Origin of the sequence: Lysinibacillus sphaericus (assembly GCF_015844675.1) — a bacterium.
Lineage (GTDB): Bacteria > Bacillota > Bacilli > Bacillales_A > Planococcaceae > Lysinibacillus > Lysinibacillus sphaericus_E.
Genome location: NZ_LDGC01000041.1, coordinates 1 through 57,671, shown reverse-complemented (window position 1 = coordinate 57,671; position 57,671 = coordinate 1). Strand labels below are relative to the sequence as shown.

37 protein-coding genes, 3 pseudogenes and 1 riboswitch are annotated in these 57,671 nt (G+C 37.9%); of the genes and pseudogenes, 31 read left to right on the top strand and 9 right to left on the bottom strand.

All coding sequences use genetic code 11. The features are described from left to right. The first annotated feature begins 14 nt into the window (after positions 1-14). Positions 15-128, top strand: a riboswitch (SAM riboswitch). A gap of 117 nt (positions 129-245) precedes the next feature. The 3 genes from ABE34_RS12230 to ABE34_RS12220 all read left to right on the top strand — a co-directional run bounded on the left by ABE34_RS12230 (position 246) and on the right by ABE34_RS12220 (position 4,176). After that, positions 246-1,547 (top strand): O-acetylhomoserine aminocarboxypropyltransferase/cysteine synthase family protein, encoded by a 1,302-nt coding sequence (locus ABE34_RS12230; RefSeq protein WP_197142848.1) that lies wholly within the window; start codon positions 246-248, stop codon positions 1,545-1,547. 318 nt (positions 1,548-1,865) lie between these two features. Continuing rightward, positions 1,866-2,252, top strand: coding sequence for a hypothetical protein (locus ABE34_RS12225; protein ID WP_197142847.1), 387 nt, complete (start codon positions 1,866-1,868; stop codon positions 2,250-2,252). 937 nt (positions 2,253-3,189) lie between these two features. Next, the gene (locus tag ABE34_RS12220) at positions 3,190-4,176 is read left to right on the top strand and encodes a homoserine dehydrogenase (protein ID WP_197142846.1); all 987 of its coding nucleotides are present in this window, start codon (positions 3,190-3,192) and stop codon (positions 4,174-4,176) included. 54 nt (positions 4,177-4,230) lie between these two features. Here the strand turns inward: ABE34_RS12220 and ABE34_RS12215 are convergent, their stop codons facing one another. After that, the gene (locus ABE34_RS12215; RefSeq protein ID WP_197142845.1) at positions 4,231-4,461 is read right to left on the bottom strand and encodes a DNA-binding protein; all 231 of its coding nucleotides are present in this window, start codon (positions 4,459-4,461) and stop codon (positions 4,231-4,233) included. A gap of 378 nt (positions 4,462-4,839) precedes the next feature. On the opposite strand from ABE34_RS12215, the gene ABE34_RS12210 reads away from it, so the two are divergent. Together ABE34_RS12210 and ABE34_RS12205 are read left to right on the top strand one after the other, a co-directional pair. Further along, a complete protein-coding gene (locus ABE34_RS12210; RefSeq protein ID WP_197142844.1) occupies positions 4,840-5,532 on the top strand; it encodes a response regulator transcription factor in 693 nt (230 codons plus the stop codon). A 148-nt stretch (positions 5,533-5,680) separates the two neighbouring features. After that, positions 5,681-7,879 carry a sensor histidine kinase gene (locus tag ABE34_RS12205; RefSeq protein WP_197142843.1) on the top strand — a complete coding sequence of 733 codons (2,199 nt, stop codon included), beginning with the start codon at positions 5,681-5,683 and terminating at the stop codon, positions 7,877-7,879. 541 nt (positions 7,880-8,420) lie between these two features. Here ABE34_RS12205 and ABE34_RS12200 read toward each other — a convergent pair. After that, positions 8,421-9,569 carry an acyl-CoA dehydrogenase family protein gene (locus ABE34_RS12200; RefSeq protein WP_197142842.1) on the bottom strand — a complete coding sequence of 383 codons (1,149 nt, stop codon included), beginning with the start codon at positions 9,567-9,569 and terminating at the stop codon, positions 8,421-8,423. 279 nt (positions 9,570-9,848) lie between these two features. Between ABE34_RS12200 and ABE34_RS12195 the strand changes: the two genes are divergently transcribed. From ABE34_RS12195 to ABE34_RS12180, 4 genes are all read left to right on the top strand, one after another. Beyond that, complete coding sequence (locus tag ABE34_RS12195; protein ID WP_197142841.1) at positions 9,849-10,928, top strand: metallophosphoesterase; 1,080 nt, start codon at positions 9,849-9,851, stop codon at positions 10,926-10,928. A 104-nt stretch (positions 10,929-11,032) separates the two neighbouring features. Continuing rightward, positions 11,033-11,866 (top strand): undecaprenyl-diphosphate phosphatase, encoded by an 834-nt coding sequence (locus ABE34_RS12190; protein ID WP_197142840.1) that lies wholly within the window; start codon positions 11,033-11,035, stop codon positions 11,864-11,866. 242 nt (positions 11,867-12,108) lie between these two features. After that, complete coding sequence (locus ABE34_RS12185) at positions 12,109-13,401, top strand: globin-coupled sensor protein (protein WP_197142839.1); 1,293 nt, start codon at positions 12,109-12,111, stop codon at positions 13,399-13,401. A gap of 412 nt (positions 13,402-13,813) precedes the next feature. Next, positions 13,814-14,776 (top strand): 2-hydroxyacid dehydrogenase, encoded by a 963-nt coding sequence (locus ABE34_RS12180; protein WP_197142838.1) that lies wholly within the window; start codon positions 13,814-13,816, stop codon positions 14,774-14,776. Positions 14,777-15,178: 402 nt separating this feature from the next. Here the strand turns inward: ABE34_RS12180 and ABE34_RS12175 are convergent, their stop codons facing one another. Beyond that, on the bottom strand, positions 15,179-15,979 hold the full coding sequence (locus ABE34_RS12175) for a TIGR00266 family protein (protein WP_197142837.1): 801 nt from the start codon (positions 15,977-15,979) through the stop codon (positions 15,179-15,181). Positions 15,980-16,389: 410 nt separating this feature from the next. Between ABE34_RS12175 and ABE34_RS12170 the strand changes: the two genes are divergently transcribed. The 5 genes and pseudogenes from ABE34_RS12170 (at position 16,390) to ABE34_RS12150 (ending at position 25,446) form a co-directional block, all read left to right on the top strand. After that, positions 16,390-17,868 carry an aldehyde dehydrogenase family protein gene (locus tag ABE34_RS12170; protein WP_197142836.1) on the top strand — a complete coding sequence of 493 codons (1,479 nt, stop codon included), beginning with the start codon at positions 16,390-16,392 and terminating at the stop codon, positions 17,866-17,868. 26 nt (positions 17,869-17,894) lie between these two features. Continuing rightward, the gene (locus ABE34_RS12165) at positions 17,895-19,067 is read left to right on the top strand and encodes a saccharopine dehydrogenase family protein (protein ID WP_197142835.1); all 1,173 of its coding nucleotides are present in this window, start codon (positions 17,895-17,897) and stop codon (positions 19,065-19,067) included. Beyond that, a pseudogene (locus ABE34_RS12160) lies at positions 19,060-19,530 on the top strand (acyl-CoA dehydrogenase family protein); the annotation flags it as partial. The gene ABE34_RS12165 and the pseudogene ABE34_RS12160, both read left to right, overlap by 8 nt. Positions 19,531-19,798: 268 nt before the next feature. Beyond that, the gene (locus ABE34_RS12155; RefSeq protein ID WP_197142834.1) at positions 19,799-23,029 is read left to right on the top strand and encodes a collagenase; all 3,231 of its coding nucleotides are present in this window, start codon (positions 19,799-19,801) and stop codon (positions 23,027-23,029) included. Positions 23,030-23,349: 320 nt separating this feature from the next. Beyond that, positions 23,350-25,446, top strand: a complete 2,097-nt coding sequence (locus ABE34_RS12150; RefSeq protein ID WP_241747258.1) for a beta-propeller domain-containing protein — start codon at positions 23,350-23,352, stop codon at positions 25,444-25,446. Between the two features lie 46 nt (positions 25,447-25,492). Here ABE34_RS12150 and ABE34_RS12145 read toward each other — a convergent pair whose 3' ends face one another. Then, entirely contained in the window at positions 25,493-26,905 is a 1,413-nt protein-coding gene (locus tag ABE34_RS12145) for a polysaccharide deacetylase family protein (protein WP_197142833.1), read from the bottom strand. A gap of 261 nt (positions 26,906-27,166) precedes the next feature. Here ABE34_RS12145 and ABE34_RS12140 point away from each other — a divergent pair, with 261 nt between their 5' ends. After that, a complete protein-coding gene (locus ABE34_RS12140) occupies positions 27,167-27,919 on the top strand; it encodes a threonine/serine exporter family protein (protein WP_197142832.1) in 753 nt (250 codons plus the stop codon). A gap of 12 nt (positions 27,920-27,931) precedes the next feature. Next, complete coding sequence (locus tag ABE34_RS12135) at positions 27,932-28,399, top strand: threonine/serine exporter family protein (RefSeq protein ID WP_197142831.1); 468 nt, start codon at positions 27,932-27,934, stop codon at positions 28,397-28,399. Between the two features lie 430 nt (positions 28,400-28,829). On the opposite strand, the gene ABE34_RS12130 is transcribed toward ABE34_RS12135, so the two are convergent. Next, positions 28,830-30,851 carry an EAL domain-containing protein gene (locus tag ABE34_RS12130; protein ID WP_197142830.1) on the bottom strand — a complete coding sequence of 674 codons (2,022 nt, stop codon included), beginning with the start codon at positions 30,849-30,851 and terminating at the stop codon, positions 28,830-28,832. A gap of 835 nt (positions 30,852-31,686) precedes the next feature. Here ABE34_RS12130 and ABE34_RS12125 point away from each other — a divergent pair. The 7 genes from ABE34_RS12125 (at position 31,687) to ABE34_RS12095 (ending at position 43,781) form a co-directional block, all read left to right on the top strand. Further along, entirely contained in the window at positions 31,687-33,408 is a 1,722-nt protein-coding gene (locus ABE34_RS12125) for an ABC transporter ATP-binding protein (protein ID WP_197142829.1), read from the top strand. After that, a complete protein-coding gene (locus ABE34_RS12120) occupies positions 33,408-35,240 on the top strand; it encodes an ABC transporter ATP-binding protein (RefSeq protein ID WP_197142828.1) in 1,833 nt (610 codons plus the stop codon). Before ABE34_RS12125 ends, ABE34_RS12120 begins: the two co-directional genes overlap by 1 nt. Before the next feature lie 468 nt (positions 35,241-35,708). After that, positions 35,709-36,578 (top strand): GNAT family N-acetyltransferase, encoded by an 870-nt coding sequence (locus ABE34_RS12115; protein WP_241747259.1) that lies wholly within the window; start codon positions 35,709-35,711, stop codon positions 36,576-36,578. A gap of 1,071 nt (positions 36,579-37,649) precedes the next feature. Continuing rightward, on the top strand, positions 37,650-38,423 hold the full coding sequence (locus ABE34_RS12110) for a WxL domain-containing protein (protein ID WP_197142827.1): 774 nt from the start codon (positions 37,650-37,652) through the stop codon (positions 38,421-38,423). Between the two features lie 19 nt (positions 38,424-38,442). After that, positions 38,443-39,198, top strand: a complete 756-nt coding sequence (locus ABE34_RS12105) for a WxL domain-containing protein (protein ID WP_206700789.1) — start codon at positions 38,443-38,445, stop codon at positions 39,196-39,198. Between the two features lie 212 nt (positions 39,199-39,410). Next, complete coding sequence (locus ABE34_RS12100; protein ID WP_197142826.1) at positions 39,411-40,445, top strand: DUF916 and DUF3324 domain-containing protein; 1,035 nt, start codon at positions 39,411-39,413, stop codon at positions 40,443-40,445. Between the two features lie 429 nt (positions 40,446-40,874). Beyond that, positions 40,875-43,781, top strand: coding sequence for a hypothetical protein (locus tag ABE34_RS12095; RefSeq protein WP_197229955.1), 2,907 nt, complete (start codon positions 40,875-40,877; stop codon positions 43,779-43,781). A gap of 631 nt (positions 43,782-44,412) precedes the next feature. Here ABE34_RS12095 and helD read toward each other — a convergent pair. Next, positions 44,413-46,650 carry an RNA polymerase recycling motor HelD gene (gene helD / locus ABE34_RS12090; RefSeq protein ID WP_197142824.1) on the bottom strand — a complete coding sequence of 746 codons (2,238 nt, stop codon included), beginning with the start codon at positions 46,648-46,650 and terminating at the stop codon, positions 44,413-44,415. 249 nt (positions 46,651-46,899) lie between these two features. Between helD and ABE34_RS12085 the strand changes: the two genes are divergently transcribed. Next, positions 46,900-47,619, top strand: a complete 720-nt coding sequence (locus ABE34_RS12085) for a glycerophosphodiester phosphodiesterase (RefSeq protein ID WP_197142823.1) — start codon at positions 46,900-46,902, stop codon at positions 47,617-47,619. A 591-nt stretch (positions 47,620-48,210) separates the two neighbouring features. Here ABE34_RS12085 and ABE34_RS12075 read toward each other — a convergent pair. Continuing rightward, positions 48,211-49,233: a DUF2804 family protein gene (locus ABE34_RS12075; protein WP_197142821.1), complete on the bottom strand. Its 1,023-nt coding sequence runs from the start codon at positions 49,231-49,233 to the stop codon at positions 48,211-48,213. 171 nt (positions 49,234-49,404) lie between these two features. Between ABE34_RS12075 and ABE34_RS12070 the strand changes: the two genes are divergently transcribed. Beyond that, the gene (locus tag ABE34_RS12070; protein WP_197142820.1) at positions 49,405-49,899 is read left to right on the top strand and encodes an amidase domain-containing protein; all 495 of its coding nucleotides are present in this window, start codon (positions 49,405-49,407) and stop codon (positions 49,897-49,899) included. Positions 49,900-50,188: 289 nt separating this feature from the next. Further along, positions 50,189-50,761: a nitroreductase family protein gene (locus tag ABE34_RS12065; protein WP_197142819.1), complete on the top strand. Its 573-nt coding sequence runs from the start codon at positions 50,189-50,191 to the stop codon at positions 50,759-50,761. Positions 50,762-50,940: 179 nt separating this feature from the next. Here ABE34_RS12065 and ABE34_RS12060 read toward each other — a convergent pair whose 3' ends face one another. Next, positions 50,941-52,323, bottom strand: a complete 1,383-nt coding sequence (locus tag ABE34_RS12060; RefSeq protein WP_197142818.1) for a dipeptidase — start codon at positions 52,321-52,323, stop codon at positions 50,941-50,943. 95 nt (positions 52,324-52,418) lie between these two features. Beyond that, positions 52,419-52,565 (bottom strand): annotated as a pseudogene (locus ABE34_RS25095) (tyrosine-type recombinase/integrase); the annotation flags it as partial. On the opposite strand from ABE34_RS25095, the gene ABE34_RS12050 reads away from it, so the two are divergent. The 5 genes and pseudogenes from ABE34_RS12050 to ABE34_RS12030 form a co-directional block, all read left to right on the top strand. Then, a complete protein-coding gene (locus tag ABE34_RS12050; protein ID WP_206700791.1) occupies positions 52,540-53,448 on the top strand; it encodes a phage major capsid protein in 909 nt (302 codons plus the stop codon). The pseudogene ABE34_RS25095 and the gene ABE34_RS12050 overlap by 26 nt on opposite strands. A gap of 156 nt (positions 53,449-53,604) precedes the next feature. Continuing rightward, entirely contained in the window at positions 53,605-54,375 is a 771-nt protein-coding gene (locus ABE34_RS12045) for a hypothetical protein (protein ID WP_197142817.1), read from the top strand. 411 nt (positions 54,376-54,786) lie between these two features. Next, entirely contained in the window at positions 54,787-55,350 is a 564-nt protein-coding gene (locus ABE34_RS12040; RefSeq protein WP_197142816.1) for a hypothetical protein, read from the top strand. Positions 55,351-55,909: 559 nt separating this feature from the next. Further along, on the top strand, positions 55,910-56,530 hold the full coding sequence (locus tag ABE34_RS12035) for a hypothetical protein (protein WP_197142815.1): 621 nt from the start codon (positions 55,910-55,912) through the stop codon (positions 56,528-56,530). A 111-nt stretch (positions 56,531-56,641) separates the two neighbouring features. Beyond that, positions 56,642-57,671, top strand: a pseudogene (locus ABE34_RS12030) (IS3 family transposase); the annotation flags it as partial.

The window sequence follows — 57,671 nt, the reverse complement described above, 5'->3', positions numbered from 1 at the left end:
AATTGAATCACATACTCTTATCAAGAGCGGCGGAGGGATAGGCCCTATGATGCCCGGCAACCAGTAAGTGACGAGCTTGCTAAGGTGCTAATTCCTACAGATTCTTACTTGGATCTGGCAGATAAGGGGAGGAAAACTTGCAACCGCAACCCTCTTCTTAGCTGAAGAGGGTTTTTGTTTTCTACTTAAAAAATCCTCCTCATCTCCGGTGCCATCGTAAAAAAATAACCATATGGAGGTATACAATGACAAATTTTAAACCAGAAACATTGCTGTTACACGGTGGCCAAGAGCCAGACCCGGTAACAGGATCTCGTACCGTACCCGTATATCGCTCAACGGCATTCGTTTTTAAAGACACTGCTCATGCGCAACGTCTTTTTGCCTTAGAGGAAGCTGGCAATATTTACACACGAATTACAAACCCAACTGTAGATGTTTTTGAAAAACGCGTCGCTTTATTAGAAGGCGGTACAGCAGCGGTAGCACTTTCATCTGGTGCAGCAGCTATTGCATTTTCAATTTTAAATCTAGCAGGGGCAGGTGATGAAATTGTTGCAGGTAGCTCTTTGTACGGAGGTACTTATAATTTATTCGCCAACACACTACCAAACTACGGTATTAAAACAATTTTTGTAGACGAAACAAATCCAGAAAATTTCCGAGCAGCTATTACAGATAAAACAAAAGCGGTGTTCGCTGAAATTTACGGTAACCCAAGTTTAAAAGTGCTAGACATCGAAGCAGTAGCGAATGTAGCACATGAAAACGGCTTACCATTAATTATTGATAGCACATTTGCTTCACCATATGGCTCTACACCAATTGATTTCGGTGCAGATATCGTTGTTCATTCCGCAACAAAATGGATTGGCGGCCATGGTACAACTTTAGGTGGCGTTGTAGTAGATGCAGGGAAGTTTGATTGGACTCGTGGACGCTTCCCAGGCTTTACAGAGCCAGATGCTTCTTATCACGGTTTACGTTATGGTATTGACACAGCAGCGGCTGCATTTGCCACAAAACTGCGAGTGCAATTACTACGCGACTTTGGGCCAACATTAAGTGCAGATGCAGCATTTAATTTATTACAAGGTTTAGAAACGCTTCATTTGCGTATTCCTAAACACAATGAAAATGCATTAGCGGTAGCTGAATATTTACGAAACCACCCATCTGTGGAATATGTAAATTACAATGGCTTAGAAGATTTCCCTACCCATGAGTTAGCTAAAAAATATTTGAGAAATGGCTTCGGATCAGTACTTACATTTGGTATTAAAGGTGGGCGTGAAGCAGGGCGTAAATTAATTGATAGTGTGAAATTATTCTCGCACGTAGCAAACGTAGGGGATGCGAAATCATTAATTATCCATCCAGCATCTACTACACATCAGCAACTATCAGCTGAGGAGCTAATCCAAACTGGCGTGACCGAGTCGCTCATTCGCTTATCCATCGGTTTAGAGGCAGTAGAGGACATTATTGCAGATTTAGAACAAGCTATTGAACAAGTAACTGCTTCACAACAACAAATAGAAGCCTAATAAAAGACATTGGCTAATGCTGTAGCGTTTACGTATTTTCTCATTCGATAGGCCTCATTTGGTAATGCGTAAAACGTTGCTCATCATCCGCTTGCCTCATTCGGTAAAGGTAACTGAAATTCTTTTAAAATAATACCTAGTAATTTGATAAGTATTGTTGACTTGCTTAAATCCTTGTTTTATACTAGGAAATAAGAAAAGCGTTCGACATTTAGTTTTCATAAGTGCTCCCCCACTTTTGAAATATATGAAGCGGAGTAGTTGCTAAGTCAGTAACTACTCTTATCTACCAATACTGATGATAAAGGAGTGTTTTAAATGGGAAATGTGTATAGTGCGCGAAACATTGCATCTTATCTTATTTATGAGTTAAATGAAGGTCATGTTTTTGTGAACAACATGTCCATTCAAAACATACTTGCATCAGTAGAGAGTAAATGGCAAGAGAACTTTGGCCATTCAGCTTTTAAGGAAATTGTTTATATCAAAGAAGAAGGCTATACAGTAAAAGAAGTTTTTGAAGCTTATGAAGGCTATGGAGCAAGTCATATCCCTCTACCTGCGACAGAGTATTACTTAAAATACGGCACGTTCCAATTAGTTGAACGTACGTATGCAATACCAAACTTTACACTAGAGGAAATAAGACTGGTGCAACAAGCGTTAACACAATATCGTTATAAATTACTAGCCAAAGCTAGTTAAATCTCTCATATAATTATGCTCATTCTCTGCTGCTACAGAGAATGAGCTTTTTAATTAGATGTTGGAAGATATACTAACATAATAGAAAAAATTTTATTAATATATTTCAAAAGAACAATTTTTAGTAATGTATTTACATAAATATAATAGAAGAAAGACATTTATTTTTGGCTCATTACAAAACTGCGGATGACATTTGTTAAAATTAATAACAATATAAGTTGATTGGAGTGGAGGTTGGGCGGCTCCTTGGGGATCAGCACTAGAGGAACGAAGGCTAAAACCATTACATCCTGTGATAACGCCTTCGTGACCAACATCCTGTTGCTGCCGCTACGTTGCACTGCGCTTTCGCACAAAAAACATCTGTTGCCCCAAGCGGTTCATCGGACGCCCCCCAGAGGAAGCTTTGCTCTGTGCGAAAGCGTAGCGTCAGCAACAACAAATGTTTTAACTGTGCGAAAGCGTAGCGTCAGCAACAAAGCGCCCAGCCGCAACGGAAATCGACCCCGTACTATTGTGATGATCCTTATTTTTTATAAGAATCGTCAATATTTCTTCAATTATTTTATAGATCATGTGAAAATTCATATAATAAAAGGAATGAAAACGATTTCCTTTGCACTTCTAGGGGAAACAAATGTCCATCCTAGAAAGATTTTTCTTGTGAAATGTATGTATTTACGTTACAATCTTCATTAAGTTGAATTTTGAATTATTTGAATTTGTGTGTTTCACAGGCTGTATCTTCATTCAGAATATTTTTGTAGTGAGAGTGAAACACCATGACTAAATATCTGTCTGAAAACGAAGTGTTAAACACGGCAAACTGACCTGCTTTGTAAAGTCAGCGAACAATTCAAAATCTGTACGAATTAAGCTGAGACGAAATAAATATAATGAAACTGCGGAATGTAAGTTGGAGGGAATAACAGAAATGGCAACTATAAAGGCAGCTATATTAGGATTTGGAACGGTAGGTCAAGGAATTTACCATATATTAAACGAAAAGCGTGAAGAGCTTAAAAATAAATTAGGCATTGAGCTAGAAGTAGCAAAAATTTTAGTTACAGACGCCAGCCGTGAACGCGTACCAGGGACAGCACATTTAATGACAACTAGTATGGATGAAGTTTTAGCTGAACCAGGTATGCAGGTTGTTTTTGAGGCAATCGTGAATGAGGAGCCAGCATTTACTTACTTAAAGCGGGCTGTTGAACATAAATGTCATGTTATCACAGCTAATAAAGTAATGTTTGCAAAGCGAGGCATAGAGCTACAGGACCTTGCAAAAGCGAACGGTGTATTTGTGGGCTTTGAGGCAACAACCGCTGGTGGTGTTCCAGTTATTAAAACGATGAAAAACATTTTGCTTGTCAATGATGTTAGTCGTATTCAAGGTGTTTTAAATGGGACATCCAACTATATTTTAACGAAAATGCGTTCACAAGGCTGGTCGTTCGAAACTGCTTTAAAAGAGGCGCAAAACTTAGGCTATGCAGAGGCAGATCCATATAATGATATTTCGGGACAGGATGCCTTTAAAAAATTAATGATTTTAAGTGCTTTAGCATTTGGTGAACAACCAGATTGGGCTGACGTCGAGGTAGTTGGCATCGATAGTATTTCGGCAGAGCAAGTAAAAGAAGCGTGCGAAAAAGGCTTGCGTTACCGTCACGTTGCTGAAGTTGAGAAGCTAGCCGATGGGAAAGTGGTTGCAAAGGTTGGACCGCAATTAGTAGATAAAGAACATCCGCTTTATCCTGTTGATGACGTTAATAATGCAGTGGCGTTGGATACAAATTATATTGGTACTTTAACGCTAGTTGGACCCGGAGCAGGTATGTATCCAACGGCCAGTGTAATGGTAGAAGATTATGCCGAAATAATCGGTAAAAGAGCCGGGTTTGTCGTAACAATATAATAGATATGCCTATCATTCAACAATGCTCAACTTGTTTGAATGATAGGCATTTTTTTAATCCTCATCTTTAACATCAATATCCTCTGGAATAGGAGTATTTCGCCAAATTTCAATTTCCTCTTTAATACGATCTAACTGCTCAAAATAAGTACTAAACTGCCCGCTATTAATCAGTATTTGGTCCCCATCGTATACTGAACGAATACGGCCCTCGTAAACTAAGCGAAGTATTTGATCCTCTGGCATACCAAGGTCGATGGCTGTTTCTTCAATTGTTTTATACATAATTTCGCTCCTTTTGTTGTTTATATTATAACCTCCCGTTAAAAGAAAGCCTACTGTAGGTTAATAAATGAAAGAAAAAGGAAAATGGTAATTGTTTACTTTTTGATAAATCTGTATTATTAATGTTAATGGGCTGAGGGGACTATTATTAACAATGTCTTTTTTTCTAATTAATTCGTCTAACAGGTACAACTATTATTTTTTATTGGGGGACTTAGTTGATCCAAGCTGCTAATCAAACGCCCACAATCGGAACGGAAAGCAATTCATACATTTGGTGATGAGATTCATTAAAATCTTAAGAATTTCTTCATTTTTATAATAACTGGTTTTTAAGATTTAAAAGGTACACTATTTATTGAGAGTGAGGTGTATATCATGACGAAACTAACGGTTCTTGTTACAGATGATGATCAAGATATTCGTGATGGTATTGAAATCTATTTAAAAAATGAAGGCTACAATGTCATTAAAGCTGCTGACGGCTTAGAGGCAATTGAAAAATTAAAAAACAATGAAGTACATTTAATTATTTTAGATATTATGATGCCGAATATGGATGGAATTACAGCGACGTTTAAAATTAGGGAAGAGCGCAATATTCCAATTATTATGCTTAGTGCAAAGGCAGAGGATGGCGACAAAATTCATGGTCTATCTGTAGGTGCAGATGATTACGTTACAAAACCTTTTCATCCGTTAGAGCTATTGGCTCGTGTGAAATCTCAGCTGCGACGTTATGTACAACTTGGGACGTACAATGAAGGTGCAGCAAAGGTGGAAATCGACGGTCTTGTATTAGATGAAGATGCAAAGGAAGTCAACTTAGAAGGCGAGCCTGTTCGATTAACGCCAATCGAATATAAAATTACGGAATTACTAATGAAAAATGCAGGACGTGTATTTTCGATAGGAGAGATTTATGAGCGTGTATGGAATGAGGAAGCTTACAATGCAGAAAATATTGTGGCTGTACACATTCGAAAAATACGTGAAAAAATCGAAGCAGATCCGAAAAATCCACGTTATTTAAAGGTGGTGTGGGGCGTTGGCTATAAAATGGAAAAATAAAATAGAGCAGTATGTTACTATTGCAGGGTTTGTGGCAGGGGTTATTGGACTAATTTATTTTGGTGTGTATGCGTATCAGATAGTAACTGCCCACTCTCCGGGGATGTTACAATTGCTCGAGAGAATTTTTTAGAGAGGAGTTAAAAGTATGGTGAAAAAATGGAAGCCTCTTCTCGCTCTTATATGTTTAATCTGGGCAATATTCGGTGTTTTTACGTTCTCAAAAATCGGGTATCGATATATTGGGAAGTCTTATTTTCAATCTGAAAATTTACAACCTCAACTTGATAATTTTCAGTCGGAATTAGGACCATTAGTGTTAAATGTACCAACGGCTGAAGATTTAAAAAGTAAAATTGTAGTGACACAAAGCGAAATTGAGGAACACCGTAATCGCTATGGATCATTAGGAGAGCAGATAGGTAATATTAAAGCCCAATATGAGGCGCGCATTCAAGAAGCTGCTAATGTAAATGCAGCGGATTTAAAAACAAAGCTTGAGAAAGAGCGAGACGCCAAAATTAAAGATATTACGACTAATTTTGGGGATGACGAGCACGTTCGCAAAAAAATTCTCACTCAAAAGGAAGAGCTTGTTGATAAATATATAAATGCAGTACAAGAAGAAGCAAAGAGTTTTGTGAAAACTAATAATCATTGGTCTTATGAATTAACGAACACTGGAACAGGTGAAACATTTAGTTCGGGTAATGTTTCAGATAGTAGCGCTTTCAAAATAAAGTATACGGACCAACATCCATTAACGACTTCAAATATTAGTAGTGGTTATTTAAACGAGATTTTTTATCGAACGGATACTGTCTTGGATACAGAGGATCTTAGAGAAACCTTTGATTACACTGGCATAATATCCATTTCAAAAAAATCAGCACAAGCAGAACAAATCATGGTGGGATATAACAATTTTATAATCCATCAATACATTTTCTTCTTTATATGGTTAACGAGTATTGTGGCAGCTATTTTTGCATGGAAAGGACGCAAAGAAGTACTACAGATGATACAAGCTTTAAAGGGAAAAGAAGCTTTGGCAAAGATGAGAATTGATTACCCAATCGGATTATTATTAATAAGCGCATTTGTATATTTGGTAGCATCTCAAATTGCTTATGAATCGATTGTAGGTAATATGGATTCATATAATTATGTAAGATATGTAATGATTATTTTGTTTAAAATTTGTGTATTATTCATGGTTGCATTTCTGTTCTATGTACAGCTAATTTGGTTGTATGATCGAGTAAATACAGTACAGAAATTAGAAGAGAATTTAAAAACTAGTTATTTATGGTCTCTAGGTGAATCCATTACAGATTTATTTATAAATCGTTCCATTGCATTACATTCCATTGTGATGATTGGGGCAGCATTTTTCGGTGGTGGAAGCCTTGTCGCTTCGATGCTTAGAGGTGGTGGATTCCCCGTGTTAGTATTGGGCTTCTGTGCGATGATCGGTATTCCAGCCATGATTCTTTTCCTTTCTAGAATGGGCTACTTAAATCGAATTATGAAGGATACAAAAGACATGGCAAAAGGACGTTTACATCATGATGTAAAAGTAATGGGCAAATCACCACTTGCGAAGCATGCCGAAAATCTTAATCATTTAAGAGAAGGCGTCAACACGTCTATGCATGAGCAGGCAAAAAGTGAACGTTTAAAAACGGAGCTTATTACGAATGTTAGTCACGACTTACGCACGCCATTAACATCTATTATTACGTATACAGATTTACTGAAAAATCCTGATATTACAGAGGAAGAACGTAAGCAATACATTCATATCCTTGATAAAAAATCAGAACGTCTAAAATTACTAATCGAGGATCTTTTTGAAGTATCTAAAATGGCGAGTGGTAATATGGAGCTTCATCGCACTCGAGTTGATTTAACCCAGCTTGTACAACAGGCAGTAGGGGAGCATGAGGAAGATTTAGCTCAGGCGCATTTAGATTTACGCATGACAAAACCACATGAACCAATCTACGCGTATGTAGATGGGCAAAAATGGTGGAGACTAATCGATAATTTAATCGTTAATGTATTGAAATATGCATTAGAAGGCACACGAGTTTATGTAACATTGAAACGTACAGCAGAAGGTGATGCTGAATTCACAGTGAAAAATGTTGCAAAATACGAAATTAGCGAGAATGCCGATGAGTTATTCGAACGCTTTAAGCGAGCGGACGCCTCACGCCATACAGAAGGCTCAGGACTAGGTCTAGCCATCGCACAATCCATTGTAGATTTGCATGGTGCTCGCATGAGTATAGAAGTAGATGGAGATTTATTTAAAGTAATCGTTCGAATTCCAACAGCATAAACCAAAAACAGCGGCAATCATTTTGCCGCTGTTTTTGTTATGACGGTTCTATCCGTCGATATGGCACTTAGTTCCGTCGCTGGGGCGGATAAATCCGTCGATAAGGCGTATCATACCGTCGCTTTGAAGGGTATCCACAAATTTGGGTGTTCAATCCACAGCATTGGCGGCTCTATCCGTCGCTATGGCATATATATCCGTCGCTATGGCTCCTCGTTCCGTCGCTAGAGCCCAACATCCATCGATAAGGCCCACCATACCGTCGCTTTGAAGGGTATCCACAGATTTTGGTGTGTTCTATCCATCACTCCGGCTTTTCGTACCGTCGCTTCGGAGCATTCATCCGTCGTTACGCCGCATCTATCCGTCACATCAGCTCCTCGCTTTAAATTTTGCCAATTCTCTAGCACTACACTTTCAACCTACACACCATTCGTACCGGAATTTTATATTATTAAAGCGAAGCGGCTTCACCGGACGCCCCAGTCTAAACGAAAACCAACCCCACTGCCGAAGGGCCACACACATACCATTCACACAGTTATAACCCTAAATTCTTAGCAATAATTACTTTCATAACTTCGTTGGTACCTGCATAAATGGACATGACGGGAATGTCTCGATATCTTCTAGCAATCTTGTATTCTTCCATGTAACCGTAGCCACCGTGTAACTGCATACATTGGACAGCGAGCTCGCGTGCATTTTCCGTTATCCAGTATTTTGCCATTGAAACTTTTGTTACAACGTCATTTCCCGCGATATGTTCTTCTATTAAAGATTCTAAAAATGATTTGCCGAGTTCGATTTTTGTTGCCATTTCGGCTATTTTGAATTGCGTGTTTTGGAAGTCGCTAATTGATTTTCCGAAAGCTTCACGTGATTTTACATAATCAATTGTTAAAGCAAGCATGTCTTCAGCGGCCGTTTGTGCGGCGATGGCCACTGCTAAACGCTCTTGCTGTAGCTTTTCCATCATATAGATAAAGCCTTTACCTTCTTCACCAAGGAGGTTTTCTACAGGGACGCGACAATCCTCGAAATATAGCTCGGCTGTGTCTTGCGCGTGCATGCCAACTTTTTCGAGCTTGCGACCTTTCGTGAAGCCTGGTGTCCCGTCCTCAATGACAAGGAGGCTAATGCCACGATGTTTTTTTTCTGCCTGAGGATTTGTTTTTACAGCAACGACTGCTAAATTTGTATGAATACCGTTTGTAATAAATGTTTTTTGTCCGTTCACGATATAGTGATCGCCATCACGAACGGCAGTTGTTTGGATGTTTGCCAAATCTGAACCTGTACCTGGCTCTGTCATAGCAATGGCCGTAATATTTTCGCCTGTAACACATTTTGGTAGCCAGCGTGATTTTTGCTCATTTGAGCCGTATGCCTCGATATAAGGCACGACGATATCGTTATGCAGACCAACGCCAATAAGGCTTGAACCTACACGCTCTAACTCTTCTTGAATAATAACGCCAAAACTAAAATCGAGCCCGAGACCGCCATATTGCTCTTCTACTTGAGGGCATAGATAGCCCATTTCCCCAAGCTTACGCCAAAATTCAAGTGGAATAAGATGATCTTTTTCCCATTGAGGATAGTGTGGCTCGGCTTCCTCTGCTAAAAACTTACGTAAAGTTTTACGGAATAACTCATGCTCCGTTGATTCAAATTTATATTTTGTCATATGAACAACACCCCTTTTTGCTCGTACATGCATAAATGTCCTCTTGCAACTATTATGTTACCGAAATATTCAGAAAAATTAAAGTGTATTATTTATAGTTTTTTAGGATACCTAGATGACAATATTGTAACTTTCCTAATTAGATTGTCATGTAAATCATACGATTAAATTATATAGAAGATGTACACTTGCTATAATGATAGTTGCCCTTTACCCTTACTTTCTAGAAGAGAATGCTATAATCAACTAAGACTATATGAGAAAGTAGGGAACTAAAATATGCCTAAAGTAATTGGTGGAATTCTTTTAATAAGTATATATAGTGGTTTAACTTTTTACTTAGGGTGGGGATTAAAACAGTGGCTTGTGGCGATGGGGTGGTTCCGCTATCCGATTTTATATTGGTTAGTGCTGTATATCATTGCGTTTAGTATTATTATTAGTAGATTGCATGAGTCTTTGCGAATGTTTTCGATCATCAGTAATTATTGGATGTTTATTTTTGAATATGGATTATTGCTTTGCTTAGTAGCACACTTGATTATTTGGCTAAGTCCCTTTAGCAGTGTAAAGATAGTTGGTAGTATAGCGATTGCTATGTTGTTTGTATTAGGTGTTGTGGGCACCTATTTAGCGTATTCACCTGTTGTCCGTCATGTAGACATAACGATGGATAAAAAGAGTAGTGAACTAGAATCGATGAGAGTTGTAGTTGCATCAGATTTTCATTTAGGAGTTCTATCAAATAAAAGTCATTTACAGCGCTTCGTTACTTTATCGAATGAAGCAAATCCAGATATTGTCTTTTTAGCAGGAGATATTGTGGATGATGATCCTAAATGGTTTGTTAAAGAGGGAATGGCAGATGTGATGAAGCAATTATCATCTACATATGGCGTGTATGGTGTACTTGGCAATCACGAGTATTATGGCAAGAAAATCCCTGAGTTTATTGATGAGATGGAAAACGCAAATGTAAAAATTTTGTGTGACGAAACCATTAGAATCGATAATGTGTTAGTATTAACGGGTCAAGAAGATATTACAAACAAAGATAGAAAGCAACTAGATGCATTGAAGACAACTGATGATTTACCTTGGTTTGTCATGAATCATACCCCGAATGATTTAAGTACGCCTACAAAACTAGGCGTAGACTTCCATATGTCAGGTCATACACATAAGGGTCAACTATGGCCCAATCAGTATATTACTGCTCGTGTATTTGAGCTTGATTATGGTTATAAGTTGAGGGAGAAAATGCATACACTTGTTTCATCAGGTTTTGGCTTTTGGGGTCCTCCAATGCGACTAGGCAGCCGCTCTGAACTATGGGTTGTGGATATAAACTTTCGTTAAAAGGTGAACTGGACACTCGGAAATCAACCCCACGCTATGGTAATGAGCTCATAGTATATTTTATAATATGTTTGTATTTAATTAACAAAAGGTAAGGTGACAATGTGGATATCATTGAATTATTAAAGGCGCTTATTTTAGGCTTTGTCGAGGGAATGACAGAGTTTGCACCAGTGTCGTCGACAGGTCATATGATTATTGTGGACGATATGTGGTTAAAGACAGAGGAGTTTTTAGGGAAGTATCCCGCCAATACATTTAAAATCGTTGTACAGTTAGGCTCTATTTTAGCCGTAATCGTTGTTATGTGGAAACGAATGTTAAATTTAGTGGGACTTTATAAAATTGAAGGCCAATCGAACTCAGTGAAAGGTCACTTCAATTTAGCACATGTTATTGTGGGTATGTTGCCAGCAACTATTATTGGCTTTGCGGCTAAAGATTTTATCGATGATCATTTATTTAAAGTAGAGCATGTTATTTATGCTTTGGTAGCTGGGGCAATTTTAATGATTATTGCAGATAAATTTGCAACGAAAAAACCAAGCGTTGATTCTCTAGATAAAATTTCTTATGGTTTAGCATTTAAAGTAGGGTTAGTACAATGTTTATCACTGTGGCCAGGGTTCTCTCGTTCGGGTGCAACAATATCGGGTGGTGTTCTATTTGGGATGAGTCACCGCGTGGCGGCAGACTTTACTTTCATTATGGCAGTACCGATTATGGCTGGTGCTAGTCTAGTGTCTGTACTGAAAAACTGGGATACGCTATCTATGGATTATATCGGGTTCTATGTAGTGGGCTTCACTAGCTCATTTATCTTTGCTTTATTATCTATTAAATTCTTCTTAGCGCTTATTTCAAAAGTGAAATTAATGCCATTTGCTATTTATCGTTTAGTATTGGCTGCTGTGCTAGCTGTTATTATCTTTATGTAATGAATAAAGTCACTCTTCTATTAAAGAAGGAGTGGCTTTTTTTAGCGATTTTAATCCGTTCTAAGAAAAATGGTATGGTTATTAAGTATTGTTTGTAAGGTTAGTAGATTAATGCTTTTTACAAAAATAGATATTTTCTACCTATTTATTGTCATTTCAGTTGTCTAGACAGTATAATTAATTTTAGAATTATTTGTTTTTATTTTTAGTAGAATAGACATAGGTGCGATGGGGTGTAGAAGTTGTTTCGTATTGGAAGTAAACCTAAGAAAAATACAATTGAAATTAGTGAAGAATCAAGTATAGGAGTTATTATTCAAGATCAGGAACGTTTACAACAGTTAAATCTAGTAAATTTGACGAAAGAAGATTTGCAATTAATTAGAAGTTTAAAGCCATTTGTTGAACAGAATGTCACAGAGGTGGTAGCTGCATTTTATCAGGCAATTGAAAGTGTGCCAGACTTACGTGAAGTTATTGAAAAGTACAGTTCTAGTGAGCGTTTACGCCAAACTTTACGCCTTCATATTATAGAAATGTTCGAAGGGTGTATAGACGATGCATTTTTGGAGAAGAGAAGACGGGTCGCAAAAATGCATGTAAAGATTAACTTGTATCCTAAGTGGTATTTAGCAGCCTTTCAAAACCTTGAAAAATTGTTAAGAAAGATTGTATATACGCTTCAATTAACGAGGGATGAAGAAGAAAACTTTTGCGAGGCGATTAGTAAAATATGTAACTTTGAACAACAGATTGTCCTAGAGGAATATGATCATTATGCTAAGGCATTAATGGAACAACAACAGGATAGCGTTCGAGTGCATGTGAAGGAAGTTATAGGGGGGATATCTACGCAGCTAGATACTCAATCTTATAGCACGAATGAAACAGTGACTGAACTTGTTGGTAACGCTAAGGAATTAAATGAATACTTGAAGGACAGTATCGACGAGGCAAAAACAATGCAAAAGGTATCGTCTGAAGGTTATTCAAAAATAGTCCGAATCAATGAGCAAACAGGGGAGATTCATCATAAAACAGTTGAAATGTCGGCTATGGTGGAGCGATTAAATCACTCTTCCTCTAAAATTAATGCTGTTATTGAAATAGTGAAAAGGATTTCTGACCAAACAAATTTACTTGCGTTAAATTCAGCTATCGAGGCTGCACGTGCAGGGGAGCACGGAAAAGGTTTTGCTGTCGTGGCAAGTGAGGTTCGTAAGCTTGCAGACCAGACGAAAAGTTCGGTTGAACAAATTGGTGACCTAATCACAATGTCGAATGGCATTACAAAACATGTTGTTCAAGCTATTCATGAAATCCAAGAGCTGGTGAACGATAGTATTGAGCAAAACTCGGATTCTTTAAAAGCATTTGATGCCATTTCTGGTTCGGTAAACGGTTCTATCTCAAACTTCCAAAACGTCGGACTAAAAATAACAGAATTGGCGGAAATTATAGAAACCATTGGAGAATCATCCGAGGAATTAAAACAAGTTGCCAATCGTTTAGATACAACAATTAGAGAATTTTAACGACTATGCATAAAGCTATGCATAGTTTTTTTTGATTATTACCATAGTGATGAACAACACTTTTAAATAAATGCATTCACCATAACCTCGGATAGCCCCGTCAGATCGACGGATGAAAGAGCCAAAGTGACGGAATGAAAAGCCGAAGCGACGGATAATAACCAGAGCGACGGAAGGATAGGCCGTAACGACGGATAGAACTGTCGAAGCCATATATAAAAACAAAACCGTGGATAGAACTACATAATGGACAAAATCACTTTTCTGAAGGAAGAAATACCAAATAGGCGGATGAAGTTTGGAAAGTGATAAAAAAGGAATAGTGTCATAAATGCAAAAATAAGAAATCCCTAGAAAATGAGCGTTCTAAGTGTTACGCTATAGGCGAATTGAGTAGAGAGGTGTTCGAAATATGAAAAAGAAATTATTTATTACACGTAAGTTTCCGCCACATATAGTTGAACCGTTAAAAGAGTTTTATGATATTAAACAATGGGAGGAGGAGGAAATTGTTATTCCGCGAGAAAAGCTATTGGCAGCTGTCGCAGATTGTGAAGCACTGTGGGTAACGCTTGCTGATCAAGTCGATGAAGAGCTATTAGTACACGCACCACATTTAAAGCTTGTTACAAATTTAGCAGTTGGATTTAATAACATTGATATTAAAGCTTTGCGTAAGCGCGGAATAATGGCGACAAATACGCCAGGAGTTTTAACAAATACGACGGCTGATTTTGTAATGGGATTATTGCTTGCAACGGCTCGTAGAATTCCAGAAAGCGATCGATATTTGCGTGAGGGTAAATGGAAAAGCTGGTATCCGATGCAATTAGTAGGCAAAGATGTTTCAGGGTCCACTATAGGAATTATTGGAATGGGACGTATTGGTCAAGCTGTTGCAAGACGCGCAAAAGGTTTTGATATGAAAATTTTATACAACAATCGTAGACGTCGCCATGAGGCAGAGGAAATGTACGGCTTTCAATATGTATCGTTAGAGGATCTTTTAAAACAATCGGATTTTGTTGTGATTATGACACCTTTTAACGATGATACAGTAGGACTTATAGGAGCAGAGGAACTTGCTTTAATGAAGGATGACGCGGTATTAATTAATGCGTCACGTGGTGGCATTATCGATGAGAACGCACTTTATGAGACGTTAACAAGTGGTAAGCTTTGGGCTGCAGGGCTAGATGTTTTTGAGCAAGAGCCTATTGCGTTGGATCATCCATTGTTGACGCTTCCTAATGTTGTAGCACTCCCGCATATTGGTAGCGCCTCGCTTCAAACTAGAACGGCTATGCTGATGCTGAACGTTAAAGCACTTACTGCTTACGGACAGGGCCAAACTCCATCGAATCGAATAGATTAATGTAATGAAGAAAGGAGCACATCTAATTGCGATGTGCTCCTTTCATGTTGTTAAGTATGGCTCTTTGCAAAATGAGTGGTTAATTTCTGGTCCGACTGAGCGCTTTGATGCTGCCGCTTCGCTTTCGCACAGTTAAAACATTTGTTGCCGCCGCTTCGCTTTCGCACAGTTAAAACATTTGTTGCTGCCGCTTCGCTTTCGCGCAGAGCAGAGCTTCCTGGGGGCGTCCGATGAGCCGCTTCGCTCAAGGGTCTCGGGCCAACACGATGTTGGTCACGAAGGAGTCGCTCAGTCTCCACTTCAATCAAGGTGAGTAGCCAGCCATAGCCTACACTGTATAAAATTTATAAAAATTCTACGTTCCTTTAATGTTTCTTCTACTGTATTTCTAAATAGCCTCTATTATTTATTAAACATATCAAATAAACCGCCGATGCCACCTTCGCCTTTAGATTGACCGCCACCGCCTTGTGAAATTGGCGCTGCAGCGAAGACGCGGCTTGCTAATCGGCTAAATGGTAAGGATTGAATCCATACTTTACCCGGCCCCTTTAACGTAGCGAAGAAGATACCTTCACCACCGAACAATGCTGTTTTTACGCCCCCAACCATCTCGATATCGTATTGTACATCAGATGTCATGGCTACTAAACAGCCTGTATCAACACGCAATACTTCGCCATGCTGTAACACCTTTTCGTGAATAGCGCCACCTGCGTGTACAAAAGCCATGCCGTCTCCTTCAAGCTTTTGCATAATGAAGCCTTCACCACCGAAGAAGCCAACGCCGATTTTCTTTTGGAATTCAACGCCAACTGAAACTCCTTTTGCAGCAGCTAAAAAAGCATCCTTTTGACAAATAATTTTCCCGTTTAATTGACTTAGATCCATTGGAATAATCTTACCTGGGTATGGAGAAGCAAAATAAACGTGACGTTTACCTGAACCAACGTTTGTAAATGTTGTCATAAATAAACTTTCACCAGTAATTAGGCGTTTTCCAGCTCCAAATAATTTACCCATAAGACCACTATCTTGGCTTCCTCTTGAACCATCGCCAAAGATTGTTTCCATATGGATAGCATCATCCATCATCATTAAAGCACCAGCTTCAGCTACTACTGTTTCTTGCGGGTCAAGCTCGACTTGCACATATTGCATATCGTCGCCATATAATTTGTAGTCAATTTCGTGATTATTCATAATGGGATTCCTCCAAAATTCAATTTAGTATTATATACGATTATATGTTATGTAAGTTTCAATGAATAATTAATTATTTAAGAAAAAAAAGGAATAAGATAGAAAATGTCGAATATAAAAAACTAGTATGAGTATTTTTTATTTTCGCTTAGCTGAAAATTTGTGATTGTTTTTCCAATGATCACAAAAGATTTTCAACGGTAACTTAGCTAAAAGGAAATAAAAACTCTGGTGATTGTCACCAATATCATTGTACCAAAAGCATGCTTAACAGATTGTTATATATTAAAGATTCGGAATATTGACATATTTGATTCTGCATAGAGATTAATAGATGACAGCTGTCTAAAAGCAATGCGACTGGTAACGATGATATAGAGGCAACATAGATACTTCAGGGGGTGTTTGTAGTGGAAATCAAAAACTATATCGGTGGTAAGTGGGAAACATATTCCCATTTACAAAGTATAGTAGTGACCAACCCTGCAAATGGGGAGCAACTAGCTACGATTCCGCGCTCTACGGCAAGTGAGGTAGATGAAGCGGTAGCGGTTGCAAAACAGGCACAAAAAAGCTGGGCATTAGTACCTGCGCCTAAACGTGCTGACTATTTATATGCCATCGGTCAAAAAATGAAGGAGAAGAAGGAGCATTTAGCGACCGTTTTAACAAAAGAGATGGGAAAGGTTATTGAAGAAGCTAGAGGTGAAGTACAGGAAGGGATCGATATGGCCTATTATATGGCTGGTGAAGGGCGACGGTTATTTGGGGAGACAACACCGTCTGAGCTAGCTAATAAATTTGCCATGAGTGTACGGGCACCTATTGGCGTTGTAGCTTTAATAACTCCGTGGAATTTCCCTGTAGCGATTGCTACTTGGAAGTCGTTCCCGGCGATTGTTGCTGGCAATACGTTCATTTGGAAGCCTTCGAATGAAACACCGATGATGGCGTATGAAATGGGTAAAATTTTTGAAGAAGTTGGCTTACCAGACGGAGTAGCAAACATCGTCTTTGGTACAGGGCCAACAGTTGGAACAGCATTAATTGAGCATCCAGACGTTAAGGTCATTTCATTTACTGGCTCTACAACAACAGGAAGTAAAGTAGCGGAGCTAGGTGGTAAACACCTGAAGAAAATTTCATTAGAGATGGGCGGAAAAAATGCAGTAATCGTGATGGATGATGCCGATCTACAGCTAGCGACTGAAGGAATCCTATGGAGTGCATTTGGAACCGCTGGTCAAAGGTGTACAGCATGTAGTCGCGTGATCGTGCATAAAGATGTAAGAGAGGAACTAGAAAAACGTCTATTAGACGAAATGCATAAGCTAACAATTGGTGACGGTCTAGATGAAAGTGTGAAAATCGGGCCTGTCATTAACAAAGCTGCATTGGAAAAGATTAACCACTATGTGCAAATCGGTAAACAGGAAGGGGCAACTTTGTTAGCTGGAGGTAGAATTTTAGCTGAGCCTCCTTATGAAAAAGGGTTTTATTATGAGCCTACACTATTTACCAATGTGAAGCCTGACATGATTATTGCACAGGAAGAAATCTTTGGTCCGGTCGTTTCTCTTATTGAAGTAGCAAGTTTGGAAGAAGCAATCGAAGTAAACAATGGCGTAAAATTTGGCTTATCCAGTTCAATTTTTTCACAAGATGTGAATACGATTTTCCGCGCACAACGAGATTTAGATACAGGTATTGTTTATGTGAATGCTGGCACAACAGGTGCTGAAATCCATTTACCATTTGGTGGGACAAAGGGTACGGGGAATGGTCACCGTGACTCGGGTGTAGCTGCCTTGGATGTCTATACAGAATGGAAAAGTATTTATGTAGACTATAGCGGGAAATTACAAAGAGCACAAATCGATACAGAATAACAGATCAATGAAAGGGGATGTTCTTGATGAAAGTTGTTGTATTAGGTGCAGGATTAATGGGTAAAGAGGTAGCTCGCGATTTAATAAAAAATAGCAAAGTGGAATGTGTATTTTTAGGGGATATTGATGTAAAAATAGCGCAGGACTTTGTAGACTCGTTAAACACAGATAAAATTCAGGTTGTAGAGCTTCATGCTGAGCGCGATGACTCGTTAATGGAGGTTATTTCAAAAGGTGATGTAGTTGTTAATGCATTATTTTATGCCTTTAATGAGCGTGTAGCAAGAGCAGCTATCGCGGCGGGTGTTCATTCTGTGGATTTAGGTGGTCATATTGGCGGTGTCACAGAAAAAATATTAAATCTCGACGAAGAGGCAAAAGCAAAAGGTGTAACTATTATTCCGGATTTGGGTGTTGCTCCGGGTATGGTCAACATTTTAGCGGGTTACGGTGCTTCGAAATTAGATGAGGTAGAATCTATTAAACTATTTGTAGGCGGTATTCCTACAGAGCCGAAGCCACCTCTTCACTATACACGCGTATTTTCTTTAGATGGTGTCTTTGATCATTATACAGAGCCATCAAAAGTGATTCTAAAAGGTAAACTTCAAGAAGTTCCATCGTTATCAGGCGTTGAACCTATTTATTTCAAAGATTTTGGTGTGCTTGAGGCATTTTATACATCTGGCGGTATTTCGACGTTGGATAAGTCATTCCCAAATGTCCAAACATTAGAATATAAAACAATTCGTTATAAAGGACATGCAGAGAAATTTAAGCTATTAGCCGATTTAGGATTCCTTGATGCTAGTAATAAGGTAGAGGTAGAAAATCAGGAGGTTTCTGTACGTCCAGTTGTTCGTGAGGCACTTAAAAAGAAACTTGAGCTTGGTACAAAACCAGATGCCGTGCTATTGCGTGTCATTGTAGCGGGTGAAAAGGCACAGCAACAAGTGACGTATGAGTACGAAATGGTTGTAACTAAAGATATGACGATTAATGAAACAGCTATGGCTCGCTCTACAGCCAATACAATCTCTGTTGTTGCTCAAATGATTGGAGAAAATAAAATTACAGAGCGCGGTGTATTTGCACCTGAATCAATTGTACCGGGCGACATTTATATTGAAGAAATGGCTAAACGTGGTGTAGTTATTAAGGAAACGTCTCATACGTCTGCAATGATAGTGAAATGGTAGGTGCTCGGCTGCTGGCGCTGTTGGTCTCATTCAAGCGTGTCTCGAGGTGAGTGTGAAATACTGTCATGAACGCGAAACATTTGGAAAGCCTATCGGTGAGCACCAGCTAGTAGGGCAAATGGTTGCCAAAATGGAAGCGGGCTATCAAATGAGCCGCTTGCTTTTCTATCGTGTTGGAGAATTAAAAAACAAAGGTGTACGTAATACGCGAGAGACGTCATTAGCAAAATGGCAGGCTTGTGATTTTGCCAATAAAGCAGCGGATGATGCCGTGCAAATTTAAGGAGCATATGGTTATTCGGATGAATATCCAGTCGCCCGTTATTTGCGTAATTCGAAAGCACCCGTTATTTATGAAGGCACGAGGGAGATTCATACAATTATGCAGGCGGACTATGTATTAGGAACACGCCAAGATAAGCCATTAGCGAAAATGCTACCGAAATGGCCATTTGAAGAGTAAGCGTTTTATTAAATATTAAACATAAAAAAGAATCCGAATTTCGGGTTCTTTTTTTATGTTTAAGCAAAATATTCCATTTAGTTACAATTGTACCGGTTTTTATGTTTTAATTGTGTCTTGACGTTCAAATTATACTAGGAAATATTGTTATAATATAACATTTAATATTGCTTTGCTCACATAATATGGTATTTTTAAAAAGGTAATATAGTTCAAAATAATCAACGTATTACCGATTTATAAATGTAGTACCATAGGAGGATTTTTTATGAAGAAAAAATTAAAACTAAATCAAGTGTTACTTGGAGTAAGTACAATGGCACTGTCGTTCGGAGCGTTACAAGCAGAAGCATCAGCAGCAGAAAAAACGCCTTATAATGTATTACAAATGAAGCCTGCCGGCATAGTGACTTTGAATGATGAAGTTACACATTCTACAACGGCTGATGAAACATTGTCATTTGAAAAACGGTTGGAAATTGGCGATTTTTCGGAACACCCAGCTCCAACTATAAAGCTTGCTGAAACGAAGCAATTGCAAGAACAGTACTCGACGGCAGAGCTTACTAAAATGAGCGATAGTGAGTTAATTGACACGCTAGGAAATATTCATTGGTATCAAATTACAGACCTATTCCAGTTCAATGAGGAAACAAAAGCCTTTTATCAAAATAAAGAGCTCATGCAAGTGATCATCGATGAATTAGGGAAAAGAGGAAGTTCTTTTACGAAAGATGATTCAAAAGGTATTGAAACATTTGTTGAGGTATTGCGTTCTGCTTTTTATTTAGGATTTTATAATAAGGAACTAAGTTATTTAAACGAGAGAAGTTTCCAGGATAAGTGTTTACCAGCATTAAAAGAAATAGCTAATAATCCGAACTTTAAACTTGGTACAGGTGAACAAGATAAAGTGATATCCGCCTACGGGAAATTAATCGGTAATGCTTCTAGTGATGCGGAAACAGTTCAAAATGTTACGAAGATTTTAAAACAGTATAATGAAAATCTCTCTGCATATGAACGCGATTCTTTAAAAGGACAAGCTATATATGATTTAATACATGGGATAGATTTTGACTTGCAGTCGTATTTGCATGATGAACGTAAAGAAGCTAATACGTCGATATGGTATGGAAAGATTGATGGTTTTATAAATGAAGTGAATAAAATTGCCCTTTTACATAATGTGACAGATAACAATAGTTGGTTAATTAATAATGGTATTTATTATGCAGGGCGTTTAGGAATATTCCATAGTAATCCGGATATAGGTTTAGAAGTTGTTACACAAGCGATGCATATGTATCCATATTTAAGTGAGGCTTACTTTGTAGCAGTAGAGCAACTTACTACAAATTATGGTGGAAAAGACTATAGTGGAAATGCAGTAGATTTAGAGAAAATGCGTGAAGAGGGCAAGAAGCAGTATTTACCGAAAACATATACATTTGATAATGGATCGATTGTCTTTAAGACGGGAGCTAACGTAACAGATGACAAGATTCAAAGATTATACTGGGCTGCAAAAGAAGTAAAAGCACAATATCACCGTGTCATTGGGAATGATAAAGCACTAGAGCCAGGCAATGCTGACGATGTATTAACAGTTGTCATTTATGACTCTCCAGATCAATATCGATTAAACCGTCAATTGTACGGCTATGAAACTAATAATGGCGGTATCTATATTGAAGAGAAGGGAACGTTCTTTACATATGAACGTACGCCGGAGCAAAGTATTTATAGTTTAGAAGAGTTGTTCCGCCATGAATTCACACATTATTTACAAGGAAGATACGAGGTTCCTGGTTTATTCGGGACAGGTGATATGTATCAAAACGAACGACTAACATGGTTCCAAGAAGGAAATGCAGAATTCTTTGCAGGATCAACACGTACAAATGATGTTGTCCCACGTAATAGTATTATTAGTGGATTGTCATCTGACCCATCTCAACGCTATACAGCTAAACAGACCTTGTTTGCAAAATATGGATCATGGGATTTTTATAACTATTCATTTGCACTACAGTCTTATATGTATACTCATCAATTTGAGACATTTGATAGAATTCAAGATTTAATTCGTGCGAACGATGTGACAAATTATGATGCGTACCGTGACTCTTTAAGTAAAGATTCACAACTGAATACGGAATACCAAGCCTATATGCAGCAATTGATTGATAATCAAGAAAAATACGAGGTGCCACAAGTAGCAGAAGATTATTTAGTGGAACATACACCAAAAGCGTTAAGCGAAGTGGAGCAAGAAATTGCCGAAGTTGCTAACGTAAAAGATGTAAAAATGACAAAACATAAGTCTCAATTCTTTAATACATTTACACTCGAAGGTACGTATGTAGGTAGTGAAACACAAGGTGAATCTAACGATTGGAAAACGATGAGTAAGCAAGTGAACCAAGTACTGGAACAGCTGTCGCAAAAAGAGTGGAGCGGCTATAAAACAGTGACTGCGTATTTCGTCAACTACCGTGTAAATGCAGCAAACCAATTTGAATATGATATTGTTTTCCATGGCGTTGCGACGGATGAAGAAGATCAACAAGCGCCTATTGTAAATATCAATGGTCCATATGCTGGAGTCGAAAATGAAGAAATCCAGTTCAAGAGCGATGGTTCAAAAGATAAGGATGGAAAAATCGTTTCTTACCTTTGGGATTTTGGTGATGGCAAAACGAGTGACGAGGCAAACCCTACTCATGTATACGAAAAAGATGGCACATATAATGTGACATTAACAGTGAAAAATGATAAGGGAATAGAAAGTAAAGATCGTACAATTGTATCTGTACGGAAGGGCGCACAAACAGAGAAACCTCATCCAGAAGAAGCGAAGGTCATTCCATTTAATACGCCTCTAAAAGGTGATTTGGTTGGTGATGATGATACGGATGTATACACATTCGATGTTACAGCTGCAGAAGATATCGATATTTCTGTCTTAAATGAAAATCAAATTGGCATGACATGGGTGCTTTATCATGAGTCTGATAAGCAAAATTATGTAGCATATGGGCAGGAAGATGGAAATAGTATAAAAGGTAAACTTCATGCGGAACCAGGAAAGTATCATCTATATATTTATAAAGTTGATAATGAAAACGGGACATATACAGTAAATGTACAAAATAGTGCACAAACAGAGCTAGAACCAAATAATCGTCCAGAAGAAGCGAATATGATTCCATTTAATAAGTCTTTAAAAGGTAGCTTGATGGGTGATGATCATACGGATGTATACACATTTGATGTTACGTCTCCAAAAGAAATCGATATTTCTGTCCTGAATGAAAATCAAATTGGCATGACATGGGTGCTTTGTCATGAGTCTGATATGCGAAATTACGTAGCATATGGACAAGAAGATGGAAATAGTATAAAAGGTAAATATAATGCGAAACCAGGCAAATATTATTTATACATTTATAAATTTGATAATGAAAATGGTTCATATTCGGTAACAGTACAATAGTAGAAGCTAATTTGAAAACGAGAGGGATTAACGACCTCTCGTTTTTTACCGATAAAAATTTCAGAATAATGTAACTCTTTCGCTCTTAAGTAGTCTAAATAATAAACAACTTTTATCTTCATTCAGTAGAAGACGTGTATCTCTGAAGAGGTGAGTCGAATCAGGATGTGATTCGTTTTTGGTGGGTGTCCAAACACCTACTGAATGAAGATAAAGCCTCCGGCGGATGTCATGGATTTTGAGAGGAATGAATTGTGCGGGCACAATTCAAAATCCAGACGCAATTACGCCAAGGCGAAATTGATTGAAAGGGAGGAAAAATGATGAAAAATAAGTGGCTAGCATTTCTAATCATCATCGTACTAGCTATTTTGCCAGGAATTTTTACGCTCATGTCGACCCCAAAAGTGGAGGCAGAGACTACAAATGAGAGTAAAACAACTCATAACTGGCAAGTATCCTTTACGAAGGCACTAAAGGCAAGCAAAATAACAGAAGACAATGTTTACGTAACAAATAGCAAAAATCAAAAGGTAACGGCCACTGTCGAATTGGCAGAGGATAATAAGACAATTCTCATCAGCGATTTAACACCCGGTAGCTATAAATTACATGTGAAGAAAGAAGCGTTTGTGCTAGGTGGACCTAAAACAACATCGCAAGAAATAGCGTTCACCATTATTGAAAAGCTGGAAGCCGTCAAATCAGAGAAAGAGCTACAACAATATTTTGAAACACTTTTAGCGAATTCAAAAAAAGGGCGAGAATATGAAGTAACTACAGAAGTTGAGGCAAAAGATGAGAAATCTAGTTCGAACGACTCCTCGACAACGAACAATCAAGTAGAGGGCGTGGAGGAGGGGGATATAGTCGTTGTCAAAGATGGCTATATTTACGCTGTAAAAGATCAGAACATTACTGTAGTGGATGCTAAAGATCCGAAAAATTTAAAGCTAGCAACAACGATCAAAATGAAGGAAACCCAATATATTTCGAAGCTAGCAGTATACGACCATTTATTAATAGCAATTAGCGATGAATATTTAGAAAAAATGGGCACGAGCATGACGAAAGCTTCGTTATATGATATTTCAAATCCAAAAAATCCAAAGCTAATACGTGAAGTGGGGCAAGAGGGGTATTTACAAGATATTCGAATTACAAATGACACATTATATTTAATAGGTAATATGCATCCGAATTATTGGATGCTTAGAGAGAAAAAAGCACCAGATTTAAAACCAAAAACATATGATAGTGTAGAAGGAAAAGAATATAAAAGTTTACCTCTAGAGAAAATTTCTATTTTACCAAATACAATGGATGGAACATATAGCTTAATGACAGCGGTGGATTTAAAAAATGGTGCTCAGAAAACGGCGAATACGAAAGGATACTTAGGTGGCAGTAGTGGACTTTATATGTCGGAGAATGCACTTTATTTAACAACACCTATTTATGACGGAAATATCGTGCCTGCTGCTGGCATCATTATGGATAGAATCTGGATGCCAAGAACAACGAATACACAAGTTTTTAAATGGAATGTTGATGGAACTGACATGAATTTTGTAGGTACTACGGAAGTAAAAGGATCCGTGTTAAATCAATACTCAATGGATGAATACAAAGGTAATTTCCGCATCGTTACAACGGAAGGAAATGCATGGGATGAACAACAACTATCAAAAAATCACCTATTTATTTTAGATAATAAATTACAGCAGCTAGGTGCTGTAAAAGATTTAGCTCCTGGTGAAAAAGTGTATTCTGCACGCTTCATGGGCGAAAAAGCATATGTAGTAACATTTAAACAAGTGGATCCACTGTTTGTAATTGATGTAGCAAACCCGAAAAAGCCAACTGTGCTAGGGGAGCTAAAGATTCCGGGCTTTAGTAACTATTTACACCCATTAGACGATACCCATTTAATAGGCATTGGCTATGATACGGAGCAACGCTATGATACCTATACGAAACGTAATTTTACGGTGACAACAAATATGAAAATGTCATTATTTGATGTGTCAGATTTCAAACATCCAAAGGAACAATCAACCGTAAAAATCGGTGGCAAAGGTTCGTACTCCGATGTTCAATACAACCCTAAAGCTTTATTCCGCAACCAGGAATACAATTACTTTGGTTTCCCAGTTGTCCTGTATGATGCAGGCAAAGGCGATGAAATTGTCTACAAAGGTCAAGGCGCACAAATCTATGAAATCACAGCAGATAAAGGCATCGTACTCAAAGGAAACATCTTTAATAAAAGCAAGGGCGATCAGTATGAAAACTGGGAGCAGCTTGTACAGCGAGTAGTCTATATAGATGACGCTCTTTACACAGTAGCTCGCAATGAAGTAAAGAGTTATCAACTAAAAGACTTTAAACCACTTGATACATTAACAATTAAATAATGAAAAGAGTCCAATAAACCTTGAGTTTATTGGACTTTTTCTTTAATTATTTTTGACGATATGGAAGAATTTCCGATACTGTCACGAATTCATAGCCTTGCCCTTGTAAATAAGCAAGTACGGCATCAAGACCGTCGGCAGTCGATTGATGAATATCATGCATTAAGACAATGGCGTTATTGTGTACATTATTTTTAACATTAGGTAGAAGCTGTTGTGCATTGCGATGCTTCCAGTCTAATGTATCGATTGACCATAAAACGACAGGAATTGGAATTTGAGCGTTAATCGTATCGTTTGTTGCACCATACGGTGGTCTAAATACAGTTGGTTTGTGATTAATTGCCTTTTCAATCTCTGCAAATGTAGATGTATATTGGTTCACTGCCTGCTCTAGTGACAGTTTTGTTAATACAGGATGGTCCCATGAATGATTACCGATTTCATGTCCTCTTGCAAGTACATCTCTTGCGATATCAGGGTAATATTGTACGCGACTACCAAGCATAAAGAAGGTAGCTTTTGCGTTATATTTATCGAGCGTATTTAAAATCTGTTCAGTAACCTTTGGATGTGGACCATCATCAAAAGTTAAGGCAATACGTTTTTGATTTGGATCACCTACGTTTACTGGCTTCGTTGGTTTTTGCATAGCAATCTGGAATTCAGAGGCTAACAACGGATTGATAAGTGAAAGGGGAAGCTTCACAGTTTGTGGACCAGCTGCTCCGCTAGTAATCTCATACTCATCAAAATAGAATTGTAACGAATTATCAACGATAGCAAAGCGATGGAAGTTAGACCACTTCGGTTCAGTTGACTTGATTACATCATCCTTGAAAAGCTCTTCCTTTAACTTAGGATTTTGTTGTAAGTCCTTACGTACATAAGTAGCTAATGCAGATAAGTTGTTTTCGTCGTTATTTAACAATGTTTCAATGGAAATTAATTTACCAGTTTCATGATTGATAAAGAATGTTTTTGTTGAAATATCGGGATTGGCTCCACCTGTATACAACGTTTTTGTTAGCACAAAGGAATAGTAGTGCTTCTGGTATGGGAAAGTTTCCAAACTAATATTCAGCTCACCCATTGCCTCTTTATCTTTATTTTTTTTCATAGATGACAGATAGTTTTCTTTTGAATCCGTTATGTACTTTAGTACAGCATCATTAAAAGCTTTATTATCTGTTTCTGGATAGTGAATAGCAAAAGGTGTTCGCTTATCATTTGAAACATCGGTTACAATACGTATACCCGGAAACGCAGAGCTTTCAGTGGATAGGTTACTCGTTATTGAATCTGTTTCTGTTTCTGTCTCTTTTGAGGCACTGATTTTTTGAAACTTAAAGTCATCCTTTGATAGGATAATGACTAAAATAATAGTCGTTAATGAAATGATGAGGCCAATTAATAGGAAATCAATCATTGGGCCGCGTTTTTTTCTGCGTTCCGGCATTTTGATGGATACGCTCCTTTCCGTATTTATTTTTCTATACAATCAGACGTGTTAGTCATTGAAAAAGTTATACGAATCTACGAAGTTTTGCTATAAATTTTTGATAAACAATCCTCATGAATAAATGACTCATTAGCTTATAGTTTTCATCATATGTAAGCTAAATTACTTTTGTGTTAAAAGTTGAAATTTTTAGTTGAGTTTTTATTTGCAGTTCGATACTATTGGCAAGGAACCTTTTAAAGGAGGTAGTTAACTGTAATGGTTTTACATGAAGTGGATAATGAATTTACGATTGACTGCTTATTGCTTGCGGGGCGAATTATGATTGAAAGTGGTGCAGAAACATATCGTGTAGAGGATACAATGCTACGTATGGCATGTTCTCAAAATATGCTGGATGCGCAATGTTATGCCACACCCACAGGAATCATATTTTCGTTAGGCAAGACACAGCCAACGAGAATTACATCGATTTCCAACAGGGTAACAGATTTACAAAAAATAGCCTTGGTAAATTCAGTATCTCGGAGACTCACATCTCACATGATAACATTAGAAGAAGCTTATGACGAGCTAAAGTCGATACAAAAAACAAATTATTTTTTACCAACATATATTCAAGTCATTTCAGCGGCTCTTGCGAGTGGTTGTTTCCTTATAATGTTTAAGGGGGTATGGTCTGATTTCCTTTTTGCCTGTTTGGCAGGGGGGTTAGGATTCCTAGTGCTTTTATTGATAAATGACTTAACAAAAGTGAAATTTTTCTCAGAATTTACTGCTTCATTAGTAGTAGGAACGATTGCTGTCTTTTCAGTGAAATATGGCCATGGTACGGAAATAGATAAAATTGTTATTAGTTCTGTTATGCCACTAGTACCAGGTATTTTGATCACGAATGCAGTTCGGGATTTAATAGCAGGTCATTTTATGTCAGGGATGGCGAAGGGCGTAGAGGCCTTTTTAACAGCTTTTGCAATCGGTGCAGCTATTGCCGTCACTCTATCGTTTTAGGAGGAATACGACTTGGACTATATCATACAGTTGATTCTTAGCTTTTTTGCGACGGCGGGTATCGGAGTTATATTTAATGTACCGAGAAAAAACCTCATTTATTGTGGTTTTGTTGGGGTAGTAGGCTGGATGATTTACTTCATCCTAACAGAGCATGGCATGGATATCGTATATGCCTCATTCTTTAGCTCTTTCATCATTGCAATCGTTGCCCATTTGTATGCACGACGCTTCAAAATGCCGATGATTATTTTTATTGTTGGTGGGATTATCCCGTTAGTTCCGGGAGGCATGGCTTACAATGCAATGAGAAATGTTGTAGAAGCTGATTATATACAAGGGCTACAGTATGGATTTAAGGCATTTTTAATTACCGGTGCCATCGTTATGGGACTTGTGTTTGCTGAAGTACTGATACAGCTAATTTTCCGTTCCGTCCGTACCAGTAAGGAGACATTTAAAAAGGTCTATAAGAAATAAGGTTTTACATCAAAAGCCAGAGCAATAGATTAATAAAAAAAGGAGGTTACGTTCTAAACGTAACCTCCTCTAATTTTGTACAGGAGAAACATTGAAGGTGTCGCTCCCGAGTTAAAAGCTAGGGAGAGAAATTTTTAAAAAGAATGCGATGAAAATAAGTTGATTGGAGTGGAGGCTGGGCGATTCGCGGGGATCAGCAATAGAGGAACGAAGGCTAAAAGCATCACGTCCTGTGATAACGCCTTCGTGACCAACATCGTATTGGCCCGAGACCCTGTAGCGAAAGCGAAGCGTCAGCAACAAAGCGCCTAGCCGGAACGGAAACCAACCCTCACTTTGCCGAGGAGTTACTTACCTTCATTAACATAATAGCTTTTCAACAACAAAAAGGAGGATACGTTCTTAAAACGTAACCTCCTTTTAAAATTAACTATTTAGCGAATAGAGCTTCAATTTCTTCAGCATGAATTGGTTTACTAATATAGTAGCCTTGAATCGCATCACAGCCATAAGAAATCAAAAGATCTGCTTGTTCAGCAGTTTCGACACCTTCAGCGACAACTTTAAGCTCCATAGATTTTCCGAGTTGCACCATACCGTTCATAAGTTTTTGGGTTTTCTCAGATTTTAATAGAGAGCTTGTAAATGTTTTATCGATTTTCAATGTATCTATCGGTAGAATTTGCATATATCTAAATGAGCCATATCCGGTACCGAAATCATCTAGTATAAAGGCAATCCCTTCATTTTCAAGCTTACGCATTTGCTGTGTGATAAAGCTAGCAGCTTCTGCTTCGAGGGCAAATTTCTCGGTAATTTCGATTTGAATAAGGTTTGCTGGACAACCTGTTTTCGCTAACGTTTCAAGAATGGACTTTGCCATGTTTTTATCACGGAATTCGCGTACAGAAGAGTTAATAGATACTTTTAAATCAAGTCCAGCTCTTTTCCAGATCAGTGCCTGCTCACAAGCTTTTTCTAGCATAAAGGAACCGATATTATTAATAAGACCTGTTTCCTCCGCAATTGGAATGAGCTCATCTGGTGAGACAACGCCTATTACTTCATCTTCCCAACGAACTAGTGCTTCTGCAGCTGTGATTTTACCTGAAGTAACATCAATTTGCGGCTGATAAAGGACTTTTAGATTTTTTTGGTCAAGAGCCTGAAGTAAACGTTTTTCAATTAAAGCTTTACGATTTAATGCTTTATGTGTTGCTTTGGATAGGGAGACGATTTTATCGCCACCGGCTTCACGGACAGTTGTAATAGTAGCAATAGATGCCTTCATTAGTTGGGAGAATGTAGTTTGATCCTCTGGATAACGTGTAATCCCGCCACTAATAGAAATAGGGACAGCTACATTACTGTTATAAATTGGATGTTGTTGTAAGTAAGACAGGAAGCCTTGAATGAACCATTCACTTAATGGTGTAATCACGACAAAATCATTTTCGTTAATACGTGCCATTGTGCTATCTTGGAAGTACATTTTTATACGATTTGTAAACTCTACAATAAGACTTTGGTCAATTTGCTGATCATGTAACTCTTTTAATGTATAAAATTTATCAATACTTAAATAGACGAAAGAGAAGTTTCTTTCATCATCAATCATGTTGGAAATCACTTTTTCGAGACGGTGTGCATTCATAAGACCTGTTTCTGTATCGATATAAGCGATTTTTTCAAGCTGATGTTGTATGGACTTAGACTTCGTGATATCCTTTTCAATCAATAAAAATTGTTGTTCATTTGTTTCGATATCAAATGTTGGGATAGCTGTGAGTAGTACCCAATAAGATTGACCTGTTTTTGTAACTTTTTCGATTTCGCCTTGCCACGTTTGGCCATTGTTTAAATTACGCCAAATGGTATTTGTAATCTTTTCACTTTCCTTATTATCAGGGAATAGCTGCCAGAACGTTTTACCAATCACACGTTTTGGTGTCCACTGACTCGTTTTTAGAAATTCAGCATTACACTCTAAAATGAACCCATCATGATCCATTGTCACGGTCATAAATGTCGAGTCCAAACCTTGTTTTAATTTTGCGAGAGTACCGCAGTTTGAGACAGAATTGATCATTAATTCAGGTAGTATAAACATCATAAGGACGAAACGCTCGCCTTGTTCAGTAAATGGTTTAGCTAGCAGCGCTGAGTTAAATTCTTCGTTTGTATACGTTTTCAGTTGAATTTGATTGATATACGTACTGTCATCATTTTGTAAAATGGTTTGAAATTTTTCTAATGAAAGCTGACGTAGTAAATTTTCGTGAATGAATGAAGCGGTATGTTCTTTAATAGTAGTAGCTGAAAAACCAAATAGCTGTTCAGCAAGCTTTCCCAAATGTATAGCTTGTCCATCTTGATTCATGACAATTGCAGGAAAAGGAAGTGAATTTAAATAATGTTCATCAATGGTAAATGATTTATGCATATGACTCATGATTTATTCGATCTCCTTGAGTAATCTATATATACTATTATTATAGTTAATTATCAGGAATTAGTCATTATGAATATGATTGTAAATATTTGATAATAAAAAATATAAGGACTTTTTTAACGAAAAACATGGAAAGATTTGAAGAAAAATAACATTTTTTAGTATATATATAGGGAGCAAGAGGTGTGTATAACGCTTTAAAGGAATAGTATTTACTGTCTCAGATGCGATGATATAGGGAGTAACACCCTTTTTTATGTGAACAATTCGTGTATCGGTTGCAAGTATTATATTATTTACATATTGATTGTTTACTAAAAAAGATATACCGGCATTTGCCAGCAATCAACGGAAGTATTTCTGTATTCGCTACTTTGTTACAATTTTTGGTACTTATATTGCTTATGTCTCTCTTAGTTTAAAGAAATAGCCACCAAAATATCAAGTAATAGGGATTATGGATATAGGGGTAGGTCTATTCATCCTACTATCGAACGCTTCAATTGACGCTTCAATAGTTAGTAGCAAAGTCTTATTGGGGAGTAGCGGATGTTCTCATGTTTTCCTTCTACATATTGTTCCCGGGCGTTCCTGCTTGTTGTCGGCAGGGGGAATGCTTTTAGGAGGACTGGCATAAGGCTTTATTAGTTGAATTTGGCAGGCAAATCTGTGGCTCGTTTTCACAGATTTTAAGGTTACATGCTTTATGATCGCTTTAATATGCTTTAGTTGGGGCAAGCATACTTTCTAATAGGTGAAGGGAAAGCAAAAAATATAGTATGGTAGTTCCTTGCCGATTTTTGGAACTCCCTTATAAAGAAGAAGGGGGAAGGATATGAAAGAAGTTTTTTCCTATGTAAAGCCTTATAAATGGACAGCGTTTATCGCTTTTTGTTTAATGCTGTTGGAATTGTTTGTGGAGCTCGCGCAGCCATTGATCATGGCGAAAATTATAGATGATGGCGTGCGGGCTCAAAATCAAGGCATGATTTGGCAATGGGGAATGGTATTACTGGCCTTATCTTTCGTAGCTTTTATAGCTGGTGTCGTTAATTCCTATTTTTCATCGCATACAGCACAGAGTTTTTCCTTTGATTTACGAAATGCATTGTTTGAAAAAATACAGTCCTTTACATTAGCTACTTATCAAAAGTTCTCTACGGCTTCCCTTATAACAAGGTTAACGAATGATGTGACGCAAGTTCAAACGGTGCTATTTATGAGTTTACGTATTATGCTTCGTGCACCACTTGCCGTAGTTGGCAGCATCATTATGGCTTTTGTTGTAAACGCTAAACTAGCGTTGTTTCTAGTTATTGGCGCACCGATTATTTTTATTTTTCTTATTGTTATGGTGGCAAAAGGTGTGTCTTATTTTGGACACGTGCAAAAGCGAGTAGATCGTTTGAATCGAGTATTGCAGGAAAATTTACAGGCTATTCGTTTGGTGAAAGCTTATTTACGAGGTGCCTATGAAGCCTCACGCTTTGATGAAGTTGCCTCGCGCTTAAAAATAGATACAGTAAAAGCTCTACGCACAATGGAATATATTATGCCTGTATTGTTATTCATCATGAATATGAGTTTACTCGCGGTGCTGTGGTTTGGGACAAAACAAATAGCGTCCGGTACAACACCACTTGGAGATGTAGTGGCCATTGTCAATTATGCCATGCGTATGACAGGTTCGTTTTCGATGTTTGCCTTTATTATTATTTTTTATGCGCGTGCAAAAGCGTCGGCGGAGCGAATGGCAGAAGTTCTTTCGACTGAAAATGAGGTTGAACTACCAACATCTTCAGAGAAATCATCGAATGACTTGAATGTTGGGGAATTAGCTTTTGAACATGTAAGCTTTACGTATCCTGGGGAAGATGCACCTGTGCTTTCCGATGTAAGCTTCCGAGTGAAATCGGGTGAAAAGCTGGCCATTATGGGGGCAACCGGTGCAGGGAAATCAACGCTATTACAGCTTATCCCACGTTTCTACGATGTGACAGAAGGCAAAATCGTAGTAGAGGGGAAAGATGTACAGCAATGGGATTTACAAGAGCTGCGCGAAACAATCGGCTATGTTCCGCAACAGTCTTTATTATTTACAGGAAGCATTGCTGATAATGTTCGTTGGGGCGATGCAGAGGCTGACATGGATGCAGTGCTACACGCGATCATGCAAGCACAAATCCATGCTTCTGTGGAAGATTTCCCGAATGGTTACGAGACAAGAGTCGGTCAGAAGGGTGTTAATCTTTCAGGTGGACAAAAGCAAAGATTATCGATTGCAAGAGCGTTATTAAGAAAAGGGAATATATTGATGCTTGATGATAGTACAAGTGCGCTTGATGTAAAAACGGAGCAGGCATTATGGGAGGCTTTGAGTGAAGAACAAGCAACAATGTTAGTCGTCACTCAAAAAATTCGGACAGCGAAAGGTGCACATCGTATTTTACTCATCGATGCAGGAAAAGTAGTCGCATACGGGACGCATGAAGAGCTTCTGCAAACGTCAGCGCTCTATAAAAAAATCGCAATCTCCCAACAGGAGGTGGAGGAATAATGGGATTTTTCCAAAAACCTTTTGGCTATGAGCCGATTTTGACGAAGGATGATGTGAAGCAAACGGTTAAGAAAAAGAAGGGACCTCGTGCGACAAATTGGAAAAGTACACTGCTACGTTTATGGAAAATAGTTGATGAACAACGTGTACTACTACTGATCGTACTCTTACTTGTTTTTGTGAGTTCCATGTTGGCTCTTCTTGGGCCGTATGTAATCGGTAAAATGATTGACATGTACGTAATGCACGGAGAGCAGGCGGGACTAGAGAAGGGAATACTGCTGTTAATCGGCATTTATGCGCTATTAGCCATATCGTTATTTTTGCAAAACTTTTGGATGATTGGTATTGCTCAACAAACCATTTATCGATTACGAACGAGTGTATTTGAACATTTTCAAAAACTGCCGATTGCCTTTTTCGATCGTCGTCAGCATGGAGAATTAATGAGTCGGATGACGAATGATATTGAAGCCGTTAGCACCACATTAAATAGCTCCTTTATCCAAGTATTTTCAAGTGTATTAACACTGACGGGAACAGTCATCATAATGCTAAGCTTAAGTCCTTTACTAACGGTATTAACGATGACGATTATACCGATTATGTTTTGGGCGATGCGTTGGATTACACGGAGAACTGCACCATTATTTAAGGAACAGCAAGCAGCCATAGGGGCTCTAAATGGCATGATTGAAGAAACAATTTCGGGCCAGAGAATTGTGAAAGCTTTCTCGCAAGAAGAACGAATGAAAGAGGAGTTTCGCGAAAAAAGTGTACGATTAAAAAGAACAGGCTTTTGGGCACAAACATACTCTGGCTATATTCCAAAGGTCATGAACTTTTTAAACAACATGAGCTTTACCATTGTAGCTGGTATTGGCGGTGTACTTGCTCTTTACGGGCATGTGTCCATCGGCGTCATTGTTATTTTTACAGAATACGCAAGGCAATTTACACGACCATTAAATGATTTAGCCAATCAATTTAATACCGTACTGTCAGCAATTGCTGGTGCGGAGCGTGTATTTGCGCTCCTGGATGAACTGCCTGAAGAAGAGGCAGCTTCAGCGCAAAAGCATAAGCTAGTAGGACAAGTGAGTTTTCAGCATGTGTACTTTAAATATGAGCAAAAAGAGGAAGCCTACACGTTAAAGGATATTCATTTTAACGTGGAGCCTGGACAAACGGTCGCTCTTGTTGGGGCTACCGGAGCAGGCAAAACAACGATTTTGCAGCTGATTGCAAGATTTTATGAAGTATCAAAGGGTGAGGTTTTATTTGATGGTGTTAATGTTCAGCAAATCGATCGACAAGCATTGCGTTCTCAAATGGCCTTTGTTTTACAGGATCCGTTTTTGTTTGAGGCAACTGTACGTGAAAATATTCGTTATGGTCGATTAGATGCTAGTGATGAGGAGATAGAGGAAGCAGCAAAGCGTGCAAATGCACATGATTTTATCATGTCGCTAAAGGACGGCTATGACACTGTACTTGCCGCAGATGGAAGTGGCATTTCGCAAGGTCAAAAGCAGTTATTGTCCATTGCACGAGCATTGATTGCTGACCCGAAAGTTTTATTATTGGATGAGGCGACAAGTAGTATTGATACTGTTACGGAGCTTGCGATTCAAGAGGCTCTTGATCTGTTAATGCAGGGACGCACAAGCTTTGTTATTGCGCACCGTTTGAATACTGTGCATAATGCCGATATGGTGCTTGTACTGAACAAAGGTGAGTTAGTCGAAGCGGGCTCTCAACAAGAGTTAATGGAATCCGGTGGCATTTATGCGCAGATGCTACAATCTTCGTCCCATCATCTTGACGAGTAGGGGGGAACGAAACGATGTAGGTATAAATTTCATTCCTTAAACATAAGTAAGAGTAATTCCAAAATTTTTGGGATTGCTCTTTTTTAGTTGGAATAGCATATCATTTTAAATTTTAAATGTAATTTATCTATAAAAACAGTATAATTATGGATAATAACAAAATGGGAAATAGAGGTTTATTATTGGCCGATAGAAGATTTAAAGATAATATTTTGCCTAGGTGAGGGAGCGATTAAACGTTCATTCGCAGTAGAAATCGGATCTTCAGATAAATAGGTGTGTATAAAAATACATACCTAATTCTAGTAACTTTCAGTCATTATAACCGTCAATAATCATATAAAACTTTTAATTTCACTATATTTGAAGTAAGATTGTTAATAATTAGAAGTATCAAATTTATTTTGTTGCAAGATTATTTTCTTTCTTGCTACAATAGGGCAATAGTTTGATACAAGAACGGAGTAAATGATGAATATTTCAGTGATGACAGTGTCTTTTCCGTTAGATGGGGAAACATTAAATGAATTAAAATTATTGTGTGAAGAAGCGACTATAAATGACTATCGCGTCTATGAAACGGCTATGAGTTTGCCTATGGCGAGTTCCTTTGAAACGAAGGGCTTTATGGTACTTGCTTATGAAGATGATAAAGATGTCTTAGTGGGTGCTGCTAGTGCAATCGATTTAATGGGGCTTCATACATATGAATGGTCTTTAGTTGTAACACCTACGTACCGTCAAAAAGGAATTGGAACAGCTTTAGTAGATGTTTTACAGGCAGGCCTCGAGGAGCGTGGGGCAGAAGGTCAATTGGCGGTAGTGATCGATGGCTCACCTTTTGGACACACGTTTATTGAAAAGAAGGGCTTTACATATAGCTTTTCAGAAGCCACGTTAGAAACAAAAGCAGAGTCAGTAGAATTAAAGGATGATATCGAAATTATTCCTTATACAGATGAACAGGCAGAGCTGATTGCTATTTATAGTGCAGCGTTTGGAGATCTACCTGAAGAGTCTGAGGAGCTCATCGCTTTTAATACGTCAACGACTGGAAGAAAGCTGTGGGTAGCACGTAAAGAAGGAAAAGTTGTGGGAACCGTGACGACTGCCCAAGAAAATGAAATTCAATGGGTAACAGCATTGGCAGTGCATCCAACTTGTGAGGGGCAAGGGATAGGTACTGCGATGCTTTCATTTTCTAAAAATTATGCGAACGAAATTGGTGCGAAATGCGTCATGCTGGATGTAGAAATCGACAATCGAAAGGCGCTTTCTGTTTATGAGAAGGCCGGTTTTATGAAGGCTCAGCAAATAGACTATTTTGTAAAACAATAAATAAAGAGTGAGAAGTATGCTTTAGCATCGCTTCTCACTTTTTTTATGTTCACGAAGTCAAAATACTGAGTTAGGAAGCGGGGTCTTCAAATGAAGATAGAACGAACTACATACAATGATAGATTACTCTTTCTTTCAAAGGGAATACAAGGAAACATCCATTCAATCCTGAATAAAAAGGTTGAAAAGAATACTCGCGATCGTTCAAATAAACAGTTTATCAAAATTTGTTCAAAAGTGAACAAAAGTTGATTTGCATCTTTTTCTGGAAGGTTTTACGCTTAATAAGTCAGATCATTAAAAGATAAAAGGATGTCCGATAAAGAAACCCTTTTTATTTTGATTCAAGATGGAATAATCTTTCAAAAACAGTATGAAAATAGGGAGTTTTAATCAGGCCTATTGCTAAGAAGACAGAAGGTGATACCGTTGCCACTTATAATGTAATATTTTTGAAAAATAGCGTAGTAATAGCAACATCAATTGTATACCCTTTAAAAAACATTCAAACAAAGTGTGATTTTTAAGACGACACATTCGAAATTCGCCATTATCAAATTATGCTAGGAAAGCAACAAAAGTTGATTTTTATTGTGTTGTAAAATACGCTACAATCGGTAATTGCAAGTGATGAAAAGAAAAAAGGTATTAAAAAGAAAAAATAGGTTTAAAGAAGTTCAGATTGAGGTATATGTTAAGTGTAAAAAGTAAATAAATTAGTATTTTCAGTAATAATAGTGATGTTTCTAACTACTTCTTTTTCATCTAAGGCTTAATGGCAAGTCCTTGATAGAGGCTAAAAAAACCCTCAAATGAGGGATGTATCTTATCTAAGAATAACATTTTCTGGATTGTTATTTACCGTAGCAGCATTTGATCTGATACGTAAATATAAATAAAAATACAATGAAAAATAAGAGGACGCCCTTTTTTACTTCTTGAATGTAATTTTATTACAAATTATTTAAAAAATAGTCGATTTGTATTCAGCTATTTAGAAGTGTTATTTATCGTATTAGCATTTGATCTAATACGTAAATATAAAAAATACACGAAAGGAGAATTTAACCATTGAAGAAAAAGACTATGCAAGTTGCAGCAATCGCTACTGTACTAAGTGGTCTGGCTATTTCACCGCTATTTGCTTCGGCAGAAGAAAAAGAACACGTGTCGAATGGAGCGGTGACATTTATCCCGAATGAAGATACGCAAGGCCCGGTAGATCCGACTGATCCAGATCCAGGTAAGCCAGTGGATCCAGTAGATCCGATAGATCCAGGAGTACCACCAGGACCAGGAACTGGAGGCCCATTAGGCATTGATTTTGTATCGAATCTCAATTTTGGTATTAATGAAATCTCGAATAAAGATAAGACTTATTATGCGAATGCACAGTTGATCCGTTCTGGTGGAGAAAGTAAATATGTACCGAACTATGTGCAAATCTCAGATAATCGCGGATTAAATGCCGGATGGACATTAACAGTTAAACAAGAAGATCAGTTTGCTAATGCCAAAACGCAAAATAAAAAATTAACTGGCGCGCAAATCAAATTTGAAAGTCCAACTGTCACAGGTAAAACACAGGTGACACCACCAAAAGCAAAAGTAATTACGTTAGTTCCTGGAACTGATTCACCTGTCATGTCAGCAGGCCCAAATGAAGGGGCTGGCCTTTGGGTAAACCTTTGGGGACAGGTAGATGAGGTGACGAATGATAAAGGTGAGAAAGTACAAAAAAACAAAGCGATTTCCCTTTCTATTCCAGGGAAAACGCCAAAAGATGCTGTTACATACAGTACAAAATTAATATGGAACTTATCGGATGTTCCAGGTAACAAATAATAATAAAGGATGATGAAATATGAAAATCAATACGAATATAAAAGCACTAGGCGTAGCAACAACGATGTTAACAGGTTTGGTATTAGGAGGAAGCATCACTTCTTATGCAGCAGATGGTGGAGTGTATCAATCGAATGCAATTATCGAATTTGAACCAGCTACTGGCACCGTAACACCGCCAGTAGATCCGACTAATCCAGAAAATCCAGATCCAGTAGATCCAGTAGATCCAACTGATCCAAACGGACCAAAGCCAGGAACACCTGGTCCATTAAGTATTGACTATGCTTCTAGCTTAACATTTGGTAAGCAAAAAATTACTTCTACCGAACAAGTTTACAAGGCAGAAGCGCAAAAATTTGGGGGCCGTGGCGACGGTCCGAACTATGTACAAGTGACAGATAGTCGTGGTAAAGATGCAGGTTGGTCACTGCAGGTGAAACAGGACGGTCAATTCAAGAGCACTTCAGGTAAGGTACTAACAGGTGCTGAAATTACGTTCAAAAATGCTTGGGTGAATACAGCATCTGCATCCCCAAAACCTTCTATTAAAAAATCTACATTTAGTCTAAAACCGGATGGAACGGGTGTAGCTGAAAATATTATGTCTGCAAAAGCAGGAGAAGGCAACGGTACTTACCTACTAGTATTTGGTGATGACACTACAGCAGCAAATAGTATTGAACTTTCTATTCCTGGTTCAACGACAAAGTATGCAGAAAAATATGCTACGTCATTAACATGGACACTGACAGATACACCAGGACAAGAATAATATAAATCATAATGGGAGACTGTCAAAAATAGTATCCTATCATATCATTGCAATATTGTGAGATACAGATAAAAACCCGTATAAACTCCCGCTAATTCGATTTGCAACAAGCGCGAGTTAATCGTGTAGCGACAGGAGTGCCACACCTTCGTGACATCCTGTTGCTACTTTAAATCTTTGACGATTTTTAAGTAGTAAGGATGGTAGAAAATATGAAGAAAAATACGTTATTGACCATAATTGGACTATTGATGGTAAGCCTCGTATCGTTAACACCATTTGCGTCTGCATCTGAATTTAATTTTGGTGTCTATACTGTCATTCCAGACAACCAAATTGATAAACAAAAATCTTATTTCAATCTAAGTATGAAGCCTAATCAAAAGCAGACATTAACGATTCAATTAAAAAATAATACAGATGAGGATGTCGTCATTGAGCCGATCATTCATTCTGCTACAACGAATATTAATGGAGTTGTAGAGTACGGCCCTACAAGTGCTGAATCTGATTCTACATTGCCATATGAATTAGGAGATTTAATAGAAACAGAGAAGGAAGTGACGATTCCAGCTAAGGGAAGTAAGGATTTACAGTTACATGTAACGATGCCAGAAGAAGAATTTGATGGGATTTTAGCGGGCGGTATTACATTACAAGAGAAGAAAGTAGCGTCAAAAAATACCGAGGAACCAAATAAAGGTGTCAGTATTGAAAATAAATATGCTTATGTAGTTGGTATTACCCTACAAGAAACAGTTGAAGTAGTGAAGCAAGATTTACAATTACACGATGTGAAAGCTGGACAAGTGAATGCGCGTAACGTCATTAATGCAACGCTTCAAAATCCAACAGCAACGTATTTAAACCGTTTTGAAGTGGATGCAAAAGTTATGGAAAAAGGGAAAAAAGAGGTGCTCTATGAAGCGAAAAAACAAGACATGCAGATGGCGCCAAATTCAAACTTTAAATACCCGATTCCACTAAATGGTGAAAAATTCAAAACGGGAACTTATACGTTACATGTAAAGGCTAAGTCGAGCAAAGAATCATGGGAATTTGAGAAGGATTTTACCATTAAAGCAGAAGAAGTAAAGCAATTTAACGCAACAGATGTATCCATTGAAGGTCCGAACTATCTAGCGTATTTGGTAGGATTGCTAATTCTTCTAGTAGCAGGATTACTATTTTATATATTTTATAGCAAAAAGAAACAGAAGAAACAACAAGAAGAAATGAATAATTAATGGATCAAACATACGCCTTTGTTCTGGAAGTAGCTGTACCGGTCAGTTTGCTAACTTTTCGTTTTAGAAAAATGACGCACCAATTTATGTTTCTGAGATGCAGGATGGAGGCGTGTATCGGCTAACGCTGATTACGACAAGCTTTTAATAGCGATTGGTTTTTTAGCAAGTGAATCAATAAAATTCAGATGAATCACTTGTTAAAAGAAAAAGTTAATTTGAAGAAATGAAAAGATAAGCAAAGTGATCAGTATACGATTAGCTTCATTGTTTCGTTATTATTTTCTGCCTGATTGGGGAAATAAAGGCGTGAAGCTGCTTAACATGTAAGAAGGTCGGTGAAAAAAGATAATGCGGAAAATAGTAATATCGATATTAGTTTTTGTTCTAGTCTTTTCCGAGCTAAATATATTTGAAGCAGGATTAATCGTGGGTGATCCTACAGAGCCGGAAATTGAATGTGAGGAACAGCTAGAGTCTGACGGCGAGGAAAATCTAACAACAGAATGTAAGGAACAGCTAGAGTCAGAAAATGGCGAAGACCCAATAACTGAAGGTAAGGAACAGCCAGAGACAGAAAATGGCGAAGCGCCAACAACTGAAGATAATGAAAAGCCAGGGTCTGAAAATGGTGAAGGACCAACAACTGAAGGTGAGCAAAAGCCAGAGACTGAAAATGGTGAAGATCCAACAACTGAAGGAGAAGAACAGTCAGAATCTGGAGGTGGAGAAGATCTTGCAAATGCTTGTGAGAGTCAGTCCGAGTCTGAAAGTGAAGAAAATCTGGCAGCTGAAGGAGAGGAAAAGCTAGAGTCTGACGGTGAAGAAGACTTAGCAATGGATTGTGAGGAAGAGGAAGAGCCTGAAACTGACGAAAAACTGGAAGTTGACTGTGAGGAAGAGTTTTACATTGAAGAAGAACTAGTAATTGAAGAAGAAGAACAGCTAGGGTCTAACAATGAAGAAGAACCAATAATTGAAGGAGAGGAACCAAGAGATTTAGATAGTGAAGAAAATTCAGCACTTAAATGTAAAAAATTTTCTCCAAAATCTTATCCTTTGGGACCACCAGTAAGTAGTGTGGGTCCAATCGGTGAGATTGATTTTTCAAAGTTGGATGAGGATGATCCTAATGAATTAGAAAGATTTACACAAATGGAAACAAATAAAGGTGTTGAATTTCCAGTAAGAGATAAAAGTGGAAGATCTGAGTACCTGTATTTCGGGGATCTTAACAATACGCGGTCAGTTAACTCATTGGAAGATGAGGAGTCTTATATAGCCTATGGTGATGATTGGTCCCGTCCGTTGCCAACCATGGATACAACACTTGCCAGTGTAGTGGATAGACACAAGGATGGAATAAAGTATATACAGGCAGAAAATTTTGTAATAGCGACAGCTCTAGACCAGAATCCAGATTTACCAGATGGTATCGTAACATATTATTATAACAAAGGGATAGCTTCCGATCCATCGTGGGAAGGTAATGGACTTGTGATTGCTCATGGGAATAGTGAGGACGATAACGCAAGGTTTCAATCTGGACATATGCCAATACTAAAACTATTTAAAAATGAAGAGACACATGAGTTGATTGCTTATGCAGCTGTAATTGTCTATTATCCCCTTAGTGGATATAAAGTAGATGGATATGTGAAAATTAAAATGAAACCAGTGGGTGATATTAAAGGGCGTATTAATGTAAGTATGAAATATTGGAAATTAAACAGTACGTGGCCCGTTACAAATTTTGCTTATTCGGTTCATATGGATATTGGCGGGCGGCACGAAAAAAGTAGGCTATTTTCGTTAGGAAATAATGAAGGGTTTTACTTTTATGAGAAGGGAATGGGAGACGGTACAAGTTATGCTCTTACTTTCTTCCGTGATGGTTTTGCGAATCCACCAGCTAAATTTAAAGGAGTTAGTGATAACCCGAATTATAAACCATTCACTCAAGCAGGTAAAGATGGTATCTATTATAATAGTCCATATTATAATAGATTGAATTCACCGGGTTATCCTGAAAATGACATTGACGCAAATACTATGTATAAATTTGAGCCACACCCAGGTTGGTCATTAAGGTGGGAACCTAAAGCTCAAGGATATGGAGAAGTTATTGAAGCGAATCTTGAGGTGGCCGTTACTGACAGGCCGGATGCTGCGCCAGTCTTGCAATTAGACAATGATGGCGAATATACAGATAATGGTTATCGTATTACAGGAACATGGAAAGATAAAGACAGTGATACGGTCGGTCTTTATTATATGATAGATAGTAGTGAGCCTAAGAAAGTCGGAGATTATAAAAATGAAAATTTAAATACAGATGCTCCGTGGGAACTCATAATTCAGAATAATGAATGGGAAGAGGGATTAGATCACGAGATTTCTGTATATGTGGTGGACGAAGTGGATCTGGAATCTAATATCGAAACGATAAAACTCCGCCCGAAATTAGAGATTACCGAACAGGTATTTGATGAAAGTGATAAAAAAGATCCAACAGAAGTTGCACCGGGTGAAACATTGAAGTATGAGATTTCGGTGGATACAGGTTATATTGCGGATGATGAAGGGACATATGGTCAGTTTACGATTTCACAAAAATATGATCCACATTTAGAACCACCAACAGACCTTAAAATAATCGATGGAAGTGGCTATGAAATGGGTACAGTAGAATACGATGAAGGCACAAATACAATTGAAGCCAAGCCCTATCCAAACTTACCACGCTCTACAAAAGTAAAAGTCACTTTTAACGCTAAAGTGGCTGAAGACGCGACAGAAGGAGAGTTTGTTATAGGTCAGGCGATAGCGAAAGGGACATACAGTACAGGTGATGAATTTAATCAGACATCAAATGAATTAAAAACCCTTATTTCTGGCGTGTTGAAATTCGTTTCTGCACCGGAAGTGATTGGTTTTGGGGAAAAACTGACGATTTCACCACGAACTAAAACGTATCATCTCAGCCAATTTGACGAGCGTTTAGCCGTAAAAGATAGTCGCGCATTATTGAGAAATCCGTCTTGGAAGATGACGGCTAAGCTCGTTAAGCCACTAACAGGGGGGGAGAATAAAGATTCTATATTAGATGGCTTATACTACCACTATGGTGGAACTGTTTCAACCCTTACTGAAGATGCTTCAGCACTGGTTTATGAAAAGGAAACAACAACTAGGGAAGAAATCAACATTTCGAATACATGGACTCCAAAGGGGGACGGGCTTTATTTAGAAGTACCAGCCGGAACTGCTAAAGTGGGTGGATATGAAGGAACGATCCAATGGACACTGCAGAATGTACCGCTGAATGAAGAATAAATTACTTTTAAGAAGCTAGGTTACCAACTGGCATTTTGGACAAGCATCCACATAGCGTTAGTTGACAATTTTATAATTATGATAAAAGCTAGAAATAATAGTGATTCTATATTTCTAGCTTTTTATTCATGAAATTTTATATTTTAAATGGGAGACCCCATATCCTGAGTACTCGGGTGTTACGTATTAGACTAAAAGAGATGTATCGTAATTTGATACATCTCTCTGTCTGTTTTTGAGATAAAGTGTAAAAAAAGTTATACACTAATTATTGGTAAATATATATAGTAATCCCAGGTGTGATTGTGTAAGCTATTATTAGGAAACCTTTTATCATAAATCTGTAACTATCTTCATATAGTAATAGCAAGCCTATGAAAGGAGTCGTTATCATGCGCATGCCGGCACTACCTAAAAAGAAGTCTCCTCCAAAGGAAGCACCAAGGTCATGGTGGAAAGTTGTAAAAGCGTATTTATCCAGAGGGAGGTTTTATCGTTTACCGCCTCGGAATCGATAGATGGGCACCTGAATGTTCGATGCTAAAAAAGTCGCCTTCATAGCGACTTTTTTTATCTTCTTTTAGCAATTGTCTTGTGTAGCGACAGCTAATTACCCCAAGGTGAAATTGATTTACATCTGTTCATTTTCTAATAAAAATGTATTTTTTGTTGGGCCAATTAAATACAGCTCATGCATGGCTCTAGTTAGTGCCACATACAGTAGCTTTCGATCAATCTTCGTATCGTAGAAAGGGGTGTCGAAGGCCGCTACAATCACAGCATCAAATTCAAGCCCCTTTGCTAAATGACTTGGAACAACGAGTAATAACTCCTGATTAATAGACTCGTTTTCAGTTAAAAGCTGAGAAGCAATTTTTTTATCTGTTAATGCTTGCTGCATTGTTAGTGCTTCTGCAGTCGTTTTACAGATTAAAGCAATGGAATGATGGCCATTTGCTCGAATGGCATCAAAAATGTCTTGTATTTGCAGGGCATCGAATGATGGAGCCTCTATAAAGGTAGGGGCATTGCCATGACGAACTACGGGCTCTACTAATGGAAGCTGTTCATCCATTTGTGCTAAAACCTTGTTCGCAACTTCCATAATTTCGATGGTCGTTCGATAGCTTTTTTGAAGTGTTCTAAAGCTTGCTCTAGGAAATAGATTTTGGACAGGTTCCCAGGCAGTAAGGGAACGATAGCTGTGAATCCCTTGTGCTAAATCACCGACCATCGTAAACATATCTGTCTCCAGCCCAGTTTTTAAAGCGGCAAGCTGAAATAAACTATAGTCCTGTACTTCATCGATAAAGACGACTCTCATTTTCCATTCATCAGGAATGCCCTTTAAGCGAGCTTGTAAATAATAAAGAGCAGCTAAATCTTCAAGCACCCATTGTTCTTTAGCATGTGCCTGTAAAAATTGCTGTTGCTCAAGATAATGCCACTCTGGTGCAAGCTCTGCTAAAAGCTCAGCATTTGTTAGAAGGGAACGATAGAGAGTCTTGATGTTATGTTTAGAAAAGCGTCGCATATAAACAGTTGCTGTTGACTTTGCCTCTTTTTCAATGGCAGGAATGCGTTCATCACGTTCATCAATAAACTTCGTGACAACCCGACGACGTTTTTCATCATCACGGAATCCATCAAGTGCTCTGCCAAGTGCTTCATCATATTTTTTATGGAGCGTATTTAAAATAGCTTGTTTCTTTTGACGGGCATGGCTTGCTAGCACTTTTTTTATATGTGCCAGTCGTTTTTCAATCGGCATATAAGAAAATTCATATAAAAATAGCTTCTTTAAATGGGAGGCACGCATAATGCAATATTTTTCAATGAATACATCATCAAATTGATTGGCGATTTCCTGCTCAATCTTTTGCACGTAGCGCTCGACGACATCACGGTAATAAAGAGAGCCCTTCATTTCGGATATCCAAGAAGCTGCTTGTTGGGGTTCACCTGCAACAAGTGATTCTAAATGTTCATTAGGATTTTGGAGTTTCAGTTTTAGCTTAGTCGCAGCTAGAACGTAATCGGTAAAGGTTGTTTGACAAATTTTATCGACACCAAGCTCTGGCAAAACATCTCCAATATAATCAAGAAATAACTTATTCGGTGCTAAAATCATAAGCTGCTCAGGGTTAAAATCCTCGCCCATTGTATAGAGGAAGTACGATATTCGGTGTAGGGCAATGGTTGTTTTTCCACTACCAGCAGCACCCTGTACGATAATCGGCTGACGAAGATGAGCTCGGATAATTTCGTTTTGTTCCTTTTGAATAGTGGAGACGATTTCTGTTAAACGCACATCTGCTTTTCCAGCTAACGCTTCTTGCAGTAATTCATCGTTTGTCGTTAAATCAATATCCCGAATATCAAGCAATTCACCATCTTGGATTTTATATTGTCGCTTGGCAAATAGGTGTCCCTTATGGATTTCTCCACGAACATCATATTCCATATCCCCGAGGCGACCATCATAATAAACGTTCGCTACCGGTGAACGCCAATCGACGATAATCGGCTCATGAGTTTCTCGATGAAACAAAGATGTTTTTCCGATATAAAGAAATTCTTCAGGATCTCCAGTCTTTTGAAAATGAATTCGGGCAAAGTACGGCTTTTTTTGAATAGCCTCTAAGCCTTCTTTTTGGTTTCGAGCCATTTCAAAAAAACGAGCATTTGCCAAAATATTATTATAGCCCAAACTGGAATCTAAATAATCAAGGTCTCCCATCGACTTACGAATATTCTCCTGGGCAGTTTGCAAACCTTTTTGCGATTCATGTAAAATTTGCTGCATGTAATTTTTAGTGTAAGCAAGCCGCTCCACTTCAGCCTTAAAATCTGGATGTTGTGCAGTCATTTTTTAGCACCTCCTAATTACTTACGATGTTTTAATAAAACTTTTTGAAGAGAAAAGTAGACCCTAGCTCAAAGCCGAATCCGGACGCGATGATGCCTAGGTATAATTAATGTAGATTCTCATACTACTATATATAATATTTACCAGCAAGTGAAATTGTAATAGGCTTATTTAGGGGAGAACAAGAGAACTTGAATGATAGAAAATCGTTCTACCAACTAAAGGTGAGCGAACTAGGAGGTTATAAGATTGGATATTTTTGCTCATAGAGGCGTTTCAGCACATTACCCTGAAAATACAATGGCTGCATTTGCGGCCGCATCAAGACTTCCGATTACAGGCATTGAACTAGATATTCATTTAACAGCAGATAGGGAGTTAGTCGTTATTCATGACGAAACAATCGACCGCACATCAAACGGCTCAGGCTACGTAAAGGACTACACGCTACAAGAGCTCCGTGCATTTGATTTTGGCTCATGGTTTTCAGCTGAATTTGAAGATGAAAGCATTCCAACTCTAGGAGACGTATTAGAACTGTTTGCGGGTACAAATCACCGTATTAACATTGAGCTCAAAACCGATGTATTTCCATATGACGGGATAGAAGCCCTTGTGATTAGAGAGATTGCTGCCTATCAAATGACAGAAAGAGTGATTATATCCTCCTTCAATCATGAGTCAATTCAAATCATCTCACAAAGAGCGCCATATATTGAAAAAGCGGCCTTGTTTGCGGAAATCTTAGTAGACTTTACCGGCTATACAGCCCAAATCCCGGCAAATGCTATACACGTCAACTTACCAACAGCCTTTCGGAGATCGGTCCAAGAAGCTCTAAATGAAGGAACGACTGTCCGTGTATATACAGTGAATGACGTCGAGAATGCAAAACAATTACAGCAGCTCGGAGTAAAAGGAATATTTACAGATGACCCGGAGAAGATCGTAGCTGCGTTGATAGGGTAGGATGGCTGGAGGGGGGAAAGAACCGTCAAAGCGACGGAAAGAAGAGCCAAAGCGACGGATAGAAAGTCGAGAGCGACGGAAAGAAGAGCCGAAGCGACGGATAGAAAGGCGCGAGCGAAGGAAAAAAGAGCCAAGGTGACGGATAGAAATCAAAGCGACGGATAGAAAGGCGCGAGCGACGGAAAGAAGAGCCAAGGTGACGGATAGAAATCAAGCGACGGATAGAAAGTCGAGAGCGACGGAAAGAAGAGCTAAGGTGACGGATAGAAATCAAAGCGACGGATAGAAAAGCCAAAGCGATGGATAGAAAGTCGAGAGCGACGGAAAGAAGAGCCAAGGTGACGGATAGCCCCGCCGAAATCGTGGATAGAACCACCCAAGCGATGGATAGCCCCGCCAAGGTCGTATATAGAACCGCCCAAGCGACGGATATCTCCACCAAAATAACGGATAGCCCCATCAAGTCCGCGGATATCCGTTATGCATGGAATTTTTTCGGATTTAACGCGCTGAGGATGCGAAATTCAGTGCGTTAAATCCCAGTAGGAGAAGAATATAGCAAGCAATTAAATTTCCGGTTCTTACCAGTTCTTACCACTTAACGCGATTCTCTTCGATACTGCCTAGCATTTGCTTAATGACAAGTGTTTCGCCGTTGTCTAGTAATACGGTGCCGTCGTAGTAGCCAAACATTTGGTGTACTTCAGATTTTACGAGGCCAGCTTTTGTGACGGCAACACGCTCGTAGAATGGGGAGAATGTTAATGAAACTTGGTTAGTGAATTTAGTTTTAATTTTCCACCGTTGCATTAAATCCTCTTGATTATAATTGAACAGTACATCTTCATGTATTTTTGTCATTTTGCCTTCAACGAAAACAGCATTTTCGGTCATTCCAGTTCCGTCTGTCCATTTACCGCCTAAGTTGAGTCCGATTCGTCTGCCTCGAACTCGCTGTGAGGCCATTCCCCAAGTCCATGTGGATTGACGTGGCCAAACGCCGCGACTGTATTCTAGTACAGAGAAGTTTTCCTCAGGAGAAAATGTAAAGCGGCGAGTACCAATTGACACGAAACCAGAAGTAGGAAGTGTGTGATGCTTTCCTGTAAATTGGAATGTTTTACGGTTCCAAGGGATGACTACATTCAATGACTCGTCTGTAGGCGGATGTTGAATGATAAGCTTTGCACATAAAGTATCTCCATCAAAGTCTGGTATCGAAACGGATAGATGTGTTTCATTTTGTACATATGTCATATCGATCATCATTTCGCTATTTTTGAAGGTTACTGAGTCTAGCACCTGTGTAGGCATTTTTAACTTTCCACCCAATGGAACTGTAATTGTTTTTTCAAAGTAGCGCTGTGTTTCATATTCAAGGAAATAGACGAAGCAGACCGCTGCGTAGTCTAGGTGGCTAATAGTAGCAGAGAAGATAATCTCATCACCGTAGACACACCAATAATTCCATTTCTTTTTGCGCATGATATGGCCACTTAAATTGCTGTTTATAAGAGGTTTACGTGCAAATCCGATGGCAGCTGGATTTAAATTGCCTTTTTTATCGCATAAAAGAGTAGGTTGTATAATTTCTTTCTCAGCATGCTGCTTCACATTCAACATCCCTTCTGATCATAAAATAAATATCTATAAGTCCTTACCCTTATTGTAGCAAAAACTAGCAAGGATAGTGCCAAATAAGACCACTTTCGACATTTTTATGAATAAGGACCTAGCTAATAGAAAGATCCCTTTACACATATGTTGAACATAAGGAGGGGTAGTGTGGCTAAAATGTATAACAGACAGGCCGCTGTGCAGTATGCGAACTTGTGGTGGAACAGGCGTAATCCAGCGTTTCCGAATTTTACTGTTGATTGTACGAACTATATATCTCAATGTTTACTTGCTGGGGGAGCACCTATGCGGGGGGCTCCAAACAGAGGGAAAGGTTGGTGGCTTCAGCATGGGAATTGGAGCTTTAGCTGGTCTGTTGCACATTCCCTTAGATGGTATTTGGAAGGCTCATCGACTGGGTTAAAGGGAAGGCGGGTTCAATCTGCTGAAGAATTAGAGCTTGGAGATATTATTTTTTATGATTTTCAAGGGGATGGGAGAGTTGACCATTCTGTCATTGTGACTAGTATTCAAAATGGTATTCCTTATGTTAATGCACACACGTCAGATAGTATTAACCGACCCTATTTTTATGAAGACTCAACAGCCTATACGCCAAGCATGACTTATTATTATATTCATATTGATGACAGTTTTGCTTAAAGTGATAGTAGTTTTAAAGCTCATCATTTTGTGATAATGTGAGGGATAGAAGATAAATTTTAACTTCGTTCAGCAAACAGCCGCTGAATGAAGTTAAAGCCTCCGGCGGATGTCACGGAATTGGAAAGGAAATTCTTAGGGGATGTTAGCCTAAAATCATCGCATCCATGCGATAACGGCTAACTGACCTGCGTCGTGCAGGCCTAAGCACAAAGCCGATTCCGGACGCAATTATGCCGAGGCATAATTGATAAATATATTGTAGTGTTATAGAAGGAGATATGAGTATATGAGCGAACAAGTTTTATCTGTAAGGGATGCGATTATTGAGCGTCGTTCTATTAAAAAATTTAATGGTCAGCCAGTAGAGCGTGAAGATTTAATGGCTATTATTGACGATGCGGTATGGGCACCGAATCACGGTAATCGTGAGCCTTGGCGTTTAGTCGTTGCTTGTGGTGAGGAGTTATCTGCTCTTCATAATTTATTGCGTGATATAACGATACCGAAATGGCAGGAGCTTTCAAGTGAAGATTTAGCGAAGCAAATGACGAAATTCACATTACCGGGCGGTTATGCTTTTGTAATCGTTCCAGAGGATGCTCGACAAAAAGAGCGATTAGAAGATTTCGGAGCGGCAAGTATTTTTATTCAAAACATTCAATTGCTAGCTTGGGATAAAGGAATCGGCTCATGCTGGAAAACTCCTGGTTTCCTTGATAATCCGAAATTCCGTGAAGCCTTAAAGGTTCAGCCGGGTGAGCGCGTGATTGCGATGCTACAAGTTGGCTATTTTGATGAAGCACCAAAAGGGAAAGAACGTAAAAAATCAGCAGATATCGTTACGTTTTTTGGAGAATAACATAGCAAAATCCCCTCGTTACTTTTTAGCGAGGGGATTTGTTTAACTTCTATCAGCGGGTTTCCAAACATCCGCTGATAGAAGTTAAAGCCTCCGGAGGATGTCACGGAATCGGAAAGGAGTTCTTTGTGCAAGCACAAAGCCGATTCGGACGCAATTATGCCGAGGCATAATTGATTTTATTTTTGTAATTCAGCAACCTCAAATAAATAATCACCTAAAACACGTAATCCTTTATCGAAGTTTTCTAAATGGAAGTGCTCGTTTGGTGCATGGAAGTTTTCGCTTGATAAGCCGAAGCCCATTAGCACTACCGGCAATTCTAAAATTTCATCAAAGGCAGCGACGATAGGGATGGATCCTCCGCCACGTGTGTAAGCAGTTGGTACTTTATATACTTTTTCGTATGAGCGACCAGCAGCTTGGATAAATGGATGATCAAATGGTGTTAAGAATGGGCGCCCTTTATCAAATTCAGAGATCGTCACTTCAACGCCAGTTGGTTTATGTTTTTCAATATGTGCTCTTAATTGTGCTACAATTTCGTCGGGCTCTTGGTTTGGCACAAGACGGCATGTGATTTTTGCGCTAGCCTCAGCAGGAAGTACTGTTTTAATGCCTTCGCCAGAGAAGCCACCGTACACACCATTGACCTCTAATGTTGGGCGCGCCCAAGTACGTTCTAAATAGGAATAACCAGCTTCACCGAATAATTCCTTTACGCCAACTTCTTCCTTCACGGATTCTTCATCAAAACCAAGCGCACGGTAAGCTTCGCGTTCTTCTGCTGTTAATGGTAAAACATTGTCGTAGAAGCCCTCTACTTGAATTGTGCCGTGCTCATCACGGAAAGAGGCTAAAATGTCAGTTAATGCATGAATAGCGTTTTGGACACCGCCACCATAAAGACCAGAGTGAAGGTCACCTTTTGCACCACGAACATCAATTTGAACCCCCGTTAAGCCACGTAATCCGTAGCATACAGCAGGCTTACCAGGACCATATAAACCTGTATCAGAAATCAAAATTAAGTCTGCAGCTAGCTTCTCTTTATGCTCTTCAACATAGGCAGGAAGGTTAGGGCTACCAATCTCTTCTTCACCTTCATAGATGAATTTTACGTTCACTGGTAAAGTGCCAGTTGTCGCAAATAATGCTTCAATCATTTTCAAGTGCATAAACACTTGTCCTTTATCGTCACTAGCACCACGAGCAAACAATTTGTTGTCACGAATCGTAGGGTTGAATGGCTCAGTTTCCCATAAATTTAATGGGTCAACAGGTTGGACATCATAATGACCATAAAATAGAATAGTCGGTTTACCCTCAGCATGTAGCCAATCAGCATAAACAACAGGGTGACCTGCAGTTTGCGTAATAGAGATGTTCTCAAGATTTAGCTTTTTAAATGCGTTCGCTAGCCACTCTGCGGCATTTTGTATATCGCCCTTATGTTCAGATAAAGAACTAATACTTGGAATACGTAAAAATTCATTTAATTCATTTAAGTGTGCCTCGCGATGTTCTGTGAAATACGCATCTAACTGCTGTACATTTGTCATCTAGCATCCCTCTTTTCAAATATTTCGATAATAGAAATAGTATAGCATAATGTGGTTGGGGAATCTTGCTATAGCAATGGTTTCCACCACATACGTTAATGATTAGCCCCAATTTTAGCCCCACTAGCTTGTAAAGTTTGGCTAAATAACGAAACAGATTCTGCTTCCAATTCCTTTAGAACATGACCGTATACATCCATAATCATCTTAGGTGTATTGCCTAACCTCTCAGCAATAACCTTGGAAATTCTTTCAGATGAACTTCGATCATTAGGAATTGATTTTAATAACGGAAAAGTATTAGTTCCTACAGTTATTGCAAATGAAATTATTGGTTACACAGAACAGGAAAACTTACTACGTAAATTTGGTACAGTTGTACCTTTAGACGAGCAATTACAGTATCCGGTTTTAATAGAAAGCTCGGATGTGCAAATTCATGTAAATGCTATTGAACGTACAGAAACAATTCCTGTTAATTCGATTGGTTTGAAAGCAGAGATATTGAATCCAGTTGAATTTGACTCGTTATCTCGAATTAAAAAGCGTTTATTAAAAATGAATGTGAATGTTGCAGATTTAATTTTAAACGTCATGAAGAAAGAATATGTGAAGAAGGAAATTGATTTTATGTTTAACGGTATCGGTGCAACATATAATGAAGGATCTTTGTATAATCGAGCTGTCGTTTTTACAGGTGATAGTACTGATAATAATAAAGCATTACGTGATTTATCAAAAAAACCTTCAACAGCGGTACGAAACAATGCACGTTGGTTTGTTAACGATGCAGGATTAGAATTTGCTGAAACTATTACATTACCGAACGGAGAAGCAGCACTGAAGACATTAGAAAATTCAGAGGCTGGGGCAAAGTATACATTCTTTGGCTATCCATTACATTGTGTGGATGCAGTGAAAGGAACTAATGAAGCCAGTGCAGTTTTCTATTTTGGAGATATGTCGTCATTTGTAATCCAAGACAATTCAGTAGGATTAGAGATTGAGATTTCAAAAGAAATGTATGCTCATCTAAATGAAGTAGGATACAAACTTTATAACTTATTGGACGGAAAATTAATCTATTCGGATCTTGAACCTACAGTATATCGATACGAAATATAATTCTATGTAAAACACTTACTTCGGTAGGTGTTTTTTATTTATCCAATAATTGAACGTGTATGTCGGGAACAAGTGATTGAGACTACATTCATGGGAGTGTAGTCTTTATTATTTTCCCATGGTACTATTAATTTAGTAATTTATGGGGGTATATAAGTGGAAAAAGGTAAGAATAAATTAATGTATCTACTAGGTGCAATAGCTGGAGTTACATTTATTTCAGTGATAATTCTAACCATAATTGCATACCAAATTGGTGTGGAAAAACTTGAACAAACAAATAGGAGCACTATTATTGGTGGGTTATTAAGTATGGCTGGCGGGATTGCAGGGGCATTTGGAGCATACTTTATTGCAAGAATGCAAATGACCAAACAGTTGGAATTACAATATAAAAAAGAAAGAGAAAAAATGATATTAGAAATTAGAATTAATAAAGTACAAGACGTAATACAAATAATTAATCAAATTAAGAAAGAATTTGAATTAATGACTGGGGAATATGCAGGATTTAAAGTAAATGTAAATAGCTATTTAGGAGAAGAAAATTTAATATTTGTTAATATGGAGTATTTAAATCTTCGTTCTAGTGAAGAGGAGTGGGGTGGGGAGTGTTTAAATTCTTTGAAAAAAACAAGAAACGATTATCAATCAGTATTCTCATATAAGGCTTTCTTAAATGATGATATATTGAAAATAATTGAAATCTTTAATGAGGATAGTCTTCGACCTCTAGTTATGGAGTTATTTAACTTTATGTATTTTATGGATTATGAAGAGAGTATCTATAATATTAATGAATTTCGACAAATGTGGTGGGAAGAAAGAGAAAAAATGGATTTAAAATTACTGTCCATCCAAGGTGAAATGAATATTCAGTTAGAGTATTTGGAATCGGAGTTGTCTAGCTTGCTCCAAGTGGAGTAGATCTTTGTATAAATAATGGATTGATGAAAAGATAGTAACAAAGTAAAAAAAGTGTTCAAGCCACAATTAGGGTGGCTTTTTATTATGCCTTGAAGTTATGAAGAATATTAAAAGCAGTATTTGTAGGGGCATATAGTAAGGCTGTTGAGCGTTTAGATAGTAAGTCAAATAATTCATTATCTATAGAAGAAACGGTGAATAGAGAGCGTCCAGTACCGTTTTATAACTGGCTGAATGAGCGTGATAGCCTTCCACAATCAATAGTGCATGGTGAACCATCGTTAGATAATTAGTAAGAAGGGGAGAAAAAATAACAAGTGCCTTGTGTATAGAATATATTGTGCGGAGATAAAAAGCATATTATTTATTCAATTGGAGAGAATATTCCTAAATATAATTTAGGGGGATGAAATGAATAAACATTTTCTTATTATGTTGTTATTATGTTGCGTATTAATTAATATATCCATTAACAAAACTGCAGATGCAAAATCAAGTGATTCACCACAACCTTATGAAGAGTTTTTTCCTGAAATAGGATATAAAACTGTAGAATCTGCATTAAAAGATTTTGAACAACATTTTAATAAAGAGCTTAAGCTACCACTTAGAGTACCACCTATAAGTTTTACCCATCGTTTCGGAAGATTTAGTAATATGGATGGCGATATCAATGATGAATTTGAAATGACAATGATAAGTGATCAATTCCCTCAAAATCATTTTAAAATTAATGTTCGACCAATTCAGCATAAAATTCCATTTGAAAAGTATATATCAAATGTATTTAAATTGAAAAATGGAAGTAATGCAGCATATATAAAAAATCCGAAATTTGGTTTTAATATGTTAGTCTTTGAAAGAGATAATTGGCAGTATGTGTTTAGTATTGATCAAGATGTTTCTGATAAAGTAACATCTGAAGTGCTTATTGAGATAGCAAATTCTATTGATTATCCTAATGAAAAATATTAATCAAACTAATGAAAAACTACCACTCCGTGATGAGTGGTCAATAAATAGTCTTTTTTAAAACACTTACTTCGGTAAGTGTTTTTATATTACTTCATTTAAGGAATATTTTATTATGAAACTTTCTCGACGATTGTTCATACCTTAATCAAGGGGAAAATCTGTATGTGGATGAATTAAAAAAACATATAATCGTGTTAGTTTAATCACTATGGAAATATTCTTGCTTGGATTCTTTGTTTATTCTCTAGCAGTCCTAATATTGGGGTTTTATAAGGGAAATATGGATTCATTAAAAGCTTACTTCTATTACCGTGGATATACTATCGTTTCTAGCATTTGTTAATACATTGCTAGAAAAATTTAAACCTATGAAAAAAACTTATAAATTATCATGCAAGTATCCGAAGTGTAAGCATTTAATTCAAATGGATATGATTGAAGAGTAAATAATATATATTTTAGCTCTTAATGAGGTGATTTTTATTATGTATAATTCTTCCTTAGAACGAATGTTTGTGTTACGCTTAAATTATAAATAATTTAATAAGGAGTGATAAATATGAATTATGATATAGAAATTGAAGAAATGAAAAGTAAAAAGCGAGAGTTCTTAAATGAAATGGAAATAAAAAAAGGATTATTTTTAGAAGAATTGACGAAATTTACATCTAATTGGTTTGAAAAAGAGACTCTATCCACTATAAAAGCTAATGCAGAAAAAGTTGTTGAATTAGGGGAAGAAAAAGCAAGAGAACTAAAAGATAAGATAAAAGAACTTAAAGAGAGAAATCCAGAATTAGTTTATGAATACATGGCAGATGACCAGATTTGGTGGCATACTAATGAAGACAGGGTATCGTACAATCCCAAAAACCATAGTTTGCACCGTGAACAAGAAAAGAAAATAAAGTTAATGTTTGGTGAACTAGGAAGTATTCTAATTGAATATGGACTGGTAAAGGCTGATTCAGAATACAGTACCAATTATTCTAGTTGTTGGACTTATGAAGGGTACAGTCAAAATAAAAAACTGAAATATGGATATGGTGTTAGTTATTCAGATAAGCTTTATGAAATTAATAGTGATTATTTAGTGTTAATAAGGAAAGCTCAAGAAATCAATAAGCAGATTGAAGATCTTGAAGATAAGAAAAAGAGAGAAAATGTAGAAGTGAACTGAACCCCGAATAGTGGACACTTTAAAAAAAGTGGACCTATTCGGGGTTTTTCTATTTTCAACGTTTGAAAACCCCGTTATACTAACCATACCATTTATGAACGGGAGAACATCATGAGTAAAATAATTTTTAACGAGCACCAACGCAGACAAATTGAAGCGAATCCAAATGTCGCCTCAGTATCCGACCGCTCAATTCAATATACAGCCGACTTTAAATTGAAAGCTGTTCAGGCAAATTTACAAGGAAAAGGTCCAGTCCAAATCTTCAGAGAAGCAGGATTTGACTTAGAGCTGATAGGAATTAAGAAAGCTCAAAGTGCAATTAGCCGTTGGAAGAAAACATATCAAACACATGGTAAGGAAGGCTTTTACGAGGAACGTCGTGGAAAAGAGAGTACTGGTCGTCCACGCCTTGAAAACTTATCCGCAGAAAAAAAACTTGAGAAAGCGGAAGCGCGTATTCAACTATTAGAGGCAGAACTTAATCTGTTAAAAAAGCTCGACGAAATGGAAAGGCAGGCGAAGAAGAATCGTTTTTAACACCAAAAGAGAAATACCAAGCCATCAATGAAACGATTCGTTTATATCAATTAAAAAATATGACTCGTCATCTTTGTCAGGTAGCGAATGTCAGTCCAAGCGGCTATTATAAGTGGCTTCAAAATAGGGAGAAACACGCTTTACGTGAAGAAGCTGATTATCAAGATTACATCTTATTAAAATCAATTTATGATCAAGCGAAAGGGAAAATTGGTTATCGTGGATTTTATATGGCACTGGTAGATGTGCTGGACACACCGATGAACCATAAAAAGATTCTTCGTCTGATGCGTAAGTTCAATTTATATGCAAAAGTACGTCGTGCGAATCCATATCGTCTGTTAGAAAAAGCAACAGAGGCGCATCGCCGTATACCGAACCATTTAAACCGTGCATTTAAGCAAGAGGAGCCAGGAAAAGTATTCTTAACAGATATTACGTATCTGCAATATAGAGGTGGTCAAAGGGCGTATTTATCATGCGTGAAAGATGTCGCAACACGAGAAATTGTAGCATATGAATTATCTACTACGTTAAAGATGTCCCTTGTCTATAAGACGCTTGAAAAGTTAAAAACACATCTAGACGGCAATCTCCATCC

Excerpts from the sequence above, each read along its gene's own strand:
- ABE34_RS12230 (WP_197142848.1), top strand. The coding sequence starts at position 246 with ATGACAAATTTTAAACCAGAAACATTGCTGTTACACGGTGGCCAAGAG.
- ABE34_RS12225 (WP_197142847.1), top strand. The coding sequence starts at position 1,866 with ATGGGAAATGTGTATAGTGCGCGAAACATTGCATCTTATCTTATTTAT.
- ABE34_RS12220 (WP_197142846.1), top strand. The coding sequence starts at position 3,190 with ATGGCAACTATAAAGGCAGCTATATTAGGATTTGGAACGGTAGGTCAA.
- ABE34_RS12215 (WP_197142845.1), bottom strand. The coding sequence starts at position 4,461 with ATGTATAAAACAATTGAAGAAACAGCCATCGACCTTGGTATGCCAGAG.
- ABE34_RS12210 (WP_197142844.1), top strand. The coding sequence starts at position 4,840 with ATGACGAAACTAACGGTTCTTGTTACAGATGATGATCAAGATATTCGT.
- ABE34_RS12205 (WP_197142843.1), top strand. The coding sequence starts at position 5,681 with ATGGTGAAAAAATGGAAGCCTCTTCTCGCTCTTATATGTTTAATCTGG.
- ABE34_RS12200 (WP_197142842.1), bottom strand. The coding sequence starts at position 9,569 with ATGACAAAATATAAATTTGAATCAACGGAGCATGAGTTATTCCGTAAA.
- ABE34_RS12195 (WP_197142841.1), top strand. The coding sequence starts at position 9,849 with ATGCCTAAAGTAATTGGTGGAATTCTTTTAATAAGTATATATAGTGGT.
- ABE34_RS12180 (WP_197142838.1), top strand. The coding sequence starts at position 13,814 with ATGAAAAAGAAATTATTTATTACACGTAAGTTTCCGCCACATATAGTT.
- ABE34_RS12175 (WP_197142837.1), bottom strand. The coding sequence starts at position 15,979 with ATGAATAATCACGAAATTGACTACAAATTATATGGCGACGATATGCAA.
- ABE34_RS12165 (WP_197142835.1), top strand. The coding sequence starts at position 17,895 with ATGAAAGTTGTTGTATTAGGTGCAGGATTAATGGGTAAAGAGGTAGCT.
- ABE34_RS12155 (WP_197142834.1), top strand. The coding sequence starts at position 19,799 with ATGAAGAAAAAATTAAAACTAAATCAAGTGTTACTTGGAGTAAGTACA.
- ABE34_RS12150 (WP_241747258.1), top strand. The coding sequence starts at position 23,350 with ATGATGAAAAATAAGTGGCTAGCATTTCTAATCATCATCGTACTAGCT.
- ABE34_RS12145 (WP_197142833.1), bottom strand. The coding sequence starts at position 26,905 with ATGCCGGAACGCAGAAAAAAACGCGGCCCAATGATTGATTTCCTATTA.
- ABE34_RS12140 (WP_197142832.1), top strand. The coding sequence starts at position 27,167 with ATGGTTTTACATGAAGTGGATAATGAATTTACGATTGACTGCTTATTG.
- ABE34_RS12130 (WP_197142830.1), bottom strand. The coding sequence starts at position 30,851 with ATGAGTCATATGCATAAATCATTTACCATTGATGAACATTATTTAAAT.
- ABE34_RS12125 (WP_197142829.1), top strand. The coding sequence starts at position 31,687 with ATGAAAGAAGTTTTTTCCTATGTAAAGCCTTATAAATGGACAGCGTTT.
- ABE34_RS12120 (WP_197142828.1), top strand. The coding sequence starts at position 33,408 with ATGGGATTTTTCCAAAAACCTTTTGGCTATGAGCCGATTTTGACGAAG.
- ABE34_RS12115 (WP_241747259.1), top strand. The coding sequence starts at position 35,709 with ATGATGAATATTTCAGTGATGACAGTGTCTTTTCCGTTAGATGGGGAA.
- ABE34_RS12105 (WP_206700789.1), top strand. The coding sequence starts at position 38,443 with ATGAAAATCAATACGAATATAAAAGCACTAGGCGTAGCAACAACGATG.
- ABE34_RS12100 (WP_197142826.1), top strand. The coding sequence starts at position 39,411 with ATGAAGAAAAATACGTTATTGACCATAATTGGACTATTGATGGTAAGC.
- helD (WP_197142824.1), bottom strand. The coding sequence starts at position 46,650 with ATGACTGCACAACATCCAGATTTTAAGGCTGAAGTGGAGCGGCTTGCT.
- ABE34_RS12065 (WP_197142819.1), top strand. The coding sequence starts at position 50,189 with ATGAGCGAACAAGTTTTATCTGTAAGGGATGCGATTATTGAGCGTCGT.
- ABE34_RS12060 (WP_197142818.1), bottom strand. The coding sequence starts at position 52,323 with ATGACAAATGTACAGCAGTTAGATGCGTATTTCACAGAACATCGCGAG.
- ABE34_RS12040 (WP_197142816.1), top strand. The coding sequence starts at position 54,787 with ATGAATAAACATTTTCTTATTATGTTGTTATTATGTTGCGTATTAATT.
- ABE34_RS12035 (WP_197142815.1), top strand. The coding sequence starts at position 55,910 with ATGAATTATGATATAGAAATTGAAGAAATGAAAAGTAAAAAGCGAGAG.